Source organism: Prochlorococcus sp. G5PB11, from assembly GCF_059772425.1.
Window position 1 is genome coordinate 1 of record NZ_CM186287.1, and the last position, 57,671, is coordinate 57,671.

Here is a 57,671-nt window from a genome sequence, read left to right on the forward strand (position 1 = left end):
GTGCCCACTCGCAATGAGCTATGGAGTAAAGTGCAGCAATTACTGCAAAAGAATTTAAGTAAACCTTCATACGAAACATGGATACGCCCAGCTGAATTCCTTGACTTCAAAGATGGGCGTTTGACCTTACTTGCTCCAAATAGCTTCTCAAGTGATTGGTTAAGAAAAAATTATTCTCAAAAAATCGAAGAGATTGCAACAGAGATACATGGACATGAAGTAAAGGTTTACATCCAGGTTAAAGAAGAATTTTCGTCAAATAAAAGCGATAAGAAAAATACTTTTTCTGATTTAGAAAATAATGTAATTCCCGCTAGAGATAATTCAGAAGCTAAATCGAAGCAAGCCCCAACAAAAAAATTTTTACCTGGTTTGAATCTTCGGTATGTGTTCAATAGATTCGTTGTAGGTCCTAATAGTCGGATGGCTCATGCCGCTGCAATGGCAGTAGCGGAAGCCCCAGGTAGAGAGTTCAACCCATTATTTATTTGTGGAGGTGTTGGTCTAGGTAAAACTCATCTCATGCAATCTATTGGCCATTACAGATTGGAAATCGACCCACAAGCAAAGGTTGCATATGTTTCCACTGAAACTTTTACCAATGATTTAATTGTTGCTATCAGAAAAGATGGAATGCAAGCTTTTAGAAATAGGTATAGAGAAGCTGATTTGATATTGGTTGACGATATACAATTCATAGAGGGGAAAGAATATACACAGGAAGAGTTTTTTCATACTTTTAATGCTTTGCATGAGGCAGGGAGGCAAATTGTTCTTACAAGTGACAGGCCACCAAGTCAAATACCTCGTTTACAAGAAAGATTGATTTCAAGATTCTCAATGGGACTAATAGCTGATATTCAAGCGCCAGATTTAGAAACGAGAATGGCAATATTACAGAAAAAAGCTGAACATGAAAGAATGCGTTTACCAAGAGATTTGATTCAGTTCATAGCTGGAAGATTCACTTCGAATATTAGAGAATTGGAAGGGGCGTTTACTCGAGCTGTGGCCTTTGCCTCTATAACTGGGCTGCCAATGACAGTCGAATCGGTAGCACCTATGCTTGATCCTACTGGACAAGGAGTTGAAGTTAAACCTAAGCAAGTCTTGGAAAAAGTAGCTGAGGTATTTGGAGTTACTGAAGAGGAGATGCGTAGCCCAAGTAGACGTAGACCTGTTAGTCAAGCAAGACAGGTTGGCATGTATTTAATGCGCCATGGTACAGACTTAAGTCTTCCTCGTATTGGAGAATCTTTTGGGGGAAAAGATCATACAACAGTTATGTATGCCATTGAACAAGTGGAAAAGAAACTTTCAAGTGAGCCACAATTGGCTAGCCAGGTTCAAAAAGTTAAGGATCTACTTCAAATCGATTCACGAAAACGCCGTTGATTTAAGATTTGATAGTTAGAAGAATTTAAGCTTTTTAATTAAATTGTAGAGGATTTTGATCTAGTCTATTTCTTGTAGGTATTGCGGGTCCTGGATCACTACCATCAATAGTTGCTGTACGTTCAAGAGCTTGCCTTAACAATCTTCCGGATAATAAAGGCATATCTCTTGGAACTGAAATTCTATCTCGGAGGTAGCGTAATGACGAGGCACTATTCTTCTCTGGAATGCAATCTTTTTTTGAAATCATAGAAGTTAATGCTGCTCTTAATGGTTGATCAAATGATTTGTTTTTCATTGGGTTAACATCAATGATTCTTTCTTTATGTTTGATAACTCTTTCTAAAGCTAATGCCTCAAATTGTTGTTTTGATTTTTGATCAACTTCCAAGTCTGCTAGTTCAAAGTGCCCTAATCCAGTACCCACATCAATTTTTTTGGAAAATAATTGTTGGTTTGCATTTGAATTAGTAAAGCAACCTCCCATTTGAGGGGGTAAATCATGAGCATGAGTATGAAAATCTCCTTGAGTTCCTCTATATTCCTCAAGTTTTTCAAGATTTTTAAGCCATGTATTTATAAAAGGGTGCTCTTCTCTCAATGAATATCCTTTGTAGTAAGCCAATGAGGCATTCATTCTTTCAACATATGGAATGAAAATCACATCTGCTGATCCAGGCTTTTCACCATTTACTTTTGAGATTGGTGTTAGCCAGCCTGAAGCATTTTTTTGTAGTTCATTTTCAAATTTCTTTGCAATATTTTTGAAATTCTCTTTCTTTTGTACTTCTTGGGCTTGGAAAAGAGAGTTGCGACACAACCAATTACACCAAGATGAGAATAATTCTCTTTCAAGTGCCCTATGCTCAAGGACTTTCTTCTCATTTAGAGATTGACCTAGAGGCCCATAAATTTCTTCTAACACAAATAGGATCTCATCACTTTCTGTGATTACATGATTTTCAATTTCTATTGCAGGGAGCATTCCTGAGGGCACTTTTTTTAAATACCATCTTTCCTTTTCTCCGTAGCAACGCATGGTTACTTTTTTAATTCGGTAAGGAATTTTTTTAAGCTCTAACCAAATCCAAACTTTTTGGCAATAAGGACACCAAGCATGATTATCTCTGTAAAGAGTAACAATTGCCTGGGACTCATCTTTATTGAAAAGACGAATTGAGGAATATGGGTTGTTTAACCCATTGATTTGATCAATGGGATCAGCTGCATATATTGCTAATTCTTCCCAACTCATTGCATTTCTGGTTGGATTCATATATTTCAACGAGAATAGAGAAATAATACTAGGTTGCAAAATTGAAAAGGTCTTTTGATTTAATTGTCATTGGTGCAGGATCAGGTGGATTAGCTGCTGCAAAGAAAGCAGCCAGTTATGGAGCATCTGTAGCGATCGTCGAGGGCGATCTTGTTGGAGGGACGTGTGTAATAAGAGGTTGTGTCCCTAAAAAATTATTAGTTTGTGGCTCTTCTCTCTTAGAGAGTTTTTTGTCTGCACCATCTTATGGTTTTGATTTTGATAATTTAAAGATTAAGTCAGAGACTTTATTAGCGAATGTTCGAAAGGAAGTGCAAAGGCTGAATGAATTACACGAGAATTTTCTAAATAAAGCTAATGTTGAGCTTTTTAAAGGTTGGGGTGAGTTTAAAAATTCAAATTGTATCGCAATTAAAAATCGAATAAATGGAGAGACTTTAAATGAACTTGATGGAGAAAGAATTTTGATTGCAGTGGGAGGCAAACCTCAAAGGCCAAATATCGAGGGTGCCTCTTTAGGTTGGACAAGTGATGATATGTTTCTTCTTAAAAGCTTTCCGAAAAAAATTACAATTGTAGGTGCAGGCTATATTGCTTGCGAATTTGCATGCATATTGCATGGTTTAGGTGTTGAGGTTAATCAATTAGTTCGAGGTGATCGGATTTTAAGAGGTTTTGACTTTGAACTTTCTTCAGCCTTAACCGAGGCAATGATAAGTAAAGGAATTAATCTAAGCTTTGGTGAGAATGTTTCATCAATACAAGGAACTTCTGGATCTTTAATTATAAAAACAAATACAGGGAAAGATTTTGACTCGAATGGAGTGCTTTTCGCTACTGGTAGAAAGCCATTTTTAGAGGGGTTGAAGTTAGAACAAGCGGGTATAGAAACTCTTGAAAATAAAATTAAAGTTGATACTGAAAGTAAAACAAATATTTCTAATATCTTTGCTATTGGAGATGTAACTGACAGGATCAACTTGACACCTGTCGCGATTGACGAGGGTAGAAAGTTTGCTGATAGAAATTATGGTAAATCAGCCCAAAAGGTTAACTATGATTTTGTTCCTTATGCTGTATTTAGTCAGCCTGAAATAGCTTCTGTGGGTATAACTGAAGAGAAGGCTATCCAGTCGTTCGGAAAAGATGAAATTGAAGTATATAAATCAATATTTAGACCTTTATCTAAATCATTGCCTAAGACTGGCCCTAAATGTATTTTAAAGCTAATAGTTGATAAAAATAATAATAAAGTTTTGGGATGCCATATGATTGGTGATAATGCATCTGAGATTATTCAGATGGCATCAATCTCGCTAATGCTAGGAGCTAAAAAATCTGATTTTGATAATACAATGGCACTCCACCCCACAATAGCTGAGGAGTTTGTGACAATGAGATGATGCTTTTGAAGAGATCAGTTGTTAGAACTTTTTCTTAGCCTTAACCAGTAAACAATTGTCTTGTATATAATTATTATTATTGAAAATGATATGGCTATAAAAACTAATTCTTTGAATGCTGAATGTAAAGTTGGTAGGGTTAGAGGTATTATTTTGTCTGCAATGTAAAGCATATATAATCCTAATAAAACCCCGCCTTCACCTCTGCTTATTATTCCTTTTGTCCAAAAAATTGGCATGCACGCAAATGTAGTAATTACCATGATAGGAATATCCTTAGTTATAAGTAAATTCTCAACCACTAAACCACTAGCTCCAGATAATACAGAACAGCTACCTAAAACTAGTAATTGATTTAATAAACAACTTCCAATTACGTTGCCTATTGCTAGATCAGTTTGACCACGAATAGCGGCCACTAATGACGTAATCAACTCAGGTAAAGAGGTGCCCAGCGAAACTATCGTTAAACCAATTATGGCTTCGCTTACACCTAATAATCCTGCAATTGTAGATGCGCCTTCTATTAAAAGCCGTGATCCAAGAGTTAGCAAGAAAATACCACCTAATAATTTCAGGCCAGCATTTAATAAACTTGTTGAGTCTTTTTCTATATTGATTTCTGGTTCTGCTTCTTGGGTTTTTTGAGGCTCCTCTCTTGCTGTGCGAATTTCCCAAGTGGTATTTATTATCAGCGCAATTATCAAAGCCACTCCAAATTGCCAAGTTATCAGCTCTGAAGCTGCCATCCCCCAAACGGCAGTTGAGACTGCTAAAAGGAGAGGAATGTCTCTCCTTACAAGACGACTTTCAACTTTTAAAGGTCGTAAAAGTGCACTGCCTCCGAGAACTACCATCACATTGAAAATATTGCTGCCAACAATGTTGCTCAAAGCCAGACCATCTGATCCAGAGAGGGAGGAGTTAACACTCACAAATAGTTCAGGTGCACTTGTCCCGAGAGATACTATTGTTAAACCAATAACTAGTTGAGGGATCCCAAGGATTAAGGCTAAAGCGACAGATCCTTGAATAAAGAACTCCCCACCGCTAAAAAGTAAAAGTATCCCAGTAATAAGCTCTAAAAATGACAATAATATTGATGGCATAATTGAGTGATTTACAGAGAAACTAAATTAGTGAATTAATTTATATTATTTTCATTTGGTATTATCGTAATATCTTAGCCCTTTATTGATACTTGAAGACTTATAGATCAAGCTTGCATAAGATATACATTGAAAAAGCTTTAATCCTGTGATTGCTTCTCTTAATCAAATCTCATTATTAAAGCCGGATGATTGGCATCTGCATTTGAGAGATGGAAAGATTCTTAAAGGTATTTTAAGTCATACAGCAGAGGTGTTTTGTCGTGCAATCATCATGCCTAATCTTGATCCACCAATAACTACTATAAGCCAAGCACAAGAGTATAAAAAAAGAATTATACAGTCTATCCCTGGAGATGTTTCTTTTACCCCATTAATGACAGCGTATCTTACAGATAATATGCCTGCAGAGGTCTTAGAGAGAGGCTTTAGAGAAGGTGTATTTCATGGAGCAAAACTCTATCCAGCTAATGTGACAACTAATTCCTCGTATGGGGTTACAGATATAAGTAAAGTCGACAATTTATTTGAGACGATGGAAAGAATTGGTATGCCATTATTGATTCATGGAGAAGTGACCGATTGCAATGTTGATGTATTTGATAGAGAAGCTGTCTTTATTGAACGACACCTTGAACCATTATTACGAAGATTTTCATCACTTAAAGTGGTTTTAGAACACATCACGACCATTGATGCAATTGACTTTGTAGAAAACAGTGAGTTTGATATAGCCGCTACAATCACACCTCATCATCTACATATCAATCGAAACGCAATGTTCAATGGTGGGTTAAGGAGTGATTTCTATTGCCTACCCACAGCTAAACGTGAAATTCATCGTATTGCTCTAAGACAAGCTGCTACCAGCGGTAAACCTTGCTTTTTCCTTGGAACTGATTCAGCACCTCATACCCGTAGCTTTAAGGAAAGCTCATGTGGATGTGCGGGAATCTTTAATGCCCCTTTCGCTTTGGAAAGCTATTTAAAAGTTTTCGATGAAGAAAATGCCCTAGATAGGTTTGAAGCTTTTTCAAGTATCAATGGAGCAACTTTTTATGGATTACCTTTAAACACAGAGAGAATAACATTAGTTAAAAAAAATATTTCCGTACCTCAAATGATTGACGTTGGACTAGATGGTGATCCCAATGATTTTGTAAAACCATTTCATTCAGGAGAAACTCTTGGCTGGGCAGTTCGGGACTTTAGTGAGATGGGTGAGTGATTCCTTTAATGATTATTGAATTCTAGATATTCTAAAGAGTACTGATTTAAGCACATACGTTTACGCTAATATGTGAATGGCTTAGAGTTGAATCTCTAGCAATGTGACAACCCTTGCTATCACTAGGGAGTGTGGCGGAATTGGTAGACGCACCAGACTTAAAATCTGTTGGCCGCTTTTTGGCCGTGGGGGTTCAAGTCCCCCCACTCCCATGATTTTTTCTCTCTATATTGTGTATTTAATCCCTTTTAGCTTGATGGGAGCTGTTAGTCCGATAATTACATTATCTGCTTATGCGGTATTAGGGGGTGCGTATCTATTGGTAGTTCCTTTATTTCTATTTTATTGGATGAATAATCGTTGGAATGTTATGGGAAAGTTAGAACGCCTTTTTATATATGGACTTGTGTTTCTTTTCTTTCCAGGAATGGTTTTGTTCGCACCGTTTCTTAATTTAAGAATGAATGGAAAAGAGGAGTCTTGAACTTTGACAAGAGCACAAGTTTTTCAAATAGGTTTGCTTGTTTTTGTATTAGGTGGCTTGGGATATGAAGTTTTTCAGTTATTTGGATTCGAATCAATATCAGCTGGTATTGCAGCGCAGTCATTATTAATTTTAATTATTTTTGCATGGACCGCTTCTTACCTATTCAGGGTCTTTTCTGGGAATATGACTTTTATGGAACAACGTAAAAGATATAGAGAGGCTTATGAAAAATTGACTGATGAAAAAATTAGAGAAAAGTTTGAGGCCATGACAGAAGAAGAAAAAATTGAATTACTCAAAACCGTTGAGGAAGAAAGTATTGAACAAACTTAGATTTTAATTACTAAATCTCAATAATTTTTTACTCTTAGGGATACAAAAATGATAAAAAAGATAGATACCCAAGGTTTAGAACATTGAAAAGTACAAATATTAGTAGGTCTTTTTCCAAAATAAAAAAGGAGAAAAGAATTGCATTAATGCCTTTCCTTATGGCAGGTGACCCTGACTTGGAAACCACAGCCATGATTTTGTTAGAACTTCAAGCAAATGGCGCTGACATGATTGAGCTAGGTATTCCATACAGTGATCCTTTAGCAGATGGACCTATTATTCAATTAGCAGCTTCAAGGGCTCTCTCTGCAGGAACCTCTCCTGACAGAGTTTTCAAAATGTTATCTGAATTGAGAGATCAATTGACAATACCAATAATTTTATTTACTTACTCCAATCCGCTCATTAATAAAGGTTTGGAAGAATTTTGCTTACAAGCTTCGAAAGTAGGAGTCTCAGGACTGGTCGTACCTGATCTTCCTTTAGAGGAAGCAGAAAAACTCTCAAAGATAGCTGAATCTAAAGAAATTGATTTGGTGTTACTTGTTGCGCCTACAACACCCCAGGATCGTATGAAAAAAATTGCTGCGACTTCTAATGGATTTACTTATCTTGTTAGTGTTACTGGAGTAACCGGAGAAAGGTCGTCGCTTGAGGATAATGTTGAGACTCTTGTTAAACAATTAAAACACTCTTCACTTAATCCAATTGCTGTGGGTTTTGGAATCTCGGAGGTCAAGCATATTCAACAAGTTAGAGAATGGGGTGCTGATGGCGCAATTGTTGGCAGTGCTTTAGTTAAAAGAATTGCTAATGCCCCTATCGAAATGAAAGTCGAAGAAGCTGGGTCTTTTTGTAAAGAACTTAGAGCCGCAACCAACTAATATCTTTTTAAATATCAACAGATCAAGCGGAATAAAGAATTCTTTTCTATGTTTTATTTTGAGAAATGTTTTTTTATTTTACTTAAAAATTATGGATCAATTTGTCCTTTGGGGGTCTTACTGTGAAGATGCTTTGATAAAGAGAACACCTTTTAGGCAAGAGCATCTTCACAGACTTTCATCTCTTAAGGAAGAAGGTACCTTAATTACATTAGGACCGACAAAATGTAATAGATATGTTTTTGGGATATTTAAATCTGAGAACATTGATCATATAAGAACTCTTATTAAAGATGACGTTTACTGGAGAGAGGGAATATGGACTGATTTTGAAATTTATTCATGGACCCAAGCTTTTTGAGCTTGTTCCCAGACCCAATTAGCTACTATTTGATCGCCATCTGCTCCTAGATTCTCTTCATACCCACTCATTATTCCGATTCCTTGTCTTGCTATCTTCGCTATTGCTTCTGGATTGTCAATTCCATTACGCTTTAATGATGAAATCTTCAAATTCTTTGATCTTCTGATTATGTTCCCGCCATTGATGTGACATCCAGCACAGTTTTGCTTGAAAAGCTTTTCCCCTAAATTTGCCTCAAAAGCATTTAGCTCTCTCGGTAAACTTAAATAAAAAAATGTGCAACATAAACTGATAAAAAAGAAACCTCTTATTTTTTTTTTTCATGGTCTTATAAACCTTAATTATCGAAATTAATTTTAGAAAGGTCCTCACAAATTTCGTCAAGAAGATCAAGTTGTTCAGTAGAAGTTGATTCAAGGCTCATCTTTGTGTGTCCTCCTTCATTGTTACTCCATAACTCTTCAACCTCACATAGTCTACTTGCGATTTTTGGAATACCACCAGAGCTAAAATCTTTTTTCAAAGATTCAATTAAAGTAGGCATTCTCGCAGAAGGTAGATTAAGACTTTGGCAAAGTTCTGATTGTGTTCTTCCTGTTTGCCTCAACCAATCTTTTATGAGAAGTATTAGATCTTCCTCAATATCTTTTGACCAGCGCGCTTTGCTCATAGGGGAAACCATTTATCCAGCTTAGATTTTGCTCTGTATTTTATTTCTGGAGTAATGTATTGTTGCCAAAGACTAATTACAGCTGTAAGGGCCACCAGATCATCGCTAAAACCTGAGGCAGGAATAAAGTCGGGAATTAAATCAACAGGAACAATTAAATAAGTAAGTGCTCCCATAATTGATATCCTCACCTGGGGAGGAGTTGAATTATCCATGAGGAGTTCAAATCCCTCTAAAGCAGGCTGGGCAATTACTCTGCCTGCTCTTAATAAGATTTTTTTGAGTATCCCTTCGTTGATAACAGAACTTTCAAGTACTTCTGCCTCGAAAACTTCTTTATTTGAGTTCCTTGAACTAACCACAATTAAACACTTGTCTCTAAAAGCCCACTTTGAATACCTGTCTTTCTCAATTTCCTTAATGCGCGTTGAACTACTTGTCTGCAATATTCCCTGCTGCAATTCATTTGTCTAGCTACCTCCGCTAGTGTCCTCCATTCATTTGATCCATCTAGACCAAATCTAAGACTTAGGATAGTTCGTTCTTTTGGTGTGAGATTTGATTTATCCAATAAGGACCAAGCTGATGCACTTCTTTCAGCTAATTCAGCTAGTTCCATTGGAGCTACTTCCTCACTTGGAAGAATATCGACAAGCTCTGAAGGATCTGCTTTTGATTTGACTGCACCTTGCAAACTTACAGTGATACTTCTCAACTCGCATTCAAGCAATTCTTCTACCTCCTCTAAAGGGAGTTTCATTTGTATTGCTATTTGGTTGCTTGATGGATGAACCCCAAGTTCTTGCATAAGTCGGGACTTGGCAGCACGAAGTTTAGTTAGTTTTTCATTGATGTTTACGGGGATTCTTATTGTTCTACTTTGTGTTGAAAGAGCTCTATTTAATCCTTGTCTAATCCACCAGTAAGCGTAAGTTGAAAATCGATGCCCTCTTTTGGGATCATATTTCTCAACAGCTCTTGTTAAACCTAAAGTACCCTCTTGAATTAAATCAAGAAGGTCAAGACCTTTTCCTTGGTAGCGCTTGGCTAAATTTACAACAAGTCTCAAATTTGCAGTGATCATTTGATTCTTTGCTCGCTCTCCTGCTTTAAGTGTTTTCTTTTCTGCGCTTGAATATTCGCACTCTGGCCCATTACCACCAGATTGTTGGCAGCGTTCATTTAGTGCAACCATGGCTTGCACTTCTCTTCCCATCGTGAGTTCTTGCTCGGGTGTGAGCAATTCGTGTCTTCCTATTTCTCCAAGAAAGTCGCTTAAAGAACTCACGATTTATTCCTCCTTGTATTAATAACCTAGAGACAAATTGTTTACTTTCAATAGGCGTAATAAAGTGTTCGGAATTTATTATTTATCCTTTATCTGTTTTTGAGATCTTTACTAGGTCAATTAATTGAGAAGATATTTCCATTGTTTTCAATAGGAATATCTCAAAACCTTTGATATGATTGATATTTTTAAAGTATTTTTTGATCAATGAGACTTTTTAAAGCTTTTTTAGTCTCCAATAATTAGAGTTTTTCGTTCCCTTTGATTTCTGGGAATCGATATATCCCCAAGGATTTAAGAAAAATCAGTTGATTTTTTTTCTCTTTCAAGACTTTCTATGAATTTAATCACTTGTCTTTCTAACAAAGAGAGTCTAAGAAGTGTATTAAAAATAAAAGAGTTGGTTTATTTGCTATTGATTTCTTCTTGGAGCATTTCTTCTCCTAACTAAAACTTTGAGAACGTCTTGCCATGAAACATTTTGATGAGCTAAAGAAACTTGCAGATGGAAAAGCAGATCCGCAGCTTCATTGGCAACTGAAATCGGATTTTTATCTTTACAAGCCATTATGAATTCCGCTGTTTCTTCGCCTATCTTTTTTAGGATTTTATTGTCGCCTTCCTTCAAAAGACTATTTGTATAACTTCCTTCTTCAGGATTGTTTTTTCGATTATTTATTACTTTGAACAATTCACTACAAGCATCAGATGGAGGGGGTAGAACGTCTTCATTTGTTTCTAAATCCTTAAAGAAACAACTTCTTTGACCTGTATGGCATGCGATTGAACCAATTTGCTCAATGGATAAAAGTATTGTATCTGAATCGCAATCAGTTCTGATTCCTTTCAATTTTTGAAAATGACCGCTCGTTTTCCCTTTGTGCCAAAGTTCTTTTCTTGAACGACTCCAGTAGTGAACCTCACCAGATTCTAATGTTTTTATAATGGATTCTCTGTTCATCCATGCCATCATTAATATTGAGCCATCAACCCAATCCTGGGCTATGGCTGGGATCAAGCCGTTTTGATCAAAACGTAGATTATCTATAAAAAGCATTTTTAAGTAAGCCAATTTGGCTTTACGATTCTAATTATTCAAATTTAATCCTCTATTGGTTTTTTATTCATCTTTTTATGACGATTAAAGATATTCCATTTAATTGCTCTAAGCAATTTAAAAATTACCCATGTTCTCACCGTCAATGGAAACATAAAGGACATTGTCGTTATGTTCATGGATATAGTCGCAGTTTTACCTTTCATTTTGCTTCAAATGAACTTGATGAAAATGGCTTCGTTGTAGATTTTTCAAGTCTGAGGCCTTTGGAAGACAAGTTAAGTGAGTATTTTGATCATACTTTTCTTGTAAATTTTGATGATCCTTTTCTTGAAACATGGAGAAAGCTTCACGCTGAAGAAGTACTTGATCTAAGAGTCATGAAAAATGTTGGTATGGAATCGACTGCTGAATTGATTTGGGGATGGGCTAATGATTTATTATTTTTACGAGAGAAAGGTAGATCTTGTTGTTGGAAAGTGATAGCACACGAAAATGAAATTAATTCTGCTAGTTATACATTCTTCCCTGAGTGGTTTAAAGTATAGTAATCTATAACTTTTAGTTGATATGCAATTAGCTTCCTCAGATTTAGATTTTTTAATTGAAAATTAATTTCGAATCTTTCCTGTCTATTTTTATGGTGCTTCCTTCTTTGTATTTGCCTTTAAGAATATATTTCGCTATTTCATTTTCCAATTCTTTTTGAATGACTCTTTTTAAAGGTCTCGCTCCATAACTTGGGTTATAGCCAATTTCAGTTATTAACGATAGAACATCATTATGAATTTGAAGCTCGATTCCTTTCGATTCTAATCTTTCTCTTAACCTATTTAACTGTAAATCGACTACTTTTAGTAGAGTTTCTTTGTTTAGTGGTTCAAAACTAATTATTTCATCAAGTCTATTTAGAAACTCAGGCCTGAAATTTGATTTAAGTTCTTGATTGATTAGTTCATCTACAGTTGACGTTAGGTTGTTAATTATATCGTTATCAGTGATTAACTCGCTTCCTAGATTGCTGGTAAGTATAATAATGGTATTTTTGAAGTTTGTTGTTCTACCCTGCCCGTCAGTTACCCGGCCTTCGTCAAGGATTTGTAGCAATACATTGAAAACATCTTTATGTGCTTTTTCAATTTCATCAAAGAGCAAAACACAATAAGGTTTTCGTCTGATTGCTTCTGTTAATTGCCCACCTGCTTCGTAACCAACGTAACCAGGGGGAGCACCTATTAAGCGACTTATAGAGTGCTTTTCCATGTATTCAGACATGTCAATTCTAATCAGCGCATTTTCACTATCAAAAAGTTGAGAAGCCAAAGCCTTTGATAATTCTGTTTTGCCAACGCCTGTCGGTCCTAAAAATAAGAAACTTGCGATTGGTTTGTTTGGGTCACTCAGGCCTGTCCTTGATCTTTGTATTGCAGAAGATATCGATTGAACGGCTTTGTTTTGGCCAATCACTTTTTTATGAAGCTCAGATTCAAGGTTAAGCAACTTTTCAATTTCAGTTTGAGCAAGTCTTTTGACTGGGATGGATGTCCACTTTGCAATTATTTCAGCTACATCATCGGCTATGACCTCTTCTCTCAAAAGTGATTTCTCAGCATTTTGTGAGGAGTTTTTTAAATTAAGTTCTTTGGTTTGCAAATTATTTTGATAATTTACAAGAGTTCCATATTCAAGTTCAGCAGCTCTGTTGAGGTCATAATTCCTTTTCGCTTTTTCAATTTCTAGTTGTATTTTTTCAATTTCTTCTTTTAGGGTTGAAATTTCCTCTATTGACTCTTTTTCTTGCTCCCATTTTTTATTTACTTGGATTTGACTTTTTGTTAAAGAAGCTAACTCTTTTGTAATTAATTCCAGTCTATCCTTACTTGAAGTATCCGATTCACCTTCCAAAGATAATTTCTCCATTTCAAGTTGGATGATTTTTCTATCAATCTCATCAATTTCTTCTGGTTTTGATGTTATTTCCATCTTTAAACGAGAAGCTGATTCATCTATTAGGTCTATAGCTTTATCAGGTAAAAACCTTTCTGGTATGTATCTATCACTCAATATCGCCGCAGCTATTAGCGCGTTATCAGAGATTCGAACACCATGATGGACTTCATACCTTTCTTTTAGTCCACGCAGGATCGAAATTGTATCCTGGACTGAGGGTTGTTTTACAAGTATTTGCTGAAATCTTCTTTCCAGAGCAGGGTCTTTTTCAAAATTTTCTCTGTGTTCGTTGATGGTTGTTGCTCCAATACATCTCAATTCACCTCTCGCAAGCATTGGTTTTAGCAGATTACTAGCATCCATTGACCCGCCACTGGCACCTGCTCCCACGACAGTATGTATTTCATCGATGAACAAAATTATTCTTCCTTCTGAATCTGTGACATTCTTAAGAACTGACTTTAGTCTCTCTTCAAATTCGCCCCGAAATTTTGCACCTGCTATTAAAGCCCCCATATCAAGAGAAATTAGTTGACGATTCTCAAGTGCTGTCGGTACATCTCCGTTGATAATCCTTTGTGCTAATCCTTCAATAATTGCTGTTTTCCCTACGCCAGCTTCACCAATTAACACTGGATTATTTTTCGTTCTACGGCTAAGTATTTGAATCGTTCTTCGGATTTCCTCATCTCTTCCAATTACAGGATCTAATTTCCCTTCTCTGGCGGCAGAAGTAAGGTCTTGACCATACTTCTGAAGAGCTTCATAGCTATTTTCAGCATTTTTTTGGGTCACTTTTTTGTCACCTCTGATTGCATGTATTGCCTTGAGAAGGCTGTTTTTATTTATTTGATTTTGCTCCAATAACCTATGACAAATTCTCTCATCATCAAATAGGGAAATCACTAAATGTTCACTTGAAATAAAATCATCCTTGAAGGATTGTTTTATATTTTCTGCTCTTGAAATTGAAAAAGAAAAATTTTTGCCAAAGAAAATTGATTCTTGGGCCTTTTGCATTTTTGGTTGGTTCTTTATGAAATTTTCTAATTCTTTCAGCAGATTTTTTATTGAACCGCCCGATCTTTCTATTGCTTTTATGGCAATTTCATTTTTATTGAGAAGAGAAAAAAAAAGGTGCTCTGTCTCCAAAGTCTGATGTTTTTGATTTAATGCTAAATCTTTGGCATCAATTATTGCTTGCCAAGCACTGTTGGTGAAATTATCAGAATTAATATTCATCATTCAAATTCATTGTAAAATTTATATTATTCTGATTTTTTATTATTTAAATATAAGAAAACCGACCATATTCTTTTTTTGAAGAATACTACTGAGATTGCTGTGATAATTTAAAAAAAATTACTCAAACCTTATGATAACTTCATTTTATCTAATTTAAACCATATTAATAATGTTGAGTAGTAGCTCTTTTTTAATTAAAAATTTTTAACCTCACCATTTATTAATACTATTTAGTTATGGAGCATAAATTCTGCGATGCCTTGAATTGCAAGGTTTGGCTTATAAATAGTTTATTTCAAAAAAAAAGATGGGAGATCAACCCCCATCTATAAGAATTTTTTTGGAGATTTAGTTTACAACTATTTTACCAACCATTCCTGCACCTCTATGAGGCTCACAGTAAAAGTCGTATGTTCCAGCTGTGCTAAAAGTTCTCTCCCAAGACTCACCTGGAGCAAACGCTAAATCTGGATGACTTAGATCATCATTTCCATCAAAAACAGCATTATGAGGAACTAATTTGTTGTTGACAAACTTTACGGTGTCACCAGCACTTATGTTTACTGTGCTTGGCTCGAAAGCAAGCATGCCTGCATCGGTACCAAGCTTAACTTCAACAGTTGAAGCGTTCACATTGGATACTCCAATTACTAGGAAAGCAAAGAAAGCGAATAAAGCTGTTGAAATAGAACGAATCATGAAATTAATTCTTTTCTTTTGTAATTTTACTACTTTAGCTTCTGTTTGCCCTTTTAGTGTTTACTCAAACCAGAATTATGTAAAACTTGACTTAGCGTTTTGGCATAGCTTATACCTCCAAAGGTTTCAGGAGAGGTTACTGGGTCATGTATGAAGTGTTTTTGTCTAAGACTAAATCTATCCCAGTTTGTAATTTGAATTGGGAGTAATATAATTAAAAGTTCAATCAGCCAATTCCAAAGAGGTATTTGAGGGACTTTTTTCATTCCTTTCCATCTTAGAAGCGTCTGAATTACTTCATTAATACTTGTGTGGGGTTGCCCTAAAACTAATTTTCTTATTTTAGTACCATTAACTTGTTGTGAATGCTCGAAATCAGAGGTAGCTAGATGTCCACAGATAAAAGCAATATCTGCTGCGTGAATAAAATGAAACCTTGAGAATAGTTTTATCCATCTTGCCAGCCAGATCCATTTCAATGCATCTTTGAGCCCTTCCGTAAGATAGCTAGTTGGAAATTTACTCTTACCGTCTAAACGTCCCCCAAATACGAGAGTTGGGAAAACAGCTATGATCTTTTTTGATAGAATATGAGACTCAAGCTCTTGAAGACATTGTGCTTTTGTTTGTATGTATTCTGTTCCATAGCTAAAAGATTCGGGTAATAAATTTAAGTTTCTGTCAAGAACACTTGCGGTTGAGAAATAAATAATTTGTTTGATATTTGAAGGATTTAATAAATTGAGCATATTTTTTACAGCATCAATATTTACTTCTTTCGCTCTTTTTGGATCACCCCAAGCAGTTGCTGTGTGAATAACTCTGTTTACTTGTGAAATTTCTTTTTTGAACTTATTTGTTTGTCTCAAATCTCCTACTAAAACTTTAATCCTTGGATTCTCTAAGTTTATTGAGGTTATTTTTTTAGGATCTCTAACCCATAAAAATAATTTTGAGCTGGAGTTTTCTATTAGCCAATTTGCTAAGTATTGCCCAACACATCCACTCGCTCCAGTGATCAGAATTATTTCGTTTTTCAAGATGAAACTTTTATAAGTTCATTGACATTCTTGCCAGCCTCAAAAAATACTCTTGCATTTTCCTCTGGCGTTCCAGGAAGTATTCCATGACCAAGGTTAAGAATATGTTTTCTGCCTTTTGCTTTTTTAACTACATCAACAATTCTTGATCTGATCGTATCAGGAGTGCCAAATAAGAGTCCTGGATCAACATTACCTTGAACTCCCACATGTTGAGGTAGCCTTTTTAATCCATCTAGCATGTCAACTGTCCAATCTAGAGAGACTATATCTACACCAGTTTGTCCCATCCTTTCGAGAACACCTGCACTGCCCGAGATGTATAAAATCATTGGGGTATCTGGATGTTTCTCTTTTACTAAATTGACTACTTTTTGTTGATAAGGCGCAGCGAATTCGTCATAATCTTGTGGACTTAATTGTCCTGCCCATGAATCAAACATTTGAACTACTTGAGCCCCAGATTCAATTTGGTAAGACAAATAGTTTGCAATAGATTCTGCAAAGTGATTTAAAAGTTGATGCAGTAGCTCTGGCTCTTGGAATGCCATTGCTTTTATGATTGCATAATTTTTGCTGCTTTTCCCCTCTACAACATATGCAGCAAGGGTCCAAGGAGCGCCCACAAAACCTAAAACGGCAGCTTTGTTGCCAACACTTTCCCTGAGTCTTCCAAGGACCTCACCAACAAAAGACATACTTTTTTTTGGTTGAAGTGGCTTTAGGTTCTTGATCTGCTTGAGGCTTCTTATTGGGTCATTTATCAAGGGGCCTTTGCTCTCAACGATGTCAAAGTCAATTCCCATACCAGGAAGAGGAGTCAAGATATCTGAAAAAAGTATTACTCCATCAGGTTGAAAAGCTTTAAAAGGTTGCATGGAAATTTCATAGGAAAGATCGGGGTTTTCGGATCTTTCCCTAAAACTTGGATGGTTGTCGCGGAGATCGCGATAAACCTTCATGTATCTTCCCGCTTGTCTCATCATCCAAACTGGGGGTCTTTCAACAGTTTCTCCGCGAGCCGCACGAAGTAGTAGAGGAGTAGTTTCGTTCATTATTTTGTCCTTTTAAGCCAAAAATTTACATGAAGCAGTAACTTGAAAATCATGAAATAAGTTCTCTGCAAAAGTTCGTCATACCTTTTGAATTTTTACATCCTGACTACAGTTGAAATTAGATTTTGAGGCAAGGTTGAAACATTTCTATTCGAGGAGGGTTAATTCTCTTTGGATTTATGCTTGAGAACTAGAACACTAAGAGGAGGAAGGCAAAGATCTATTGAATTCTCATACCCATGTATGTTGTAAGAATCTGTCGCTTTACCTCCCATATTTCCTAAGTTTGAGCCTCCATATTTATTCGAATCTGTATTGAAAATTTCTTCATAGAACCCATCAATAGGTACACCTATTCTGTAATTAGAGTGGTTTTGAGGGGTAAAGTTTGCAACTATTACTAACCATTCTCCATCAGTTTTTTCTCTTCTCATAAAACTAATTACTGAATTTTTTTTATCGTCGCAATCAATCCACTGGAACCCATATTCGTCAAAATCATCTCTCCATAAAGCAGGTTCTTTTTTATATAAAGTATTCAAATCATCTACTAATTTCAGTATTCCCTTGTGTGGTTCATAATTTAGAAGATCCCATTGTAAATCATCCCAAACATTCCATTCTTGACGCTGTCCGAATTCCATTCCCATAAATATTGTTTTTTTACCAGGATGTGTCCACATGTACGCAAGTAAGGCTCGTGTGTTTGCGTACTTCTGCCAGTCATCACCAGGCATTTTATGCAGAAGATGACTTTTCCCATGAACAACTTCATCGTGGCTTAAAGCAAGCATGAAATTTTCGGTAAAGTTATAACAAATTGAGAAAGTGATGTTGTTTTGATTGAATTGTCTAAACCATGGGTCAATTTCAAAATAATCGAGCATATCGTGCATCCAACCCATGTTCCATTTCAGATTGAAACCAAGTCCATTCATATCAGTTGGTTTAGTTACACCAGCCCATGTGGTTGATTCTTCGGCAATAGAAAGTGCGCCCGGAAAATGTTGAAAAAGGACGTGATTAGCCTGTTGTAGAAATCTAACTGCTTCAAAATTTTCATTTCCTCCATCTTCGTTCGGTATCCATTCACCCTCCGGACGAAGATAGTCTTTGTAAAGCATTGATGCAACTGCATCAACACGAATGCCATCTATATGAAATTGATCAAACCAGAAAATTAGATTTGCAACTAAAAAATTGCGAACTTCATTTCGACTGTAATTGAAAATTAATGTTCCCCATTCTTTGTGCTCTCCAATTCTGGGATCTGAATGCTCGTATAGATGGCTGCCATCAAAATAAGCAAGTCCATGTTGATCTTTAGGGAAGTGCCCAGGGACCCAATCGAGAATAATTCCTATGCCCTCTTTATGGCATGCATCAACGAAGGCACGAAATTCGTCTGGTGATCCATATCTACTTGTAGGTGCATACCAACCAGTGACTTGATACCCCCATGAGCCATCAAAAGGGTGCTCAGAAACTGGCATAAGCTCTATGTGAGTGAAACCTCTCTCTTTGACATAAGGAATGAGCTTGTTTGCAAGCTCATTGTATGTAAGCAATCTTGAGCCAGGCTTCATGTCTGCTGCCGGAACAGGGGGGCGATGTTCTCCCTCTGAGTTGATAAATGGTTCGTCTGAGGAAGCATGCATCCAACTGCCTAAATGCATCTCATAAACGGATATCGGTTGCTCTAAAGGATTTCTATTGTCCCGATTGGATATCCAAGATTGATCATTCCATTGAAAGGAATCTATCTTGGATATGACTGAGCTTTTTGCTGGCCTTACTTCATGTTGAAAACCATATGGATCAGCTTTTTCATAGCAATGTCCTTCCTCAGTTCTAATTTCATATTTGTATAAATCACCATCCTTAAGACCTGGTATGAATAATTCCCATATTCCACCTAGACGTTTTTGCATAGGGTGATGTCTGCCATCCCATGAATTGAGATCACCAATAACAGAGACACTTTTTGCATGAGGCGCCCACAAGCAAAACATAACGCCTTCTTTTTTATCTATCGCAGTAATGTGGGCACCCATCTTTCGCCAAATATGATGGTGATTTCCCTCTGCGAAAAGATGTCTATCAATTTCACCCATCCACTCTTTTCGGAAGCTCCAGGGATCATGTTGAATATGTTCAATTCCTCCTCTTTTAACTTTGATTTGATAGTCAGTGCCAGGATCTTTTTCTACAACTCCTTCAAATATCCATTCATGGTTGGGATTTTGTAGCTGAATATTCTTTGCTTTAGTTATTAGTTCAACGGCACTTGCTTCAGGCATCCATATTCGAATTATCCATTTATCTTTAAACGGTTGAGGACCAAGAATAGAAAAAGGACTTTCATGTCTGCATTCAGAAAGTCTTTGTCCGTCAACTTTCAAGGAATCTAGAATAATAGAGACGGGCATGACTTATGGCTTAAATAGCTAGTTAGCTTAATCCTATGACAGTAAATATTGAACCCCTAAGAGGAAATAAGTGATTCAAATTTAAGTTTTGAATTTAATAGTAAAAGTGTGATTGTAGTCACTAGGCAGTGAGGACTGGGTCCTTCGCATAAATATTGACTCTGTCCAGGATTTATTCCAATAGCTGGCCATCCAGATCCTGATATTGAAATTCTCAAAAGATCTCCTTCTTTAAATGTGGCAAGAATTGGTTGTAATCTTATCTCTCTGGCGGCTTGTCTGTTTTTCTCAGAATTGGTAATTCTGAGAACACCAGTTGAAAGTTGAGTTGCAGTGTTTTTGATTTCACTAGGAATTATTGATAACGCAACGAACAGATCAAAGCCTTCCCTGTCACATTTGGTTTCTAAATTAAGAGTTGGAATACCTTCTAGCCTTATCTCTTTTGACATTGGAGGTGTCGTAAATACTGCGACATCAGAACGAGTATCAATATTGAATCTGTTAGCTTTCCCAGGCGTATCACTGAGATGTCCTCCGATGGCTGGTACAGGTCTCCATGGGTCGTGTACTAAATTCACCTCACAATTTGCTTCTAAATCAAAATTAGGGACTAAGCTACCCTCGCTATGACTTATCGCAGCCAAACCTTCACTACGAAGATTCCATGAAGGAGTTTTATTTTGAATTGAAAGCTCCCAACTATTTTTCGTAAGATTCCAAAGATTGATTGTAGGGAAAAAGATTTCTTTGTTTTTTTCTTTTAAATGAGAATCGAAAAAATTTAACTGGGTGAGTTGTGCACCCTCCCACCATTGAAGATGAGTGGCAGGACCAATGAGTAATTTTGGGTTGCCTCCTGCTTTAGTAGATTTTTCAAAAATATCTAGAATCCCTCTCAAATGAGGATCCCACCATCCTCCAATTAGTAGCAATGGTTTTTTTAACCAGCTGTCTAAAGGCGCATAATTTTTCCATTGAAGAGTTTTACTAGAAGAAAAATTTAGCCATTTATAAGCCATCCCTTGTGGGTCATTCTTTTTAAGTAATTCATGACCGTTAAATAAATATTTTTTTGATTCAAGACTCTCACGGATTTCATGCCAGGCTGCCCAATTTTTTTCTCTTTGGGCCTTTTGAGCTGCTAATTGCAAACCCCATCCAATTCCTAAGTGCCACCAAAAGGCTCCTCCTTCACAACTCCAATGTTCCTGTTCTGAAAGCCCTGTCATTGCAGGTATAATGCAATCAGGTGGAGAAGTTCCTTCCTCTGCAATGAGCTGTGTTAAGCCTTGATAAGAAAAACCGTATGTACCTAGTAGGCCATTGCATTCAGGTAAGGATCTAACCCAGTTATGAGTTTGACTGGTATCTGCAGCTTCTTGGCTAAACCCTTTGAATTCACCTTCAGATCCACCTTGACCTCTAACATCCTGCACTACGACTAAATAGCCATTGCTAGCCCACCAGGAGGGATGAGCATATGTAACTGTAGAAGCAATTTCTCTCCCATATGGTTGACGCATGAGCAATACAGGCCATGGGCCCTCCCCTGGCGGTAACCAGATTCGAGATTTGAGTAATGTTCCGTCTCTAAGTTGTAATTCTTCGTCCCTGTATTTTATTGAATTCATTTGTTGCTTTAAAAAGTTTCAGGGCAATAAAGACCTCTTACATACATCGAAAGTATCTCAGCATCAACTTCGCTTATATTCTTCTGAATTGAGATTTTCTGAATAGATTGAGATGAACCAGCAGAGATGTTTTCTTTATTTAGGTCCCTAAAACTTCTGCAAATGGACTTTGCTTCATCAGGATTTCTTTTTACACCCTCAAGAAGTCTGGATTGAGCCATTGCATCTTGATTAATGGCAAATGATGAAAATATTAAAGTGATTAGTAAACTATTCATTTTTTCAAGTTTACTTAGTTTATTTTTAATTATTTTTATTCTATTACCTTATTCTTCTTGGGTGAATTAAATAATGTTTTTTTTGCTTTCTCGATTAAAAAGTGAGCTTTGCTTAGATCTATTAATGGAATTCGTTCTGTTCTTAAAATTCGTTCAAAACGACCAGTCTTTTGAACTAGCTCTTGAGGTGTAAGTCGAGAGAGTGCCTTGTTAGAAATCAATCCTGAGTGCATTAGCAAGGCTGCTTCGTTCAGTTCAATATCTAACGAACATATAAAATATGCTATGCATTTAAGTCTTTTTAGATTACGAACACTACCCAGACTTCCACTAATTAGAATATTAATTTCTTCATCGCTAATAGATAATAAAGAATTCCATGTTTTAATATCATTTGATAAGAGTATTTTTTCTTCTTGATAAAAGCTTTTAGGAAGATTTTTTAATAATAACTTTTTATTCATATGTCTCTAATGAGCTTTTTTCTTCAGAATCAGCCGCGATCGAAAAATCTTCGCTTAGAGAATAATTCCTATTTGGCAATTCTATTATCTTTGATTCTTTTAAATCATTTATTATTTCACCAAGAACAATTGGTCTACTTATCCCATCTCCAATTGATTCTATCTTTCTTAGTCTGACCTTTACTTGAGCACCATTTCTTCCTCCCCCTTTCAAATTACCAGCTATTTGTAGCAATGTTGGCTTGATCGCTTCTTTAGGAAAATCGTTTGAGGCTTGAGCAACAACCAAGTCAAAGCCATTGTCATAAACAATGGGAGCATATTTGTACCCTTCTACATTAAACGGAGGTGTGTAACTTTGATCAAAGGCCCAGCAACTAGCAGATAATAAAAGTGTGAAAATTGTTGTGCCGGTGAGCCGGAATTTAATTCCCCAATTTAATAGATAAGCCAGAATTGTTAAGATGCCAAGTCCTGATCCTCCCCAGGCTAGCCATTTTGTTGCATTTTGGATAACTTCAGTCATAGACATAGGCTAGTTTCTCCTTAATTGATTCTTTATAGTTTGTTGGCTCCCCAAGTTTGAGAATGATGTTTCATGGGAGATGAGAGGAGTTCTAAAAGATTAAAGCGCTGGGGACTTGCTGGAACCTTTGTGGCGTTAGGTGGTGTTTTGATTTGGAGTGGGGCAGATCTCTTGGTAGGCAGAACTATAAGCCGTTTTTCCCCTCAAATAGAAAAAACATTATCTAACTCCTTAGGCCATCCTTTAAAAATAGGAGCCTATAGAGGGCTTAGACCATGGGGCGTTGCGTTGGGACGAACGAAGTTACTTCCAGGTGAAAAAGATTCTTCATCAGTCAATATTTCAACTTTAACCGTTAAATTTGCGCCTTTTGCAAGTTTATTTAATTGGCAACCTGTTGCAATATTTAATCCAAAAGGAACTGAAATTATACTAACCAAAAATAATCAAGGTTCTTTTTGGGTCTTGCCCTCGGCTAATAATTCTAAGTCAAATAACTTACATCTAAGATTGAATCTAAAAGGCTCAACCAAAATTGTATTTAATCCTGGTGAAAAGATATTATTTGCTAGAGGCAATCTTGGTCTTAATCTTGCTAAGAAAAAGATTTATGGTGCTGTTAACTTACATTCTAAAAAGCAGGGAAGCCTCTATCTTTCTGGTAAGGGCCATTGGGATGGATTAGAGTTTCAAGCTAAAGCAAGAGTTGATAAACTAAGACTTGGCTTCTTGCAGGGAATCTTAGGAAATGATTCAAATATTATTTCCAAGGGAAAAATTAATGGTAAAATTAATTTAGCAATAGATAAAGGTTTTATAAAATGCATAGGTGGTTTAACTGCAGATGATCTAAGCTTAAGAGGAGGGATTTTAAATGATACGCTATCTACTGAACAGTTAAGAATAAAATGTGATAATAAAAGGTTAAAAATAATAGATACAAATTGGCAATATGGTTATTGGGATATATCTACTTTAGCTGAAATCCCATTTTATAAAAAGGATTTAACACATATAAAATCTCTAGCCTATATAAAAATTAAAGACTTTGAGCATAAACCTCTTGAATTGAAATTTAAACTGCCAATTTCAATAGTTGAAAGACGCCTTATACCTGGAGATTTAAAAGCAAATTTAAATTTAGAATCTTTTCCTTTAGTTGCATTAAATCCAATATTAAATGCATCATTATCTGGGAAATTAAATACTACTGGTGACTTTTATGGGCCTCTGACATCATTAAATTCTTCTATTGACCTTTCTTTGGATAATCCACAGGCTAATGGTATTCGCTTAAGAGAAAAGTGGAGAGGTTCCTTTACTCGAATACCAGATGAAAAGAAATGGGGTAGTTTGAGAATCAAATCCGAAGGGGCTTCCACCCCTGCGGATCTTCAAATTAACTTCAATAGAAATGGTAATTTCAATGATTTAAGCTTAAATAGATTGGGAGGTAGAATTAGTATAAATTCTAAATTAAATGCTTTTGAATGGGATGTTGATAAGTTTAGGTTAGATAGAATAGAAGTTGCTTTCCCGCCAGAGAAGAGTTTTAAACGTATATTTGGGGAAGTGTCAGGTAATGGAATATTTTCTCTTGATCCACTATTTCTTAATGGTTATGTAAATTTAGATTATTTTAGATTGCTAGGTTTCAAATTAAAAAAGGCACGTATTAATGGAAAAATTAAAAATTCAGAAACTAATATAAAAGGTGAATTAATTACATCTAAAAATGGAAAGATTAAGTTTGATATTAATAATGGATCTGAATTTTCTTTGTTAGCTAAAGTTAAAGATGTTAGCTCTACTTGGATCGCTGCTACTGCTTTAGAATTTCCTAAGTTAGGGTTGAAGTACTCAGAGGCATTGGGTGAAGCGGAAGATTTAGGGAGATTGAATATTGGTGATAATAATAGTTCTTTAGATACTCAATTAGAAGCTTTAGCTAGATCTAAGGATTTATATAAAGAAGAGATTAATAAGATAAATAATAAGAGTATTATTAATCCTTATGATCTAAATGGAAATGTTGATGCGGATATTAAATTAAGCGGTCCAAACCTATCTGATTTACAGTTAGAAGCTAAAGCATTTGGAAGGGTTTGGACAAATAAACTGAAGATTATAAATTCAAAAGATATAAGACCTTTTAAAGCATTTTTTAATGGAAATCTGGGATCAGGCAATGGAAACTTTTCATTACTTGACTTAAATTTTTCATTATTATCTTTACTTGCGCCAATTCCATCGACAGTTAATGGATATTTTGGTTTAAGTGGTAAATATAGTTTGACTAATGGTACCCCACAAGTAACTTCTGATCTAATTATCAAGGACACAAAAATTGATGATAGAAGCATTATTTTAGACAAAGGAACTATTTTCTATAAAGATAATTATCTTGAATTTGATATAGCTCTGAGGGATCAATCTACGATAAACCCAGTTGAATTAAGTGGAATCTATCCATTAAATAATTCTTACCCTATCGATCTAAAAGTCGAAAGCCATGGAGATGGATTGATTTTTTTAACAGGTCTAACAAAAGGAAATGTATCTTGGACTTCGGGTTCTGCTGATCTGAGCTTGCTAATTAGTGGAACACCAAAAAAACCAGTAGCGAATGGTTTTTTTGTTTTAAACAACAGTGATCTACTTTTTCAAAATAGAGAAATTAATAATTTGAATAGCACAGTAGTTTTTGATTTTAATAGACTTGAAGTTCGTGAACTAACTGCAAATATTGGACCAAACGGTCTTGTTAAGAGTAAAGGAGGAATCTCGTTATTTGATTCTGAATTAAGAGAAATTGAACCATTGGCGTTTTCTATAGAGAAAACACGTATCAAAACAGCATTTACTGATATCAGAGCTTCATCCAAGATTATTGTTAAAGGTTCTATTATTAAACCTAAATTAGCAGGCGAAGTCTTTGTTTCAGAAGGCTCTATTTTTGCTAAAAGAGCTAATAATCCTGATAAGAACACATCTGATAAATCTGATAGCCCTAAAGATTCTAAGGTTAAAAGTATTTCTAGCTTCCCTGAACAAAACTGGAGCCAGGTAGAACCTCTGGTTTTATTCATTCAAGATGAAGATGCTCCTGCAAGCCGAATAGTGAGTGCTGGGTTGCCTAGTGGATTGGAAGCCATTAGCTTTGAAGATTTTAAGCTTGTACTTGGCCCCTCATTGAGATTAGTTTCTCAACCCTTGGCAAGTTTTGAAACGAATGGATTTCTTTTCTTAAATGGCGCTTTTGACGAGACACTTGAAGTTAGTGGAGTCATTAAACTTGTTAGTGGTTACGTTAACCTCTTTACGACTACTTTTAACCTAGATCAAAGTGAACCTAATGTAGCCGTGTTTGTTCCCTCTATGGGATTGATTCCATATGTTGACGTGACTTTGAAGAGCCGTGTCCCAGATAATGTTAGAGATGTCAGTAATTTTTCCTCCAATGGCATGGCATCATTTGGCATTGGAGGATCTCGTTTCGTAAATGTCGAAGTGACAGCTTCTGGACCTGCAGATCGAATTAGTGAAAACTTTCAATTAAGAAGTAATCCATCATTGGGAAGAAGTGAATTGTTAGGACTCATAGGAGGTAATTCTCTTGCAACTTTAATAAGTAGTGGAGGTAATGGAGATGCTCTGACTAGTCTTCTGAATAGATCTTTTGCTTCCTATCTTCAAGGTAATATTAATGGTTTTTTAAGTGATAGGCTTCAAATATCTTTGTATCCTGCATATGTAGGTGGATCAGATTCAGAGAGCGATGCAAGTGATAGCAGTTCTTCAAGTAGTGATCAGGAAGATGCAAATTTGCCAGGTCAACAGGCATGGGTGACAGAAATAGGAGTCGACATTAATGATAAGATTAATTTTTCAGTTCAGGCCGCTCCTAACCGACAGGATATTCCTCCAAAAGGAAATATTACTTTTCAAATGAATCCTAATGTAGGTCTACTTGGCTCGTTTGATAAGAATGGGAATTGGCAAAGTCAGCTCCAACTCTATTTTAGATATTAAATAAATGAATAGTTGAATACAAGTGACTTAACTAAAATTTTTCAATTAGATAGATTTTTATCTTCTTTTATTGCTTGATTCGCCATTAAAGGAATATTTTAAAGATAGTCAAAATTTATCTTCGATTAAATAATTTATCCAAATCAAATGAGTACAAACTTTTTAGTTCCTGAACCTACGCCTCAGCTAATAAAAGTAGCTGAGAGTGCAAAAGAAGCTTCTATCTTGCTTGGTCAATCCACTAACGAAAAGAGGTGTGAGGCTTTGACAGAAATGGCAAATGCTTTGAATAATAATGCCGAGGATATATTGAGAGCTAATAGTCAAGATCTCGAAAGATCAGAAAAAGAAGGGTTGAATAATTCACTTTTATCAAGACTGCAGTTAACAAAAAAGAAACTCAAAGGGTGTATTGAAGGGGTTTTAAAAGTTTCAAATCTTTCAGATCCAATAGGTAAAAGACAACTTCATAGGAAATTGGATGAAAACCTTATTCTTGAGAGAGTAACAGTTCCATTAGGAGTATTAGGAGTGATATTTGAATCGAGACCAGATGCATTAATACAAATAGCATCTCTTGCTGTTCGTTCTGGAAATGGAGCCTTATTAAAAGGAGGAAGTGAAGCAAAAGCCACAAATCAAGCAATAATGAATTCTCTCGACAAGGGGTTAAAAAAATCAGATATTGGTACAGGTGCGTTGTCTTTGCTCACTACACGTCAAGAAAGCTTAGGCTTACTTCGTTTAGATCGGTTTGTGAATTTGATAATACCCAGAGGTAGTAATGAGTTAGTCCAATTTATTCAAGAAAATACACGTATCCCTGTCTTAGGGCACGCGGATGGGATTTGTCATTTATATGTGGATAATTCTATAGATATTGATAAAGCTATAAGCATAGCTTTAGATAGTAAGATTCAATATCCTGCTGCTTGTAATGCAATTGAGACATTATTAATTCATGAAGATGTTGCTGAGATATTTTTGAAAAAAGCCTTGCCAATTTTTTCCAATGCAGGAGTAACTCTTAAGGGTGATGCAAGGAGTCAATCTTTAGGGGTGAAAAATAAGGCTGATGAAGTGGACTGGTCTACTGAATATCTTGATTTAATTCTTTCAATAAAAATTGTTTGTAATGCAGATGAAGCTATTGAACATATTCGCAAATATAGCTCTCGTCACACAGAGGCGATAGTTACTGATAATAAGGAAGTTGCTGAAAAATTTTTAAGTTCGGTTGATAGTGCAGGTGTTTATCATAATTGCTCTACTCGATTTGCTGATGGTTTTCGATATGGGTTTGGAGCTGAAGTTGGTATAAGTACTCAGACTCTTCCACCAAGAGGACCAGTTGGATTGGAAGGTTTAGTTACCTATCGCTATTATCTCAGAGGTGATGGTGATCTTGTTAAGGATTTCGCTTCTGGAGATAGAAGCTTTACTCATACGGATCTACCATTATGAGCCAATTTAATAATTTAAGCGCAATTCATATAAAAGACTTAGATCTTTGGGCTCATGTAGGTGTTTTGGAAAGTGAGCGAATACATGGTCAAAGCTTTCTTCTTGATATAAGTTTTTGGTTGGATTTGGATGAGTCATCTAAGCTTGATCAATTAGATAAATCAATTGACTATAGCGAAGCAATTCAAGCAATTAAAAAACTTTCATTTGAGATCAAATGCTTAACGATAGAATATTTTAGTGACCAAATTTTGAATCTTCTTGAGTCTCTATATGGTCCAGTTCCAATTCATATTCTTCTGACAAAATGCTCTCCACCAATACATGGATTTACTGGAAGTGTTCTTGTCGAAAAAAAAAGAAATTTCTCATTGCCTATTAATTAATTGGACACAAACGCAAGACCAATTTTTTTTATTCATGGTTTATGGAATAATCCTAAATTATTTGAAAAATTAATTAAAAAAATAAATGAAGATGATTATGAATTATATAGACCACATTTGCCACACAAGTATGGAAAAACATCTCTTAGGAGTCTAGCTCGAGATCTTGATTCTAAGATAGAGGAACTAGTGGGCTCTGAAATCGAAATAGATATTGTTGGTTTTTCAATGGGTGGGTTAATTAGTAGGTGTTGGCTGCAAAATCATGACGGTTTTTTACGAACTAAACGTTTCTTTAGTATTGGTACGCCGCATTTTGGTACTTACACAGCTCAAATGATCCCTTCATTTTTGATGCCGGGTATTGCAGAGATGAAAAGAGGAAGTAGTTTTTTATCTCAATTAAATAACGATCAGTCTTCCTTGGAAAAAGTTGAGTGTACTAGTTTTTTCACAAAATGGGACTTGATGTCATTCCCAGGCTGGCAATCAAAACTCTCTATGGGTGAATCTTATCACTTACCTGTATTAACACATAAAGAATTGATTACCAATTCTAATTCTATAGATATTCTAGTCAAAAAGATTTTTAATGATCGCTAATTAAGCCCACTATGTCGTATTAAAGCTTTAGTAGAGGGTAGTCTACCTCTAAATTGTTCGAAGACCTTGCTGGGGGAACGGCTGCCCCCGAGACTAAGAATTGAATCGCGATATTTTTTCCCAATTTTTCTAACTTCAGCAATATTACTAAGTCCTGCCTCCTCAAAAGCGGCAAAGGCATCAGAACTGAGCACCTCAGCCCATTTATAAGAGTAGTATCCTGCAGCATAGCCACCAGCAAAAATATGACTGAAGGCACATAGGAATTGATCTTCTGGAATGGGAGGCATCACGGTTGTATTCTCTGCGATTTGTCTCCGCAATTCATCTGGGGAAATTTCTGAATCTTCATCCCATTGACTATGGAGCTTTAGATCAGTAAGAGCAAAATGTATTTGCCTTAAAGTTGCAAGACCAGTATTAAATGTTCTGCTCAATCTCAATTTATTGATTTCGGATTCTGGTAATGACTCTTTGTTTTTCCAATGAATTGCTATTTCAGAAATTGTTTGATCTTCTAAGCACCAATTTTCCATAAATTGACTTGCTAATTCGACAGCATCCCATTCAACGTTATTAATTCCGGCTGCTTGTGGGTAGCTTACAGTTGTCAGCATGTGTTGTAGACCATGACCAAATTCATGGAAAAGGGTTTCTACTTCTTCGAAGCTCATTAAACTGGGTTTGTCAGCAATAGGAGGCGTTTGATTGCAGACTAAATAGGCTACAGGGAGAACAATATCATCTTTCGTTTTTTGATTTCGGCACAAACATTCATCCATCCAAGCACCTCCTCTTTTTGTCGCAGGACGACTGAATGGATCTAGATAGAAAGATGCAATTTTCTGGCCATCTAAATTTTTAACATTGAAGAAACGGACATCTTCATGCCATACAGGTGCTGTATTACTCGCTTCTTCAATTTCAATTTCAAAAAGTCTTTTGCACAAGTTAAATAGACCATTAAGAACTTGATCTAAAGGAAACCATGGCCTTAGTTTCTCTTGGTCAAGATCGAATTTCTCTTTGCGTAGAACTTCAGCCCAAAAGCTTACATCCCATGGAGATAGCTTAAAATCTTCGCTTTCTCCATTTCTTATGGCACACTCACGAAGATGTATAACTTCTTTTTCAGCATGAGGCATTGCAGCTGATCGTAGTTCTTCTAGTAATATCTCGACAGCTTCTTCATTATCGGCCATCTTTGTTGCCAAACTAATTTCACACCAGTTTTTATATCCCAATAGTTTTGCCTGCTTGTTTCTGATGGTTAGAATTTCTTCAATTATTCTTTTGTTATTCATCTTCCCATCGCTAGCTCGGCTTACAAAGGCTCTATAAACTTTTTCTCTGATACGTCTATCTTTTGCATAAGTTTGCAAAGGAATGTAGCTAGGTAAATCCAAGCCAACTCTCCATGGTCCGTTTGATGGTGAAGGATCATTACCTTCTTCATCTTTGTCACCAGCCTCCTTTGCAGCAAGAGACAATGTTTCTCGGGCTCTTTCAGGAAGGCCCTCGACTTCTGACTTGTTTTTTAATAAAAGACTCCAGTTCTTGGTGGCATCTAATACATTATTGCTAAATGTTGTTGATAATTCAGCTAATCTCTCACTGCGAGCATTAAATAAAGCTTTTTCATCAGTTTCCAGACCAATTCCTTTGTTCTGCATTGTTATCAGTTCTGTCTCAATTATTCTTATTTGAGTTTCATCTTTTATGTTTCCATGCTCTTTTAAATTTAAGAGTGCCTTAAAAATTACTTCGCTTTGAGCAATCTGATTACTAAATCTAACGATTCTAGGTTGTTGATTTGAATGAACCTCACGCAGTTCAGTTGTATTGCATACAGCATTCAGATGACTTACGACCCCCCAACTCCAACGAAGCTTTTCGCCTATTTCATAAAGCTGAGGCATAACATCTTCCCAGCTCAAGGATTTATTGGTTGTTAATTTTTCATCGAGTTGTTCTTCTAGCTTGTTTAATTTTTCATTTAGTTCTTTTATCAGTTTTGGAATATTTTTATTGATCTCATCAGGGGTGATTTTATCGTAATCAGGAAGACCTTGACCTTTTAATAGTGCTGATGGCTTAATTGAAGTCATTTTTTAGGTTCAAAAACTAACTTATTGGTACAAGGTTATTGGTAATTAATGATTGTGCGAGAGCATTTGTTGATACCTCATATAAATCAATAGCTATTCTTGGCCAAAAACCTATTACTAATGTAGGAACTAAGAGACTTAAACCTATAGAAAGCTCTCTAGCATCCATTTCTTTTACTATCGATAGAGCGGGTATTCTAGGGCCAAAGAATACTCTTCTGCACATTGAAAGAAGGTATATGGGAGTTAAAACCAGTCCAATGGCTGCTAAAAGAATTGTTATTGCTCTAAATAAGGAAGTGAATCCTTCTTGACTAGTTATGCCTAGAAAAACTGTGATTTCACTTATAAATCCACTCATTCCTGGCAAGGCAAGTGAAGCTAAAGAACTGGCTAAGAAAAATGCAAAAGTAATTGGCAAAGCCTTCGCTAGACCGCCCATGTTTGGGATTGAAAGAGTGTTGGTTCTTTCATAAAAACTTCCAGTAACAAAGAACATTGCAGCAGCGATAAGTCCATGGCTAATCATCTGGAGCATCGCTCCACTTATACCAAGTGCATTAACCGCACCAATTCCAACAAGTACAAAACCCATATGACTTACAGAACTGCAGGCAATGCGCCTTTTTACATTGTCTTGGGCAAAAGCATTTAGAGCTCCATAAATAATATTTACTATGCCAATGATGATCAGAGCTGGAGCGAGTATTAAATGAGCATCCGGTAGAATTTGAACATTAAATCTTAGTAGAGCGTAACCTCCCATTTTTAATAAAACACCAGCTAGCAACATTGAAACTGGTGCATTTGCCTCTCCATGAGCATCGGGTAGCCAGGTATGAAGCGGAAAGATAGGAAGCTTTACTCCAAAACCAATTAAAAAACCTAAATAACAAAATATGCCAAAATTACCAGAAAAAGATTTGGCTGCGATTTCACTTAAATTAAAGGTGAATTGATCTCCGGAAAGAGCTAATGCAAGACCACTAAGTAGTATCAAAAGAGAAGCAAGTGCGGTGTAGAGTATGAATTTAGTCGCTGCATAAAGTTTCCTTTTGCCTCCCCAAATAGCAATTAGTAGATAAACAGGAACAAGCTCAAGTTCCCAAGCTAAAAAGAATAGTAGGAAATCTTGTGATAGAAAAACTAAAGCTTGGGCTGAAGCTTGAATTAGTAACAAAGCAAAGTAAAGCCTAGTTTTTTGTTTTACTTTCCAGCTTGCAGCTGCAGATAAAAAAGTTATTAGACCACTTAGAACTACCAGCGGTGCAGATATACCATCTACACCTAATGACCATTCGAGTCCTATGGAAGGAAGCCATTGAAGTCTTTCAACTAACTGGAGATTTTCGCTACTTGGATCAAACAAATTGGCAAAAGCCAATACAATTATTAGAAAATCGGTTAATAAAATAACTAGGGCTATATTTCTTGGCAGATTAGAGTTTTTACTATCTTGCGTTGGGAGGAAAGGCATTATCAATGCTCCAACTATGGGTAGGAGCACAATGAGTGAAAGCCATGGAAATACTGTCTGAGAATCAATACTCATAGGCAGATTGGCATCCATGATTTGGGGCAAGTCAGCCATAAAGCTATCAGTTTTTTTTCGTTTTCATGAGTAGAACTACCCAAAGGTGTTTGAAATACATTCGCTCCCTCTGAGTTGGAGGCTCATTAAAGGAGCACGACTTGCAACACCAGCAGCTTCCCAGGCTTTGACCATTGCGACACTGACTTCTCGGCCTTTGGTCGCTTTGCACAAGGCAAGAATGCTTGGACCTGCTCCACTAATTGCACATCCTAAAGCTCCGGCAGCCTTTGCTGCTTCTCTTACCTCTAATCCGCCTTTGATCAATCCCCATCTGTATGGTTCATGAAGCTTGTCATGCATGCCATCTGCAATTAGATCCTCATTTCCAGTCCTTAGTCCTTGAAGCAGAAGCGTGAGGGCTCCTAAATTGATTACTGCATCATTTACTGGAATGTTTTCTGGCATGACACGTCTTGCTTCACTTGTACTAAGGCGAATGGATGGGATTGCTACTACCGCTTTTATTGATTGATCCCAATCACAGCGGACTACACGCCACCTGTCGTTTGCGGTTTTAGCTGTTACGCAAAGACCTCCTATTAATGATGGAACAACATTGTCTGGATGCCCTTCTATATCAATTGCTAGTTCTAACAATTTTTCCTTTGGCAAAGGGTATCCAGCAAGTGCATTTGCTCCAACCAGGCCTGCAACTATCGCAGTAGCACTGCTTCCAAGGCCTCTTGCAGGAGGAACGGCTAATTTTACTCTTGCTTCAAGTGCGACAGGTTCAACACCTGCAGTTCTCCACACTCGTTGTGCGGCTCGATAAAAAAGATTCTCAGGGCCGCCTCTTAAATGATTGCCCTCAGTACTTTCCATTATTAATTCAAACCTTTCAGCATTACCTTCAATTCTTTTAATTGTGAACTGATTGGAAAGATCCAATGCTGCACCAAGGCAATCAAACCCTGGGCCAATATTGGCAGTAGTAGAAGGAACCTCTACCACGACAGTTTGTCCTATTTTTGGCGGCCCCATGTTTTTATCCTTTAGCTAAGTCTCCCATTTGATTCGGCACTTAAGCGTGCTCTGCAAGCTGAACTGAATAATGTCGCTTCTGGATCTTTAAGAACAATCAATGGGATTTCCTTTAAATAAGATTGAAAGCGACCCTTATTACTAAATGCATTAAGGAAGTTAGAAGAGTTTATTCCATCGAGGTTTTTTGCAGCTGTTCCACCTGAAATCCATAAGCCTGAAGAGCAAAGTTCTTGTAAAGCAAGATCTCCAGCCGCAGATCCATATGCATTCAGCCATAGTTGCAAAGCTTCAGACATTAATTTGTCGCCTTTATTTGCTTCTTCCCAAACAAGTGCAGGTAAATCTATGAAATCTGATTTGTCATTATCCATTTTTTTTAAAGTTCTTTGAAGTGGATGGTTTTCATTTTTGGAATCATCCAATTTCCATCTAGCAATCATCCCAAGGCCCGTCCCACTAACTATTTTTTCAATTGATATTCTTTGAATATTTAACTTCTTTTTTAGCCATTTAACTAATTCCCATTCGTTCTCAGTTCTTGGGGAGAATTCTCGGTGCCCCCCTTCACTTGGAAATACAAAAATGCTTTTAGGTGTAATTAATCCTCTGGAGATTCCTAAGCCAGTACCAGCTCCAACAATTGCAATTAATTTCTGATTGGTTTTGTACTCAGAATTTAATGTTCCTTGGATTACTTCATATTGGGATTTTTTAAAAAATGGTATTCCATATATCAAAACTGAGAAATCATTTATTAATTCAATATTATTTATTTTTGAAAGCTGAGATAATTTTTCTGCTTCGATATCCCAGCCTAGATTTGTAACCTTCACTTTTTCGCCTTTTATTTGTCCTGCTACTCCAATACAACCATATTCAGGGAGTGATATATGCTCTGGTAAGTGTTTAATAAAATCCTCAAATATTGAGTATAAAGACTTCCATTCTGAGGAAATATAGTACTTTTCAAATAATTTTTTTGGATAGTTTTCGTTTGAATAAACAGCTAATATTGTTTTAGTCCCACCAAGGTCTCCAGCAAGTAAATTCATAAGATATAAAAATTGTATTTATTTTAGGATTGATTAACTTGTATACCTTTTTTGCTAATTGATTCGTCAATTATTAATTTAAACTTGTCTATAGTCATATTTCCAAGATCTTTACCTTCTCTTGTCCTGACTGAGATTTCATTTTTCTCTTCTTCTTTATCTCCGATAATTATCAAGAAAGGTATTCTTTGCATAGTATGTTCTCGTATTTTGAAACCGACTTTTTCATTTCTGATATCAATTTCAGCTCTGAAACCCAGGTCAATTAATTTATCTTTAGTACTAAAACATGCTTCATTATTTCTATCGGTTATGCCCATAATCATTATTTGAATGGGTGATAACCATGTAGGAAAATTTCCTGAATAATTCTCAATTAAAATTCCAATAAATCTTTCAAAAGAACCTAAAATAGCTCTGTGAAGCATTACAGGTGTTTGTTTCTTCCCCGTAATATCTATATAACTTGCATTAAGCCTTTGAGGCATGGAGAAATCCACTTGAATTGTTCCGCACTGCCATACTCTGTTGAGACAATCTTTTAAAGAGAATTCTATTTTTGGACCGTAGAAGGCACCCTCTCCAGGGAGTAGTGACCAATCCAATCCTTTTGAATCAAGTGCATCAGATAAGGCCTTTTCTGATTTGTCCCAGATATCATCACTCCCAACCCTTTTCTCTGGTCTTGTTGAGAGCTTAATAAGGATTGAATCAAAGCCAAAGGTTTTATAAACCTCAAATACCAAATCAATAAAATTTTGTACTTCTTCTTGGATTTGTTCGTCTGTACAGAATATGTGTGCATCATCTTGAACAAAATTTCTTACCCTCATTAAGCCATGCAGTGCGCCAGAAGGCTCATTGCGATGACAAGAGCCAAATTCAGAGAGTCTAATAGGAAGATCTCGATAGCTTTTTAAACCTTGATTGAATATTTGTATGTGGCATGGACAATTCATAGGTTTTATTGCATATTCCCGGTTCTCTGAAGTTGTCGTAAACATATCTTCTTTAAATTTATCCCAATGGCCTGATTTCTCCCAAAGACTTCTATCTACTACTTGCGGAGATTTAACTTCTTGATAATCATATTTTGTAATCGTTTCCCGAATAAAATCTTCTAAAATTCTATAAATAGTCCACCCTTTAGGGTGCCAAAAAACCATACCGGGTGCTTCTTCTTGTGAGTGAAAAAGTGAATACTTTTTCCCTAATTTTCTATGATCTCTTTTCTCAGCTTCTTCAATTCTGGAGATATATTCTTTTAATTCTTTAGAGCTTTTCCAAGCTGTTCCATATATTCTTTGTAGCATTTCATTTTTAGAGTCTCCGCGCCAATAAGCCCCGGATACTTTCATTAGCTTAAATACTCTTAGATGCCTTGTATTTGGCACATGAGGACCTCTGCACATATCAATATATTCTTGATGTTTATATAACTTTATGATTTCATTTTCAGGGATATTTTTAACTATGTCTAGCTTGAAAATTTCACCTCTATCAGTAAAAACTTCCGTTGCTTTCTCTGGACTAACTATTTCAACATCTACATTATAATCTCTGTTAACTAACTCTTTCATCCTTTTCTCAATTTTGAGAAGATCATTAGGAGTAAAGGTATCTTTATAAGAAATATCATAATAAAAACCATCTTCAATTACCGGCCCTATTGCCATTTTTGCTTCGGGGTATAATTGCTTTACAGCATGTCCAAGAAGATGGGCGAATGAATGTCTAATGATTTCTAGTCCTTCATCATCTTTAGATGTAATAATCTGTATATGAGAATTTTGAGTTATAGGAATACAAGTATCAATTAATTCCCCATTCACTCTCCCAGCTAGCGCTGCTTTTGCTAAACCTGGACCAATTTCTGATGCTATTTGGTCAATTGTGACAGCGGAATCATATTTTTTTTCAGTTCCATCAGGTAATGTAATTATTGGCATAATTTTCTACAAATTTGAATAAAATCCTAGAGCTTCTTTAACTCTATTTAATGTTAACTTAGAAACCTCCTCGGCAGTAAGTTTGCCTTTATTTAGTATTCTTTTTAACTCTTCTTGATCATTCATTAGTTCTTTATACTTTTCTTGAATAGGTTTGAGAACGTTAATCATTGCCTCTGTAAATTCTGGTTTGAATTTACCCCAGCCCATTTCTGCGCAATACTCAGCTGCTTTTTCTCTCCCTAGGCCAGAAATTATTGAATAAATTGTTAAAAGATTATCAGCTTCAGGTCTTGAGGGATTTCCAAATTCTAGTCCTAATTCTGAGTCGGTTTTTGCACGTTTTATTTTTTTAGTAATTACTTCTGGATTGTCTAATAAAGTAATCCTACTATTTTCATTTGGGTCGCTTTTACTCATTTTCTTTGTTCCGTCTGTCAGGCTCATTACTTTTGAACACTCTTTCAAAATCAAGGGATTTGGAACTTTAAGTATTGGATTCTCTTTTGTTCCGAATTTTGAATTAACTCTTTGAGAAGCAATATCTCTCGCAAGCTCTAGATGCTGCTTTTGATCTTCTCCAACAGGAACCAAATCAGCGTCATAGAGAAGAATATCCGCTGCCATAAGGACTGGATAATCTAATAATCCAATAGATACATTGTCTCCTTGTTTAATTGACTTTTCCTTAAACTGAATCATTCTCTCCATCCAGTTTAAAGGAGTTAAGCAATTTAATATCCAGCAAAGCTCGCTATGGGCGCTTATCTGACTTTGAATGAATATTGAGCATTTATTAGGATTCATCCCACAAGCGATATATAAAGCCGCTGTAGATAGAGAATTTTGATGAAGAGATTTTGGGTCATGCGGAGTGGTTATCGCATGAAGATCAACAACGCAGACAAATGTTTCGTAATTTTCTTGTAATTCAACCCAATTTCTTATTGCTCCAAGCCAATTACCTATATGAACATCTCCTGTGGGTTGAACACCTGATAAGACTCGCTTCTGATTCACTTATCCCTGCTCGCTTGTATTTGTGGAATCATCTTCATTTGAACTTGCTTCTGTAGCTTGATCGTTATTTTTTTCTTTAGGATCTTGAGCAACATTGTTTGCCTGATCAGTAGCAGCGACCTCTTGTTCTTTAACTGGTTTTTCTGGTCTTGCAAAGGGGTTTGGCTTTGAGTTTACTGAGTTGTTATCTTCACCGTTATAGTTTCCTCTGCCTCTCCTTTGGTTATGGGAGGGGGCTTGAGACCTATATTCGTTGACTAAATTTTCAAGATTTCCATCTTCAAGCATTTGTGCAAGAGTTCTTACTGCGAAACCAAGCACTGCGACAGTAGAACGAAGATTGAAGGCTTCTTGCAATGATCTGGCTGCACGCATTTCATTATCACTTAAGCGAATGCGAAAGCCTCCCTCCCTATTGTTAGGACCTCGGCCACCTCTGAAATTATTACGGCCATTTTGTCTTTGGTTTTGGAAATCGCCACCACCCGACTGATTATTGGTGTAAGAGTCACCCATGAACATATGTGCCAATAGGGGCAAGTGTGACGCATAGCCGGTACTTTTGCGACAAATTTGAATATCTTGATTAGCACTTTCACATCTTATAAAATCGATACCAGTAGAAAAAACCGATTTTCTTTAGGTATAAATTTCTGTTTTTAAAAAAGTAAAACCTTCTTTCTTTGCGGTTATTAAGGGAAAGTTTGCTTTAAAATGAAAGTTAGCTAAGAAGAAACTGTAATTATTGAAATATGGAAAATCATTCATTAACAAAATCGCCTCTTTCCTTGACTTCTTTTTCTATTCCGAAAATTAGTCTTTTTATTGGGCTAACAATTACCGGTCAATGGGTTTTGAGTGATGTGGCCCACATACCTGGAGGTGGATTGGGTTTGCTATTAGGACTTGGTTTTATTTTTTATTTTTTAAAACCAGGGAAGGTTTCATTTGATGCTCCTTCTACTGTTCAAGGATGGGTAAGAAGATGCCATGACGTTTTAGAGAATTTTGAGTACTTACTTGAGGATGGGGAGCAAAGTGAAAGAAAAAAAGAAAGAATAAATTCCTTGCAAAAAATTATTGATAGAAGCGAAGACCAAAGCATTGGTTTCCTGAAAACAAAAGGCGTAAAATTACCTGATAAATACCAATTGGAAAAAGTTTTAGGAATAAATAATCAAATAAAAGTCTCTTTTCCACCGGCTCTTCCTGTAAGAGATCCAAATTGGATTTTGCCTGATTTAATCCAAGAACAAGATTTTATTGTTTACTCTTTGGCACTTCCAATGAGTGCAGCTGATCTTTTGTGGATTAAAAATATCCCTACTGATCAGCCAGCCTGGCTAATGGTTACAAGTAAAGAATCTACTGACTGGTCTGATGAACGAAATGCATTAGAGGCCCAATTGCCAGATAGATGGAATAACAGAGTATTGAAATGGAATGGATCTCAAGCAGAAATGGAAACGGTTCTCTCTCCAATTAAAAAACTTCTTGAAAATCCAAAGAAAAATACTGACATCACCAAGCAAAGACTTTTATCTCGATTACACACTTCTTGGCAAAAAGATTTAGAGAAATTAAGAAGGGAAAAATTCAAGGTTATTCAAACAAGATCACAGTGGATTGTCGCTGGTATTGTTTTCGCCTCCCCTGTCGCTTCAACTGATTTGCTCGCAGTTGCAGTTGTTAATGGCTTGATGATCAAAGAAATGTCAAAAATATGGTCTTCCAAAATGAAGCCAGAATTACTTGAGGCAGTTTCAAGACAGCTGGCAATGGCTGCAATTGGTCAAGGAGTTGTTGAATGGAGTGGACAGTCCTTGTTGAGTTTAGCAAAGCTTGATGGTTCTTCTTGGGTAGCAGCTGGAACAATTCAGGCCTTGAGTGCTGCTTACTTAACAAGAGTAGTTGGAAGATCTATGGCCGATTGGATGGCTCTCAATAATGGAGTTACTCAGCCTGATTTAGAACTTATTAAGCAACAAGCTCCCCAACTAGTATCAAAAGCTGCTGAGCTAGAAAGAGTTGATTGGGTAGCTTTTTTAAAGCAATCAAAAGAGTGGATTCAGTCTCAATCTAATAATTACAAAGTTAAATCAGTTTGATTTGATAACTATATTTCTATTATCTCTTTGAATTATAGATATGGAAAATATAAATATTCTCTATATCTGAATACATTATTGATAAAAAAAAAAGGAGCTTTTCTGATTTGATTTACAAGAAAAAAAAGTTATTTAACTTCTCTATTTTCCTGGCTTTTAGTATTTTATGCTTGACAGCATGTGTAAATAAAAAGGGGTATAAACCCACTTATGAAAAGCCTTTTGTCTTGACCACTTTTACAATTTTGGCAGACCTTGCCAGAAATGTTGCTGGCGAAAGATTAGAAGTTAAATCAATTACAAAACCAGGTGCTGAAATCCATAGTTACAAATTTACACCTAGTGATATTGTAAAAACTAAAGGAGCAAAACTGATTCTTGAAAATGGTTTAGGTCTTGAAGCGTGGATCTCGAAATTTATGATGGCTACGGCAGAGATTCCCAAGGTGAAGTTAACAGAAGGGATGACGCCACTATTGATAGATGGCGATGTTTACGCAGGGAAGCCCAATCCTCATGCTTGGATGTCTCCCAAAAGAGCGATGAATTATGTCGATAAAATAGTCGATGCTTTTAGCAAGATTGACCCTGATGGAGAACTTGAATACAGAGCTAACGCCTCTACCTATAAAGCTAAGCTTGAATCACTTGATAAAGAGCTAAGGGATTCTTTATCATCTATTTCTAAAAAAAGAAGATTTCTAGTTACATGTGAAGGAGCCTTTTCTTACCTTGCCAATGATTATGGTATGAAGGAGGGATATTTGTGGCCTGTTAATGCTGAAAGCCAAGTAACTCCAAAGAGAATGGTTGATCTTATAAAGCTGATCAAAGACAATGACATCCCAACGATTTTTTGTGAAAGTACTGTTAGTTCAAAAGCACAAATGGAAGTTGCAAAATCTAGTGGGGCTGTTTTTGGGGGTACTTTTTATGTAGATTCACTTTCAGGACCAGATGGCCCAGCTCCAACCTACATAAAGTTGCTCAGGCATAATGTTCGATTAATTATTGAGGGCTTAATTCCAAAAACATAAAAAAGAATGAATCCAATTTTTAAGAGTCATGAAAAAGATTTTATGCGAATTGAGGCGGATCAAGTTTGTGTTGATTACAACGGTACCGTTGCCCTCTATGACGCAAGTTTGAATTTAAAAGCTGGATCAATTTGTGGTCTGGTCGGAATGAATGGCGCGGGGAAATCAACTTTTTTCAAAGCTTTAATGGGTTTTGTTAGACCATCTAGGGGAAAAATAAGGTTAAATGGACTTAGAGTTAATCAAGCCCAGAAGGATCAGACGGTAGCTTATGTACCGCAAAATGAAGGCATCGATTATGCCTTCCCTGTAAGTGTTTGGGATGTTGTGATGATGGGTAGATATGGCGCTATGAATATCTTTCGAATACCAAGAGAGTCAGATAGAAGAGCTGTTTTTCATGCCTTGGAGAGAGTTGATCTTTTAGATCTTCGAAATAGACCAATTGGATCGTTATCAGGTGGTCAGCGCAAAAGAGCTTTTCTAGCAAGAGCCATAGCTCAAAGGGCATCAGTGCTTCTTTTGGATGAACCTTTTTCTGGAGTTGATGTACCCACTGAAAAGTTAATGGCAGAGCTTTTTCTTCAATTTCGACAAGAAGGACATACTATTTTGATTTCTACTCATGACTTGAATCATGTGAGAGATTTTTGTGATTTTGTAGTTCTTATCAATAAGACAGTTCTTGCTTATGGAGAGACCTCGGAAGTCTTTACATCGGAAAACCTCAATAAAACATTTGGAGGAATTCCACCAAATCCTTTATCAGGACCAGAGTCGAGTAAAGATTTTGTAAATGAGTGAACTTTTGATTTCCATTACGCCACTTGATTGGCTTTTGGATCCATTAACTCATGACTTCATGAGGAGAGCTTTGATGGTTAGTGCCTTAGTAGGAGGTGTTTGCGGTCTTCTTTCTTGTTATATGACATTAAAAGGATGGGCCTTAATGGGAGATGCGGTTTCTCATGCTGTCATGCCAGGAGTTGTAGTTGCTTATGCCTTAGGGCTACCTTTCTCTTTAGGTGCTTTTGTTTTTGGAGTTGGTTCAGTTGCTTTGATTGGATTTATTAAACAGAAATCTAGAATTAAAGAAGACACCGTAATAGGTCTAGTTTTTACAGGATTTTTTGCATTAGGAATTGTATTGGTTTCAAAAATCAAAAGTAATATTGACCTTATGCAGATACTCTTTGGAAGCCCTCTAGGTATTTCTCAGTCAGATGTTAATCAAACCTTGATAATCTCTTTTGTAGTTATATTTATTTTGCTTCTATTTAGAAAAGACTTAATGCTTTATTGTTTCGATGCTAAACACGCTCGATCTATAGGGATAAATACAGGAATGCTTCATTATTTGCTATTAACTTTATTATCTTTATCCGCAGTAGTAGGGTTGCAAACCGTTGGTATTATCCTCGTAGTGGCAATGCTTATTACTCCTGGCGCAACCGCATACTTGCTTACTGATCGTTTCGACAGGATGACTATATTGGCAGTTTTCAGCAGCGCTTTTTCAAGTATTTTAGGAGTTTATATAAGTTATTGGTCAGACATTGAAACAGGAGGATCTATTGTTTTAGTGCAAACTTTAATATTTTTAATTGCGTTCTTATTTGCCCCAAAATATGGAATATTTAAAAATCAATCTCTAATAAATAACGACTAATTTAGTACAACTATGAATAACCTAGCTTCTGAACAAAAATGGAGTTGGTGGCCACTTCTACCTCTCTATCCATATGGTAGAAAAAGAACAATATTTAGGGAATTAGTTCCTAGTCAGATTTGGAGTTTTGAACAACTTCAGGGTATCTATTATGTTGCGGTCCCAGTGAGGTTATTAGTTGTAAGAGTAAAGAATGAATTGATGATAATTAATCCGCTCCCTCCGACGGAAGAATTGCTGAATGATATCGACGTCCTTGTAAAAAAATTCGGTCCTGTAAAAACTATTGTCTTACCAACTGCCTCTGGATTGGAACATAAAATTGCTCTTCCTGCTTTAGCTAGAGCCTTTCCTGATTCGAAAATATGGGTTTGCCCAGGGCAATGGAGTTTCCCTTTTCAATTACCTTTTGATTGGTTGGGAATTCCCTCTAAAAGAACAAATATTTTATTAGCTGATGGATTCCCTCACAGTGATTATTGTGACTGGATTTCATTGGGTCCTATTGATATTGGATTAGGACGTTTTCAAGAAATATCTTGTTTTCATAAACCATCAAAATCTTTGTTGGTTACTGATGCTCTTGTGGGTATTGAAGAGACTCCTCCAGAGCTTTTTGATTTAGACCCTACACCTTTATTGTTCCATTCAAGGGAAAAGGGGGATGAAGAGTTGATTGATACACCTATTGCGAGGGAAAAAGGATGGCTCCGTTTGGTTCTATTTGCTTCCTACTTAAGACCTGAAAAGTTGGAGATACCGAAAATAAAAGAAATTGTAGGTAACGCTTTTAAACCAAATTTAAGAAATAAAAGAGCACATTTTGGGATATATCCTTTTTCCTGGCAGAAAGGCTGGGAGTCGTCTGCAAAAAAACTTGTTGGGAAAAGCATTCCGCTCATACAAATTGCTCCTGTAATAGAAAGGTTGGTTTTTCCAAGAGGGCAAAAAGCTTTAACAACTTGGTTAAATAAAGTTGAATCTCTACAAGGTCTTTCTTGGTTAATATCTGCTCATTACAGCGGGAAAGTTAGATTCACAAAAAATGAAGTAAAATCGTTAAAAAATAAAATTAGTAAGTCTGATTGGGCACCCAGTAAAGGTGATTTTGGATTTTTAAGTTGGTTAGACCAAAAATTATTAAAAATCGGCGTAGTACCAATAGACCCTCTTAAAAAATTTAGTGATTAATTAGTGATTAAATATTATCTGGGTCGACTGACATTTCCTCGTCTGACAAAAGTGTTTCCTCTAATTGTTTCCTTTGCTCCATTTGTCTAAGGAAGTAACCTGTCATCATCGCAGAGGCTAGTAGACTAGCTAAATTGTCCTTACTAGAAGTTACTTTTACCTCAAATTGTTCTCCAGGAAGCATCCCAAGTAAACCTTGAACATTGTGTCGGATTATTTCTTGAATTTCGGGACTGGCAGATTTTGCTACTCTTTGCAAAACGTCAGCTGGTTGATCTTGTAAGTATTGAATTAGAGCATTTGCCTCATGACCCTCATTATTGTCAGTAGCTAAAAATTCAGGATTAAACATCCAGACCTTTACATGTATTTCCACATTATCGCAAAATGTACGCCAATAAAATTTAATTTAGGTTATGGGAACCGAATAGGGCCTATTTTTTTTAATGGCCAGTACCTTGCAAGTGCCGTACCTATAAGATTTTTTTCTGGGAGAGCTCCCCAAATGTGAGAGTCTAAACTGTTATTTCGGTTATCTCCTAAGACCCAAAGTGAATTGTCAGGTACGTTTATTTCGTCCATTTCATATTGGATAGGTTCTTTAATCCAAGGTTCATTTATTTCTTTTCCATTTCTATACAGTTTCCCATTAGTAACTTCTATTTTGTCCCCAGGTAATCCAACGACTCTTTTTATTAGCGCTGAACCATCGCTGTAACCTGCTTCTGTGAGAATTTTTGGAGGTTTGAAAATAACAATCGAATTTAAATTTAAATGTTTATTAAGTTTATTATTAAGTCTTGGGGTTATCTTTTCTATCAATATTCTGTCTTGAATTTGCAAAGTTGGAATCATTGATCCAGACGGTATCCATCTGGGTTCAACTGCTTGCCATCTTAATAAAAGCGCAATTAATATCCAAACCAACAATCCTTTCCAGCTAGTTTGGTGTTGATTCTTTTTTGATCCAGTAGATGTCATGAATTTTCTTTGTTTAAGTTACTTGTTGGAAAGTTTTTTACAAAAATCTAAGTAGTTGTTCTTTTGGCAATTTCACTAGCTCGTTACAATTTTTTTATCAGTTTAGAGCTCCTTAAAACTCTAGTAGCTAAGGGAGTGAAATATTTTGTCCTTTGCCCTGGTAGTAGATCAGGCCCTCTTGCTTTAGCAGCAGCAAGTCTCTCCAAAAGAAAAAAAGTAACTCTCATAACATCAATTGACGAAAGGTCCGCTGCATTCCTTGCTTTGGGAATAAGTGCAGCTAGTGGGCAAGTAAGTTGCGTCATTACAACTTCGGGAAGTGCTGTCGCAAATCTTTTGCCGACTGCTGTTGAAGCAGATAGATCATGCCATCCTCTCTTGTTCTTAACAGCAGATAGACCTTTGCGATTAAAAGAATGTGGAGCCAATCAAGCAGTTAATCAACAGGATTTTCTTAAATCTGTTTGTAGACATTTTGATGAATCTCCAAAAGAAGGAATTCATTTGATTTCAAAAGAGAGACTGACATCTTTAGTTGAAAAATCATTCGAAATGGCTTCTAATATTCCTGGACCAGTTCATATTAACCTTGCTTATGAAGAGCCTTTGCATCCTTGCGAAATTGACCAAAATAAAGTTCTTGATGGATGGGGGATTGAAGGATTTTTAAAGGAAAAAATTACTTCAAATAATATTCAAACTGTTAAAAATCTTCCATATTTAAAAATACCAAAATTAGATGCATTTTCTTTAGGAATAATTATTGTTGGCCCATGGAGAGGAAAATCAAAACAACTTGTTTCTTTTAGGGGCGCATTAAAGAAATGGCAAAAATTAACTGGATGGCCAGTTCTTGCTGATCCACTCTCTGGGGTTGAAAATGATCAAGAGGGTTTAATAAAGCACTGGGATCTTTTTTTCTCAATAGGCTTATTTGAAAAAATCAAAGACATTCAAGTTTTACGATTGGGCCCAATACCTCCAAGTAGAGAATTACAAACTTGGCTTAAAAAACCTGGGAAAGTTCAATTACTCATTACTGAGGGAGATTGTCGAAATCTTGATCCTATAGGGGGCTCGACACAATTTAGTGAAGGGTTTTCTATCTGGGTTGATAAATTGCTTGAGGGTATTCCCGTAAAGCCTTCAATAGATAAAAAGATTGTTAGTCAAAAGTTGACTAAAGAGCTTATAAAATATGATTTATTTATCCATGATTGGCTTGATAAAAGGTTATTCAGGAATGGGTTAATTACTGAACCAGCATTGGCTAGATTACTTCCTCGCTTGTTGCCAACTTCTACCCCTGTGATGCTTGCTTCAAGTAGTCCCATAAGAGATTGGTTAAGTTATTCGGGAGAGGGGGCTTTCCTGAGAAGGTGCTTTGGATTTAGAGGGGCATCAGGAATTGATGGGACACTCTCAATGGGTATGGGCTTGTCGATAATAATGGGAAGAATGGTATTGGTAACAGGTGATTTAGCACTTCTTCATGATACAAATGGTTGGTTGTTCTCAAAGGATAAAAACATTAGTTTAATCGTAATCATGATTGATAATGGTGGTGGAGGAATATTTAATCAACTAAATATAGAAGAAATTCAAGAAGGAGATTTTGAAGAAATTTTTCTTATGCCTCAGCAAGTTTGTCATCTTACACTTGCCAAAGCCTATGGATTGAAATATAAACAAGTTGCTTGCTTGGATGATTTAGAACAAGCAATTGAATGGAGCTTTTCTTTGTCAACAAATGTATTAATAAGAGTTTGTACTAACTCTTCTGAAGACCATAAATTGAGAGTAAGTTTACGAGATGATCTAAAAAAAACATTATCTGAAATTATCAATTTTTGACTATTTTTATTTAAACAATGACTTTAGAACCTTCTACCCCTAAAAATATCTCTATCTCTAGAAGAGTTCTTCCTGGTGAAATTATTACCTCATGGAAAGCTGTTGGTGAATATAAAGATATCCTGCTAGACATTAGTCCTGAAGGAATTGCTCGCGTTGCGATAAATCGTCCTGACAAAAGAAATGCTTTTCGACCTCAAACAATTTCAGAACTTTGTGATGCATTTATCAGAATAAGAGAAGATCCAGAAATAGGAGTGGTTTTATTCACAGGGGTAGGGCCTTCCAAAGATGGAAAGTTCGCTTTTTGTTCTGGCGGAGATCAGGCCATACGCGGAAGTGGAGGGTACCTAGGTGATGATGGAATCCCGCGTTTAAATGTTCTTGATTTGCAACGTATAATTAGGAGCCTTCCTAAAGTAGTTATTGCGCTTGTTCCTGGCTTCGCAATCGGGGGGGGACATGTTTTACATTTGATTTGTGACTTGAGTTTGGCTGCAGATAATGCAATATTCGGCCAAACAGGACCTAAAGTTGGAAGCTTTGACGCAGGGTTTGGTTCAAGTTATTTAGCAAGGGTTGTAGGTCAAAAGAAGGCCAGAGAAATTTGGTTTCTATGTAGGAAATATGGGGCGAAGGAAGCATTAGATATGGGGTTAATAAATTCCATTACACCAATTAATTTACTCGAGTCAGAAGGGGTTAAATGGGCTAGAGAAATACTTCAAAACAGTCCAACCGCTATAAAGTGTTTGAAATTTTCTTTTAATGCTGATACTGATGGATTAGCAGGTATCCAAGAGCTTGCTGGCCAGGCTACACATCTTTTTTATACTACTGATGAGTCAAAGGAGGGTAGAAATGCTTTTATGGAGAAGAGGGATCCTGATTTCTCCGAATCAAAATGGCTTCCATGATTTTATTTGGTTTATCCAAAGGATAAATCTTTCTTTTTTCATGAATTAAATGCGAATACTTTTTGCTGCTGCTGAATGCGCTCCAATGATAAAGGTTGGAGGTATGGGTGATGTTGTTGGTTCATTGCCTCCTGCGCTTAAAAAACTTGGACATGATGTTCGATTAATAATTCCAGGGTATGGAAAACTATGGGCTTTGATGGATATTGCTCCAGAACCTATTTTTCGGGCCAACACAATGGGTGTTGACTTCGCTGTTTTTGAAACAAGGCATCCCTCTAATGGGTTGCCAATTTATTTGGTTGGACACCCATGTTTTGATTCTGAGCGTATTTACGGAGGAGAAGATGAAGATTGGAGATTTACTTTTTTTGCGAGTGCAGTATCCGAATTTTCTTGGAATTCATGGAAACCACAAGTCCTCCATTGCCATGATTGGCATACTGGAATGATCCCAGTTTGGATGCATCAAGACCCTGAAATCAGCACGGTATTTACTATTCATAATCTCAAGTATCAAGGACCATGGAGATGGAAACTTGATCAGATAACTTGGTGCCCTTGGTATATGCATGGTGACCACACCATGGCATCAGCTATGTTGTATGCCGATAGGGTGAATGCGGTTTCTCCAACTTATTCAAGGGAAATAAGAACATCTGAATATGGAGAAAAATTAGAGGGACTTTTAAATTATATTTCTGGAAAATTACGTGGAATATTAAATGGAGTTGATTTAGATGAGTGGAATCCAGAGACGGATAATTCATTGCCAGCTAAATTTAGTGTAGATAATCTTTCTGGTAGAGCAACTAATAAAAAAGTCCTTCAAGAAAGAATGGGACTTGAAGTTAACCCAGATAAATATCTTATGGGAATGGTTGGTAGACTTGTTGATCAGAAAGGTATTGACCTTTTACTACAGGTGGCTAATAGGCTTCTTTCTTATACTGACTCTCAGGTCGTTGTTCTTGGCACAGGTGATCGATATTTAGAATCAGCTTTGTGGCAACTTGCAATTGAGTATCCGGGTCGTTTTTCTGTTTTTCTTACTTATGATGATGCATTATCACGGCTAATTTATGGAGGCGCTGATGCATTCCTAATGCCTAGTCGTTTTGAGCCATGTGGAATTAGTCAACTCTTAGCTATGCGTTATGGTGCTATTCCGATCGTTAGGAAAGTAGGTGGTTTGGTTGATACAGTAGAGCCTTACAATCCTATGAACGAAACAGGTTCTGGATTTTGTTTTGATAGGTATGAACCAATTGACTTCTATACAGCATTAGTTCGTTCCTGGGAAGCATATAGGCATCGAAAAAGTTGGAAGGAGTTACAAGTAAGAGCAATGTCAAATAAATATAGTTGGGATAGATCGGCGAAGGAATATGAATTAATGTATAAAGATGTTTGTGGAATTAAGGAGCCTTCTCCAGATGCAGCAGAGGTTGAAAAGTTTTCTTATGGTCAAGAAGCTGATCCTTCAAGAAAAGGGAAAAAAATAAAATTATAGTAATTTTGACGATTTAGCTTATTTTTCTTCTGTTCATATTTGCATGGATATTACTTTTAAGGACTTAACAGAACTATGGGGGATGCCAGCCAATCAAAAAGAAACAGATCTTGATTTGCCAGTTGGTCGTATATCTACTGATTCGAGGACAACTGAAAAAGGTGATTTCTTTGTCCCTTTAGTAGGGACTTCATTTGATGGCCATGATTACTTAGATATGGCTTTTGATACTGGTATACAGGGAGCTATAGTTTCAGAACAATTTCATGGTTTGGTTCCAAATGACCTGCCTCACTGGGTAGTCCCAGATACTCTGTACGCCTATCAACAGATCGCATTGCTGCATCGGAGGAATTTAAATCTTCCTGTAGTTGCTGTTACTGGTTCTGTTGGTAAAACAACTACAAGAGAATTGATTAGGGCAATACTGTCTCCTCTTGGTGAAATTGTTTCAAGCAGAGGGAATGAAAATAATGATGTAGGCGTTCCAAAAACACTGCTTAGAGGTTCTGCAACAGATGCTGCATTTGTTCTTGAAATGGGTATGCGTGGTTTTGGTCAAATTCAACGTCTCTCTCGTGCTTCAGAACCTGATATTGCTGTAATTACAAATATAGGACAAGCTCATATTGGTATTCTTGGAAGTAGAGAAAATATTGCAAAAGCGAAGTCTGAAATCACTTCAAGCCTAAGTCCAGATGGCGTTGTGATTATTCCTTTCGGTGACAAGCTTTTAGAAAAAGCTTTATTAGAAAAATGGTCAGGACGTATTGTTCGACTAGCAATAGAGGGCTTTTCTCTGAATTGGTTGGATTGTAATGATGACTATTTCCCTTTTCAAAATATTGAGCCAGATTATATTGCTCAAGTTGATATGCAAAATAATTTCATGCTTTTTGAAGGAAGTAAGTTTAAATTGCCCCTTGAAGGAAGACACAATGCTATGAATTTTTTTATGGCATTGACCGTTGCAAGAGAATTAGGACTATCAATAAAGAATCTTGATCAATTAAAATTAAATATGCCCATGGGAAGAAATAGCTTGGTTGATTGTGGTCAATATTTAGTTTTAGATGAGACTTATAATGCATCTCCTGAATCTGTTCTGGCTTCTTTAGAGTTATTAGTGAGCAAGCCTGGTAGACATTTTGCAGTTTTAGGTACGATGCTTGAACTAGGCTCTGAAAGTGCTTTGCTTCATCAGAAAGTTCTTAAAAGAGCTATTGAATTAGGTCTTACGGGAATTGTTTTTGTCTCTTGTGATGAGGAAACTACATTCATAGAAAATACAATCAAAGAATTACCAAATCATAGTGTTGTTAGAACGCCAAGAGATGCTGCTATCTCACTATTATCGTGGCTTTTACCGGGAGATAATATTTTAATTAAAGGTAGTCGTAAGTTAGAATTGGAAAAAGTATTACCATTTTTACATCAATAATGTCGTTGTTGTGGTTAATTAGTCTTAGTTCTAATAATTGCTTTTGACCTTTCAACGACTAAGCTTTTATCAGGAACATCTTTGCTTATAGTTGATCCTGCACCTATGGTTACGTGTGACCCTATCTTGATTGGTGCAACTAGGACTGAATTAGCACCGGTTTTTGAATAATCATCAATAATTGTTTTATGTTTATTCTTGCCATCAAAATTAGCTGTAATAGTCCCTGCTCCAATATTAATATTCTTTCCAAGAGCTGAATCACCTAAATAACTTAAATGATTGATTTTTGTCCCTTCACCAATAAAACTTTTTTTTATTTCTACAAAGTTCCCTATTTTAGAATTATCACTTATTTGTGATTCTGGCCTTATGTGAGCGAATGGACCTATGGATGTATTGTTTCCAATCTTGGCTTCATTGATGATTGAGTGAATGGCTAAAACATTTTCCGAAAGTGTTGAATTTGTTATGACACTACCTGGTCCTAAATGACATCCATTGCCAATATTACATTTACCACGAAGATGTGTTTGTGGCTCAATAATTACGTCTGTGCCAAAGGTCGTATCCTCACTCAGCGAACAGCTAATAGGATCAACGAATGTAACCCCTTTGCTCATCCATGATGATTTAAGTTTTTTTTGGATGAAGTGTTCGCATTCAGAAAGTTGAATTCTATCATTAATCCCTTTGATTTCAAATGGATTATCTATCTCAAAATGCAATGCTTTTTTGAGTAAACTTATTGTGTCTGTCAGGTATATTTCATTTTGACTGTTTTTGTTAGATAATAAGTTCAAAACATCTAATAATTCCCGCCATTTAAAACAATAAATACCCGCATTTATTAATTTATTTTTTCGTTGTTCATTAGTGCAATCTCTCTCTTCGATGATTTGTTGGACTAGTCCCGCCTCATCTGTGAATACTCGCCCGTATCCCTTTGGAGAGTCTAAATTTGCAGATAAAAAAGTTACACTCGCATTAGATTCTTTGTGAAATTTTAAAAGCGAACTTAGAGTTTTTTCTTTTAGCAGTGGAACATCGCCATTTAATACTAAAAGTTCTCCATTAAATCCTTTTAACCTAGGTCTTAATTGTTGGATCGCGTGTCCAGTACCATTTTGAGGTTCCTGAAGAACAAAATCTAAGTCCTTATGATTTTTTAAAGAGTCCTCTACTAATTTGGCCTGATGTCCTACAACTATTAACTTGTGGTTTGGCTTGAGCCCTTGAGTGCAAGACAAAACTCTGTCAATAAGTGATTTTCCAGCTAAAGGGTGAAGAACCTTCGGCAACTTACTTTTCATTCGCGTACCTTTCCCAGCCGCTAAAATTGCGATGGCAAGCATTAGAGTCCTTTTTTGATGAAATCTAATCGCTTTAAAACTATTGCGCAGTATTCCACTGTTTTCTCCATGATGAAGTGCTTATTAATTGACTTTTAGATTGTTCTATTTTTCTTGTTGTAATAATTTCTTTACAGCTTCCTTTCCCTGTGGGATCTCTGTAAGGAATTGACGAACGAGTGGCAAGGTGTTCTATTTCCCTGGTACTTAAGTCTTTAAACTGACAATTTTCTGAAATATTATGTTGTTCTATTTTCTTTTTCATAGCAACTGTCCCTGAACTCCATTTGTGTTGGTCATCGATAGAGGGAGCTATTGAATAGATTCTTAAACCAGCTCTTATGAGGCTCGCTCTAATGGAGGCAGCAGTTGAATATGTGATCAAGCGTCCTTTTACAGATAACCTTTCGGTTAATAAAGAGATGAATTCCTCACTCCATAGCTCGGGACACTTTTGTGGAGAAAAAGGATCAAGAAGAATTAAATCAAACCTTAAAGAATCTCGTATTTCATAAATCTTTTGTCTTGCATCTCCCCAATGAATACTTCCTTCGCTAAAACCGTCAGTCCATTTACCTGATTTTTTTAGGCAATTAAAAAAATGCAATACTTTTGGAGACCAAATTCTCTGAAATTTTTTTTCATTAAGAGCAAGACTTAGAGGCCTTTGATCAATCTCGAGCCCATGCCATTCAGTCTGTATGTTGCTTTGAAATAATTTTTCGAGAATACATCCAGTGTTATAGCCCAATCCCAAGCAAACATCTAAAACAACTATCTTTTTTGTGGTGGAAAATTTTTCTAATTGAGCTGGTAATAAATATTTGGCGATTGACTCGCTTAGCGCTCCGTCTTTATCATGAAACCCTTCTTCATAGTTCAAGCTATAAAGACTTAAACTACCATCTTTTGTCGTACGTATTTTAAAATCATTCAATTCTAAGAAATGCTAATTTTTTTGTTGAAGTCTCATAAGATCATTCCAAAAATCAGGGTATGAGATTGCTGCAGCGTCACTACGTCTTAATGTCGAATTAGAATTAGCCATTATTGATGCAATAGCTAAACTCATGGCGATACGGTGATCATCTTCGCTATCAAGCTCGCATCCTTTTAAATCATTCCCTCCATAAATAGTTAGCCCGTCTTGATGTTCATCTACTTTTGCGCCCATTCTTTGTAATTGCCTGGCCATTACTGCTAAACGATCAGTCTCTTTGACTCTCAATTCACTTGCTCCTTTGATTTGACTAATACCCTTACAAAAACATGCTGCTACAGATAATATAGGTATTTCGTCTACTAGTCGAGGCATTATCTCTCCATCAATTTTAAATGGTTTCAAGTTTTCTTTGTAGTAAACTTCAATGTCTCCTACAGGTTCACCGGCCACAGCTCTTTTGTTTATTACATTGATATTTGCTCCCATTGTTTCTAATACGTCAAGTATTCCAGTTCTTGTTGGATTTAGACCAACATTTTCAATGATTAATTCTGATCCGGGTATGATGCTAGCTGCAACCAGCCAAAACGCGGCAGAGCTAATGTCACCTGGGACTATAATTGATTGACCTTTTAGATCTTTCCCCGGAGAAATAGTTATATGTCTACCCATTTCACCACCTACTTCTAGGTTGGCTCCAAAGGCTTTTAACATTCTTTCGCTATGATCTCTTGATCTGGCAGGTTCAATAACAGTAGTTGAACCTTCTGCATTAAGAGCAGCAAGTAGGATTGCAGATTTTATCTGAGCACTTGCTACTGGAGTGCCAATTACGGCACCTCTTAATTTCCTTCCAATAATTGATAGAGGAGCGAGGTCTCCCCCACGTCTTCCAGAAATATTGGCCCCCATCATTTTTAACGGTTGTCCTACCCTTTTCATTGGCCTGTTTCGGAGCGATTTATCTCCTGTAAGAATGAAATGATGATTTTCTTGGCCAGCTAATAATCCCATTATTAATCTCATGGTTGTTCCTGAGTTTCCACAATTCAAAATATCTTGTGGTTCTTTAAAACCATTTAATCCAACACCATTAACTTCAACAATTTCTCCTTTTTTAATTTGAGTAATATTTACACCCATTGACCTCAAGCATTCAGCGGTGCTAATGGGATCTTCTGCAGGTAATAGGCCCTTAATTATTGTTTTCCCTTTAGCAATAGCACCAAATAAAAGAGCACGATGTGATATTGATTTATCTCCAGGTACTTTTACTTTCCCAAAGAGTTCCCCTCCTTTTTGAAGATTTCTTAAAGACTGATCTTTCGTGGGAACTTTCAATTAAAAAACAATCAATTTTCTTTATTTTATTTATTGATATGCTTAATTTCTTATTTATGAATTGTTTATTTGTTTTTGACGCATTAGTTCATCGATGACGTAACCAAATAATTCAGGACTGGGTTGGGTGTTTTCTATCTCGGATAATCCTAGCTCTGCCCATCTTTCATCAACTTTGTCTTCAAGATCTTTCGGTCTTGTTAATGGTTTTCCCCACTCATGATTTTTTTCTGGCCCAATCTTTGTCGTTGCATCAATTGCTAGTCTTCCTCCTAGGCCAATGTTCTCACTTGCGAAGTCAAGGGAATCAAAAGGAGTATTTTCGAGAATGAATAGATCTCTTTGAGGATCAACCTGACTGGATAAGACCCAAACAACTTGTCTAGGATCTCTTACATTAATAGTTGAGTCGACAACAACGACAAATTTTGTATAAGTGAATTGGGGTAATGCACTCCAAAAGGCCATTGCAGCTCTTTTCGCTTGTCCTGGATACGCCTTATCAATTGAGATAACGGCTAATTTATAACTCAAAGCTTCCATTGGAAGGAAGAAATCAACAATTTCAGGGATTTGTTGCTTAAGTATTGGTGTATAAATTCGATTTAAGGCTATTGCCAGCATCGCCTCTTCTTTTGGAGGCCTACCACTGAACGTTGTTAAAAATATTGGTTTTTTTCTTTGGGTCATGCAGTGGAATCTTATTAAGGGTGAAGACTCAGCTCCTCCATAGAATCCCATATGGTCCCCAAAAGGACCATCTATCATTTCTTCTCCAGGAGATATTGATCCTTCTAAAACTATCTCACTGTGACTTGGTACCTGAAGATCGATGGTTTTGCATTTCGTTAATCGAACACCCTTTCCTGCATATAAACCCGCAAAAAGCCATTCACTAAGCTGCACTGGAATTGGAGTGGCTGCAGCCATAACAAGAAGTGGATGTACTCCAATAGCAACTGCAACTTCTAGTTTCTTGTTCATGGCAGCAGCTTTGCGAAGATGCCTGGCTCCTCCTCTTACACTTAACCAATGAACTGTCATGCTCTTACCTGATTGTCTTTGGAGCCGGTAAACGCCAACGTTAGGGACGCCTGTCTCAGGATCTTTGGTTATGACCAGACCCAATGTAATAGCTCCTCCTGCATCCTCAGGCCATGGTCGTAAAAGTGGTAAATGATTTAGATCCAAATCTTTCTCACCTATGACTTTTTGATGACATGGTGGTAAGAGATCAATATCAGGACGTGCTTTGAGTAGATCCCAAGCAACTGAGGCAAAAGCTTTGGTTTCTGTAAATCCTTTTGGAGGCCTTGGCTGTTGAAGAAGTGCTAATTTTTTTCCTAAATCCTCCAATTCTTCTTGCTTTTCTAATCCCATACTCCATACAACACGCTCCATCGTCCCAAGTAGATTTACAGCAACAGGCATTGATGAACCTTTTACGTTTTCAAAAAGAAGAGCAGGTCCTCCCATTCCCAGTACTCGATCACTTATTGCCGCTATTTCCAAATCACTATCAACTTCACTGCTTATTCTCTTTAATTGACCTTTGCTTTCCAAAAGAGAGAGAAAATCTCTGATGTCACGTGTAAGAGGTTCTTGACGAAATAATTTCATGAAGGTCTGCACGATTAATCTAATTATCTAGTTACTGTGACGCAAGTTCTCAGCGTTTGTGGAAATGAAACTTTCTTATTTTTCTGTAGCAGCAGATGTGCCAAGTGGAATTATCCCTGAATCTTCTGTAGTAATCGATGTGCTTAGAGCAACAACAACAATTGCTTGGGCTCTGGAAAATGGTGCTGATTCAGTACAAGTATTTGCAGATGTTGATGAACTTAAAAATGAGGCAAAGTCTTTCTCAGAAAAGGATAAAATTCTTGTAGGCGAGAGAGGAGGAAAAAAATTAGAGGGGTTTGACTTGGGAAATTCTCCATTAGGAGTTTCAACTGAAAATGTAAGAGGAAAAAGAGTTTTTATGAGCACTACTAATGGAACAAGATCACTTCATCGTGTTAGGGAATCCAAAAGTTTGTACACAATGGCACTTCCGAACAGAAAAGCTATTGCTGAAAGATTGAAAAGTGATAATCCAAATGAAGTTTGGATTGTGGGTAGTGGATGGGAAGGCTCTTACTCTCTTGAAGATTCTTTGGCCGCCGGAGCTTTAGCCTCTCTTTTAATCGATCAATTAGAGTCCGTACAAGTATTGAATGATGAACTAATGGCCTCTATCGCATTGTGGAAAACTTGGGAGGATGATGTTGAAGGATGTTTACGTATTGCAAGTCATGGACAAAGACTTGCAGGAATAGGTAATCATGATGATGATTTCGCTTGTTGTGCTTCTTTGGACAATCTTTCTGTTATTCCAAAACAGACTGAGATGGGCGTACTTCGCTCAAACTAAACTTTTAAATTATTTTTTTTTAACTCAGTGTCAGATTTTTTGGCTGCGGCCCTACAGCTAACCAGTACCTCAGATATAGATGCAAACCTCAATGCGGCAGAAGAACAAATTGAGTTAGCGTCGAGGCGTGGGGCCGATCTTGTTGGGCTTCCTGAAAACTTTGCTTTTTTGGGTGAGGATCAAAAAAAACTAAAAATTGCATCATCAATCTATGAAAAATGTAATAGCTTTTTAGTCACAATGGCTAGAAGATATCAGGTTGTTTTGCTTGGAGGTGGTTTTCCTGTCCCTGCTGGTGATGGAGAAAGAACTTTAAACAGAGCAGAATTATTTGGAAAAGATGGTCAATCCTTGGCTAGATATGACAAGATTCATTTGTTTGACGTTGATCTTCCTGAAGGTAATACGTATAGAGAATCTGAAACAATTGTGTCTGGAGGTCAATCTCCACCTGTTGTAGATGTTCCAGGTCTTTGCAAAATCGGATTATCTATTTGTTATGACGTAAGATTCCCTGAGCTTTATCGAGATTTGGTCAATAAGGGTGCAGATTTATTAATGATTCCCGCTGCTTTCACTGCTTTTACTGGTAAAGATCACTGGCAAGTATTACTTCAAGCAAGAGCTATAGAAAATACTGCTTATGTTGTTGCACCAGCCCAAACTGGTCGCCATTATGGCAGAAGACAAAGTCATGGCCATGCGATGGTAATTGATCCATGGGGGACAGTCCTTGCAGATGCAGGGGTGGTTCAAGGAGCTGCAATAGCACCTGCTGACCAAAAAAGAGTTGAGAGAATTAGAGGACAAATGCCTAGTCTAAAGCATCGAAAAACAGAGCTTTTTAGTTGATGTTTAAAGATCAATCTTTAAAGTCAAAATTAGTATTTTTTACAGGATTTGTT

Annotated in this window: 53 protein-coding genes and 1 tRNA gene (1 of these 54 running past the window's edge); 25 read left to right on the forward strand and 29 right to left on the reverse strand. The window is 36.5% G+C overall.

Annotation, left to right across the window (positions count from 1 at the left end):
* On the forward strand, positions 1-1,395 hold the full coding sequence (gene dnaA / locus AC6EI0_RS00005) for a chromosomal replication initiator protein DnaA (protein WP_498522514.1): 1,395 nt from the start codon (positions 1-3) through the stop codon (positions 1,393-1,395).
* A 34-nt stretch (positions 1,396-1,429) separates the two neighbouring features.
* On the opposite strand, the gene AC6EI0_RS00010 is transcribed toward dnaA, so the two are convergent.
* Positions 1,430-2,671 (reverse strand): glutathione S-transferase N-terminal domain-containing protein, encoded by a 1,242-nt coding sequence (locus AC6EI0_RS00010; protein ID WP_498522515.1) that lies wholly within the window; start codon positions 2,669-2,671, stop codon positions 1,430-1,432.
* 41 nt (positions 2,672-2,712) lie between these two features.
* On the opposite strand from AC6EI0_RS00010, the gene gorA reads away from it, so the two are divergent.
* Positions 2,713-4,074: a glutathione-disulfide reductase gene (gorA, locus tag AC6EI0_RS00015; protein ID WP_498522516.1), complete on the forward strand. Its 1,362-nt coding sequence runs from the start codon at positions 2,713-2,715 to the stop codon at positions 4,072-4,074.
* A 14-nt stretch (positions 4,075-4,088) separates the two neighbouring features.
* Here the strand turns inward: gorA and AC6EI0_RS00020 are convergent, their stop codons facing one another.
* Positions 4,089-5,183, reverse strand: a complete 1,095-nt coding sequence (locus AC6EI0_RS00020; RefSeq protein ID WP_498522517.1) for a calcium/sodium antiporter — start codon at positions 5,181-5,183, stop codon at positions 4,089-4,091.
* 148 nt (positions 5,184-5,331) lie between these two features.
* Here AC6EI0_RS00020 and pyrC point away from each other — a divergent pair, with 148 nt between their 5' ends.
* From pyrC to AC6EI0_RS00050, 6 genes are all read left to right on the forward strand, one after another.
* The gene (pyrC, locus tag AC6EI0_RS00025) at positions 5,332-6,411 is read left to right on the forward strand and encodes a dihydroorotase (protein ID WP_498522518.1); all 1,080 of its coding nucleotides are present in this window, start codon (positions 5,332-5,334) and stop codon (positions 6,409-6,411) included.
* 125 nt (positions 6,412-6,536) lie between these two features.
* A tRNA-Leu gene (locus AC6EI0_RS00030) sits at positions 6,537-6,623 on the forward strand.
* A 44-nt stretch (positions 6,624-6,667) separates the two neighbouring features.
* Positions 6,668-6,895, forward strand: coding sequence for an NAD(P)H-quinone oxidoreductase subunit L (gene ndhL, locus AC6EI0_RS00035; RefSeq protein ID WP_498522519.1), 228 nt, complete (start codon positions 6,668-6,670; stop codon positions 6,893-6,895).
* Positions 6,896-6,898: 3 nt separating this feature from the next.
* Positions 6,899-7,231, forward strand: a complete 333-nt coding sequence (locus tag AC6EI0_RS00040) for a DUF3007 family protein (RefSeq protein WP_498522520.1) — start codon at positions 6,899-6,901, stop codon at positions 7,229-7,231.
* Positions 7,232-7,314: 83 nt separating this feature from the next.
* Entirely contained in the window at positions 7,315-8,115 is an 801-nt protein-coding gene (gene trpA, locus AC6EI0_RS00045; RefSeq protein ID WP_498522521.1) for a tryptophan synthase subunit alpha, read from the forward strand.
* Between the two features lie 91 nt (positions 8,116-8,206).
* Entirely contained in the window at positions 8,207-8,476 is a 270-nt protein-coding gene (locus AC6EI0_RS00050) for a YciI family protein (protein WP_498522522.1), read from the forward strand.
* Here AC6EI0_RS00050 and AC6EI0_RS00055 read toward each other — a convergent pair.
* From AC6EI0_RS00055 to hisIE, 5 genes are all read right to left on the reverse strand, one after another.
* Positions 8,452-8,772 (reverse strand): c-type cytochrome, encoded by a 321-nt coding sequence (locus AC6EI0_RS00055; protein ID WP_498523546.1) that lies wholly within the window; start codon positions 8,770-8,772, stop codon positions 8,452-8,454. The two genes, AC6EI0_RS00050 and AC6EI0_RS00055, sit on opposite strands and share 25 nt — an antisense overlap.
* 44 nt (positions 8,773-8,816) lie before the next feature.
* Positions 8,817-9,149 carry a hypothetical protein gene (locus AC6EI0_RS00060; protein WP_498522523.1) on the reverse strand — a complete coding sequence of 111 codons (333 nt, stop codon included), beginning with the start codon at positions 9,147-9,149 and terminating at the stop codon, positions 8,817-8,819.
* Positions 9,146-9,511 carry a YkvA family protein gene (locus AC6EI0_RS00065; protein WP_498522524.1) on the reverse strand — a complete coding sequence of 122 codons (366 nt, stop codon included), beginning with the start codon at positions 9,509-9,511 and terminating at the stop codon, positions 9,146-9,148. The genes AC6EI0_RS00060 and AC6EI0_RS00065 overlap by 4 nt, the downstream gene beginning before the upstream one ends.
* A 2-nt stretch (positions 9,512-9,513) precedes the next feature.
* Positions 9,514-10,437, reverse strand: coding sequence for a sigma-70 family RNA polymerase sigma factor (locus AC6EI0_RS00070; protein WP_498522525.1), 924 nt, complete (start codon positions 10,435-10,437; stop codon positions 9,514-9,516).
* 412 nt (positions 10,438-10,849) lie between these two features.
* Complete coding sequence (gene hisIE, locus AC6EI0_RS00075) at positions 10,850-11,494, reverse strand: bifunctional phosphoribosyl-AMP cyclohydrolase/phosphoribosyl-ATP diphosphatase HisIE (RefSeq protein ID WP_498523548.1); 645 nt, start codon at positions 11,492-11,494, stop codon at positions 10,850-10,852.
* 77 nt (positions 11,495-11,571) lie between these two features.
* Here hisIE and AC6EI0_RS00080 point away from each other — a divergent pair, with 77 nt between their 5' ends.
* Positions 11,572-12,042, forward strand: a complete 471-nt coding sequence (locus tag AC6EI0_RS00080) for a 6-carboxytetrahydropterin synthase (RefSeq protein WP_498522526.1) — start codon at positions 11,572-11,574, stop codon at positions 12,040-12,042.
* A 52-nt stretch (positions 12,043-12,094) separates the two neighbouring features.
* Here the strand turns inward: AC6EI0_RS00080 and clpB are convergent, their stop codons facing one another.
* The 9 genes from clpB to AC6EI0_RS00125 all read right to left on the reverse strand — a co-directional run bounded on the left by clpB (position 12,095) and on the right by AC6EI0_RS00125 (position 22,814).
* The gene (gene clpB / locus AC6EI0_RS00085; RefSeq protein WP_498523549.1) at positions 12,095-14,686 is read right to left on the reverse strand and encodes an ATP-dependent chaperone ClpB; all 2,592 of its coding nucleotides are present in this window, start codon (positions 14,684-14,686) and stop codon (positions 12,095-12,097) included.
* Positions 14,687-15,037: 351 nt separating this feature from the next.
* Positions 15,038-15,388 (reverse strand): plastocyanin, encoded by a 351-nt coding sequence (petE, locus tag AC6EI0_RS00090; protein WP_498522527.1) that lies wholly within the window; start codon positions 15,386-15,388, stop codon positions 15,038-15,040.
* A gap of 53 nt (positions 15,389-15,441) precedes the next feature.
* The gene (locus AC6EI0_RS00095) at positions 15,442-16,428 is read right to left on the reverse strand and encodes an NAD-dependent epimerase/dehydratase family protein (RefSeq protein WP_498522528.1); all 987 of its coding nucleotides are present in this window, start codon (positions 16,426-16,428) and stop codon (positions 15,442-15,444) included.
* The gene (gene hemE, locus AC6EI0_RS00100; RefSeq protein WP_498522529.1) at positions 16,425-17,483 is read right to left on the reverse strand and encodes a uroporphyrinogen decarboxylase; all 1,059 of its coding nucleotides are present in this window, start codon (positions 17,481-17,483) and stop codon (positions 16,425-16,427) included. The genes AC6EI0_RS00095 and hemE overlap by 4 nt, the downstream gene beginning before the upstream one ends.
* Before the next feature lie 161 nt (positions 17,484-17,644).
* The gene (gene glgB, locus AC6EI0_RS00105; RefSeq protein WP_498522530.1) at positions 17,645-19,912 is read right to left on the reverse strand and encodes a 1,4-alpha-glucan branching protein GlgB; all 2,268 of its coding nucleotides are present in this window, start codon (positions 19,910-19,912) and stop codon (positions 17,645-17,647) included.
* A 56-nt stretch (positions 19,913-19,968) separates the two neighbouring features.
* Positions 19,969-21,546, reverse strand: coding sequence for a CocE/NonD family hydrolase (locus AC6EI0_RS00110; protein ID WP_498522531.1), 1,578 nt, complete (start codon positions 21,544-21,546; stop codon positions 19,969-19,971).
* A gap of 8 nt (positions 21,547-21,554) precedes the next feature.
* A complete protein-coding gene (locus AC6EI0_RS00115) occupies positions 21,555-21,824 on the reverse strand; it encodes a DUF8664 family protein (RefSeq protein WP_498522532.1) in 270 nt (89 codons plus the stop codon).
* Between the two features lie 35 nt (positions 21,825-21,859).
* Positions 21,860-22,288, reverse strand: coding sequence for a DUF4332 domain-containing protein (locus AC6EI0_RS00120; RefSeq protein ID WP_498522533.1), 429 nt, complete (start codon positions 22,286-22,288; stop codon positions 21,860-21,862).
* Positions 22,281-22,814, reverse strand: a complete 534-nt coding sequence (locus AC6EI0_RS00125; RefSeq protein ID WP_498522534.1) for a Ycf51 family protein — start codon at positions 22,812-22,814, stop codon at positions 22,281-22,283. The genes AC6EI0_RS00120 and AC6EI0_RS00125 overlap by 8 nt, the downstream gene beginning before the upstream one ends.
* 72 nt (positions 22,815-22,886) lie before the next feature.
* Between AC6EI0_RS00125 and AC6EI0_RS00130 the strand changes: the two genes are divergently transcribed.
* From AC6EI0_RS00130 to AC6EI0_RS00145, 4 genes are all read left to right on the forward strand, one after another.
* On the forward strand, positions 22,887-26,846 hold the full coding sequence (locus AC6EI0_RS00130) for a translocation/assembly module TamB (protein WP_498522535.1): 3,960 nt from the start codon (positions 22,887-22,889) through the stop codon (positions 26,844-26,846).
* Between the two features lie 147 nt (positions 26,847-26,993).
* Complete coding sequence (locus AC6EI0_RS00135) at positions 26,994-28,310, forward strand: glutamate-5-semialdehyde dehydrogenase (protein ID WP_498522536.1); 1,317 nt, start codon at positions 26,994-26,996, stop codon at positions 28,308-28,310.
* A complete protein-coding gene (locus AC6EI0_RS00140) occupies positions 28,307-28,696 on the forward strand; it encodes a dihydroneopterin aldolase (protein ID WP_498520641.1) in 390 nt (129 codons plus the stop codon). The genes AC6EI0_RS00135 and AC6EI0_RS00140 overlap by 4 nt, the downstream gene beginning before the upstream one ends.
* Positions 28,697-29,299: an esterase/lipase family protein gene (locus tag AC6EI0_RS00145; RefSeq protein ID WP_498522537.1), complete on the forward strand. Its 603-nt coding sequence runs from the start codon at positions 28,697-28,699 to the stop codon at positions 29,297-29,299.
* Here the strand turns inward: AC6EI0_RS00145 and AC6EI0_RS00150 are convergent.
* The 7 genes from AC6EI0_RS00150 to AC6EI0_RS00180 are packed head-to-tail and all read right to left on the reverse strand — an operon-like array spanning position 29,296 to position 38,528.
* Positions 29,296-31,407 carry a M3 family metallopeptidase gene (locus AC6EI0_RS00150; protein ID WP_498522538.1) on the reverse strand — a complete coding sequence of 704 codons (2,112 nt, stop codon included), beginning with the start codon at positions 31,405-31,407 and terminating at the stop codon, positions 29,296-29,298. The genes AC6EI0_RS00145 and AC6EI0_RS00150 overlap by 4 nt on opposite strands.
* Before the next feature lie 16 nt (positions 31,408-31,423).
* A complete protein-coding gene (locus AC6EI0_RS00155) occupies positions 31,424-32,977 on the reverse strand; it encodes an NAD(P)H-quinone oxidoreductase subunit 4 (protein WP_498523550.1) in 1,554 nt (517 codons plus the stop codon).
* A gap of 57 nt (positions 32,978-33,034) precedes the next feature.
* Positions 33,035-33,982, reverse strand: coding sequence for a homoserine kinase (thrB, locus tag AC6EI0_RS00160; protein WP_269612524.1), 948 nt, complete (start codon positions 33,980-33,982; stop codon positions 33,035-33,037).
* A gap of 11 nt (positions 33,983-33,993) precedes the next feature.
* A complete protein-coding gene (locus tag AC6EI0_RS00165) occupies positions 33,994-35,037 on the reverse strand; it encodes a glucokinase (RefSeq protein WP_498522539.1) in 1,044 nt (347 codons plus the stop codon).
* Between the two features lie 23 nt (positions 35,038-35,060).
* Positions 35,061-36,986: a threonine--tRNA ligase gene (gene thrS / locus AC6EI0_RS00170; RefSeq protein WP_498522540.1), complete on the reverse strand. Its 1,926-nt coding sequence runs from the start codon at positions 36,984-36,986 to the stop codon at positions 35,061-35,063.
* Positions 36,987-36,992: 6 nt separating this feature from the next.
* Positions 36,993-38,006, reverse strand: coding sequence for a tryptophan--tRNA ligase (trpS, locus tag AC6EI0_RS00175; RefSeq protein ID WP_498522541.1), 1,014 nt, complete (start codon positions 38,004-38,006; stop codon positions 36,993-36,995).
* Entirely contained in the window at positions 38,007-38,528 is a 522-nt protein-coding gene (locus AC6EI0_RS00180) for a DUF8668 family protein (RefSeq protein WP_498523551.1), read from the reverse strand. It lies immediately after the preceding gene.
* Positions 38,529-38,758: 230 nt separating this feature from the next.
* Here AC6EI0_RS00180 and AC6EI0_RS00185 point away from each other — a divergent pair, with 230 nt between their 5' ends.
* The 5 genes from AC6EI0_RS00185 to AC6EI0_RS00205 all read left to right on the forward strand — a co-directional run bounded on the left by AC6EI0_RS00185 (position 38,759) and on the right by AC6EI0_RS00205 (position 44,011).
* A complete protein-coding gene (locus tag AC6EI0_RS00185) occupies positions 38,759-40,114 on the forward strand; it encodes a YcjF family protein (RefSeq protein ID WP_498522542.1) in 1,356 nt (451 codons plus the stop codon).
* Positions 40,115-40,275: 161 nt separating this feature from the next.
* Complete coding sequence (locus AC6EI0_RS00190) at positions 40,276-41,151, forward strand: metal ABC transporter substrate-binding protein (protein WP_498523552.1); 876 nt, start codon at positions 40,276-40,278, stop codon at positions 41,149-41,151.
* Between the two features lie 6 nt (positions 41,152-41,157).
* On the forward strand, positions 41,158-41,955 hold the full coding sequence (locus AC6EI0_RS00195; RefSeq protein ID WP_498491612.1) for a metal ABC transporter ATP-binding protein: 798 nt from the start codon (positions 41,158-41,160) through the stop codon (positions 41,953-41,955).
* A complete protein-coding gene (locus AC6EI0_RS00200) occupies positions 41,948-42,820 on the forward strand; it encodes a metal ABC transporter permease (RefSeq protein ID WP_498522543.1) in 873 nt (290 codons plus the stop codon). Before AC6EI0_RS00195 ends, AC6EI0_RS00200 begins: the two co-directional genes overlap by 8 nt.
* Before the next feature lie 12 nt (positions 42,821-42,832).
* The gene (locus AC6EI0_RS00205; protein ID WP_498522544.1) at positions 42,833-44,011 is read left to right on the forward strand and encodes a DUF4336 domain-containing protein; all 1,179 of its coding nucleotides are present in this window, start codon (positions 42,833-42,835) and stop codon (positions 44,009-44,011) included.
* 7 nt (positions 44,012-44,018) lie between these two features.
* Here AC6EI0_RS00205 and AC6EI0_RS00210 read toward each other — a convergent pair whose 3' ends face one another.
* A complete protein-coding gene (locus AC6EI0_RS00210) occupies positions 44,019-44,363 on the reverse strand; it encodes a DUF760 domain-containing protein (RefSeq protein ID WP_498522545.1) in 345 nt (114 codons plus the stop codon).
* Between the two features lie 62 nt (positions 44,364-44,425).
* Positions 44,426-44,992 carry a signal peptidase I gene (lepB, locus tag AC6EI0_RS00215; protein ID WP_498522546.1) on the reverse strand — a complete coding sequence of 189 codons (567 nt, stop codon included), beginning with the start codon at positions 44,990-44,992 and terminating at the stop codon, positions 44,426-44,428.
* A 63-nt stretch (positions 44,993-45,055) separates the two neighbouring features.
* Here lepB and menD point away from each other — a divergent pair, with 63 nt between their 5' ends.
* Genes menD through AC6EI0_RS00235 form a run of 4 tightly spaced genes read left to right on the forward strand, consistent with a single transcriptional unit; the run spans position 45,056 to position 50,717 of the window.
* Positions 45,056-46,846 carry a 2-succinyl-5-enolpyruvyl-6-hydroxy-3-cyclohexene-1-carboxylic-acid synthase gene (gene menD, locus AC6EI0_RS00220; RefSeq protein ID WP_498522547.1) on the forward strand — a complete coding sequence of 597 codons (1,791 nt, stop codon included), beginning with the start codon at positions 45,056-45,058 and terminating at the stop codon, positions 46,844-46,846.
* Positions 46,847-46,863: 17 nt separating this feature from the next.
* Complete coding sequence (gene menB / locus AC6EI0_RS00225; RefSeq protein WP_498522548.1) at positions 46,864-47,763, forward strand: 1,4-dihydroxy-2-naphthoyl-CoA synthase; 900 nt, start codon at positions 46,864-46,866, stop codon at positions 47,761-47,763.
* 49 nt (positions 47,764-47,812) lie between these two features.
* The gene (glgA, locus tag AC6EI0_RS00230; RefSeq protein WP_498522549.1) at positions 47,813-49,276 is read left to right on the forward strand and encodes a glycogen synthase GlgA; all 1,464 of its coding nucleotides are present in this window, start codon (positions 47,813-47,815) and stop codon (positions 49,274-49,276) included.
* Positions 49,277-49,319: 43 nt separating this feature from the next.
* Positions 49,320-50,717 carry a UDP-N-acetylmuramoyl-tripeptide--D-alanyl-D-alanine ligase gene (locus AC6EI0_RS00235; RefSeq protein WP_498522550.1) on the forward strand — a complete coding sequence of 466 codons (1,398 nt, stop codon included), beginning with the start codon at positions 49,320-49,322 and terminating at the stop codon, positions 50,715-50,717.
* 14 nt (positions 50,718-50,731) lie between these two features.
* Here the strand turns inward: AC6EI0_RS00235 and glmU are convergent, their stop codons facing one another.
* Genes glmU through AC6EI0_RS00255 form a run of 4 tightly spaced genes read right to left on the reverse strand, consistent with a single transcriptional unit; the run spans position 50,732 to position 55,973 of the window.
* Entirely contained in the window at positions 50,732-52,072 is a 1,341-nt protein-coding gene (gene glmU / locus AC6EI0_RS00240; RefSeq protein ID WP_498522551.1) for a bifunctional UDP-N-acetylglucosamine diphosphorylase/glucosamine-1-phosphate N-acetyltransferase GlmU, read from the reverse strand.
* 37 nt (positions 52,073-52,109) lie between these two features.
* Positions 52,110-53,006, reverse strand: a complete 897-nt coding sequence (locus AC6EI0_RS00245; RefSeq protein ID WP_498522552.1) for an MnmC family methyltransferase — start codon at positions 53,004-53,006, stop codon at positions 52,110-52,112.
* A gap of 12 nt (positions 53,007-53,018) precedes the next feature.
* Positions 53,019-54,353 (reverse strand): 3-phosphoshikimate 1-carboxyvinyltransferase, encoded by a 1,335-nt coding sequence (gene aroA, locus AC6EI0_RS00250; RefSeq protein WP_498522553.1) that lies wholly within the window; start codon positions 54,351-54,353, stop codon positions 53,019-53,021.
* A gap of 54 nt (positions 54,354-54,407) precedes the next feature.
* On the reverse strand, positions 54,408-55,973 hold the full coding sequence (locus tag AC6EI0_RS00255) for a UbiD family decarboxylase (RefSeq protein WP_498522554.1): 1,566 nt from the start codon (positions 55,971-55,973) through the stop codon (positions 54,408-54,410).
* Positions 55,974-56,037: 64 nt separating this feature from the next.
* On the opposite strand from AC6EI0_RS00255, the gene AC6EI0_RS00260 reads away from it, so the two are divergent.
* The 3 genes in view from AC6EI0_RS00260 to AC6EI0_RS00270 are tightly spaced (at most 27 nt apart) and all read left to right on the forward strand, a layout consistent with a single transcriptional unit that may run on beyond the window.
* Positions 56,038-56,766, forward strand: a complete 729-nt coding sequence (locus AC6EI0_RS00260) for a 2-phosphosulfolactate phosphatase family protein (protein WP_498522555.1) — start codon at positions 56,038-56,040, stop codon at positions 56,764-56,766.
* 27 nt (positions 56,767-56,793) lie between these two features.
* Entirely contained in the window at positions 56,794-57,618 is an 825-nt protein-coding gene (locus AC6EI0_RS00265; protein WP_498522556.1) for a carbon-nitrogen hydrolase family protein, read from the forward strand.
* A protein-coding gene (locus tag AC6EI0_RS00270) for an N-acetylmuramoyl-L-alanine amidase (protein ID WP_498522557.1) crosses the window boundary here: on the forward strand, positions 57,618-57,671 show its start. 1,032 nt of this gene lie beyond the right edge of the window; 54 of the gene's 1,086 nt are visible here — the first part of the coding sequence; the start codon lies at positions 57,618-57,620; the stop codon falls past the right edge of the window. The genes AC6EI0_RS00265 and AC6EI0_RS00270 overlap by 1 nt, the downstream gene beginning before the upstream one ends.

Bases quoted from the DNA above. Each gene is read 5' to 3' on its own strand.
- AC6EI0_RS00010 (WP_498522515.1), bottom strand. From the start codon at position 2,671: ATGAATCCAACCAGAAATGCAATGAGTTGGGAAGAATTAGCAATATAT.
- AC6EI0_RS00020 (WP_498522517.1), bottom strand. From the start codon at position 5,183: ATGCCATCAATATTATTGTCATTTTTAGAGCTTATTACTGGGATACTT.
- ndhL (WP_498522519.1), top strand. From the start codon at position 6,668: ATGGGAGCTGTTAGTCCGATAATTACATTATCTGCTTATGCGGTATTA.
- AC6EI0_RS00050 (WP_498522522.1), top strand. From the start codon at position 8,207: ATGGATCAATTTGTCCTTTGGGGGTCTTACTGTGAAGATGCTTTGATA.
- AC6EI0_RS00060 (WP_498522523.1), bottom strand. From the start codon at position 9,149: ATGAGCAAAGCGCGCTGGTCAAAAGATATTGAGGAAGATCTAATACTT.
- hisIE (WP_498523548.1), bottom strand. From the start codon at position 11,494: ATGCTTTTTATAGATAATCTACGTTTTGATCAAAACGGCTTGATCCCA.
- AC6EI0_RS00080 (WP_498522526.1), top strand. From the start codon at position 11,572: ATGACGATTAAAGATATTCCATTTAATTGCTCTAAGCAATTTAAAAAT.
- clpB (WP_498523549.1), bottom strand. From the start codon at position 14,686: ATGAATATTAATTCTGATAATTTCACCAACAGTGCTTGGCAAGCAATA.
- petE (WP_498522527.1), bottom strand. From the start codon at position 15,388: ATGATTCGTTCTATTTCAACAGCTTTATTCGCTTTCTTTGCTTTCCTA.
- hemE (WP_498522529.1), bottom strand. From the start codon at position 17,483: ATGAACGAAACTACTCCTCTACTACTTCGTGCGGCTCGCGGAGAAACT.
- glgB (WP_498522530.1), bottom strand. From the start codon at position 19,912: ATGCCCGTCTCTATTATTCTAGATTCCTTGAAAGTTGACGGACAAAGA.
- AC6EI0_RS00110 (WP_498522531.1), bottom strand. From the start codon at position 21,546: ATGAATTCAATAAAATACAGGGACGAAGAATTACAACTTAGAGACGGA.
- AC6EI0_RS00115 (WP_498522532.1), bottom strand. From the start codon at position 21,824: ATGAATAGTTTACTAATCACTTTAATATTTTCATCATTTGCCATTAAT.
- AC6EI0_RS00120 (WP_498522533.1), bottom strand. From the start codon at position 22,288: ATGAATAAAAAGTTATTATTAAAAAATCTTCCTAAAAGCTTTTATCAA.
- AC6EI0_RS00125 (WP_498522534.1), bottom strand. From the start codon at position 22,814: ATGACTGAAGTTATCCAAAATGCAACAAAATGGCTAGCCTGGGGAGGA.
- AC6EI0_RS00130 (WP_498522535.1), top strand. From the start codon at position 22,887: ATGGGAGATGAGAGGAGTTCTAAAAGATTAAAGCGCTGGGGACTTGCT.
- AC6EI0_RS00135 (WP_498522536.1), top strand. From the start codon at position 26,994: ATGAGTACAAACTTTTTAGTTCCTGAACCTACGCCTCAGCTAATAAAA.
- AC6EI0_RS00140 (WP_498520641.1), top strand. From the start codon at position 28,307: ATGAGCCAATTTAATAATTTAAGCGCAATTCATATAAAAGACTTAGAT.
- AC6EI0_RS00150 (WP_498522538.1), bottom strand. From the start codon at position 31,407: ATGACTTCAATTAAGCCATCAGCACTATTAAAAGGTCAAGGTCTTCCT.
- AC6EI0_RS00155 (WP_498523550.1), bottom strand. From the start codon at position 32,977: ATGGATGCCAATCTGCCTATGAGTATTGATTCTCAGACAGTATTTCCA.
- thrB (WP_269612524.1), bottom strand. From the start codon at position 33,982: ATGGGGCCGCCAAAAATAGGACAAACTGTCGTGGTAGAGGTTCCTTCT.
- AC6EI0_RS00165 (WP_498522539.1), bottom strand. From the start codon at position 35,037: ATGAATTTACTTGCTGGAGACCTTGGTGGGACTAAAACAATATTAGCT.
- thrS (WP_498522540.1), bottom strand. From the start codon at position 36,986: ATGCCAATAATTACATTACCTGATGGAACTGAAAAAAAATATGATTCC.
- AC6EI0_RS00180 (WP_498523551.1), bottom strand. From the start codon at position 38,528: ATGTTCATGGGTGACTCTTACACCAATAATCAGTCGGGTGGTGGCGAT.
- AC6EI0_RS00185 (WP_498522542.1), top strand. From the start codon at position 38,759: ATGGAAAATCATTCATTAACAAAATCGCCTCTTTCCTTGACTTCTTTT.
- AC6EI0_RS00195 (WP_498491612.1), top strand. From the start codon at position 41,158: ATGAATCCAATTTTTAAGAGTCATGAAAAAGATTTTATGCGAATTGAG.
- AC6EI0_RS00200 (WP_498522543.1), top strand. From the start codon at position 41,948: ATGAGTGAACTTTTGATTTCCATTACGCCACTTGATTGGCTTTTGGAT.
- AC6EI0_RS00205 (WP_498522544.1), top strand. From the start codon at position 42,833: ATGAATAACCTAGCTTCTGAACAAAAATGGAGTTGGTGGCCACTTCTA.
- AC6EI0_RS00210 (WP_498522545.1), bottom strand. From the start codon at position 44,363: ATGTTTAATCCTGAATTTTTAGCTACTGACAATAATGAGGGTCATGAG.
- lepB (WP_498522546.1), bottom strand. From the start codon at position 44,992: ATGACATCTACTGGATCAAAAAAGAATCAACACCAAACTAGCTGGAAA.
- menB (WP_498522548.1), top strand. From the start codon at position 46,864: ATGACTTTAGAACCTTCTACCCCTAAAAATATCTCTATCTCTAGAAGA.
- glgA (WP_498522549.1), top strand. From the start codon at position 47,813: ATGCGAATACTTTTTGCTGCTGCTGAATGCGCTCCAATGATAAAGGTT.
- AC6EI0_RS00235 (WP_498522550.1), top strand. From the start codon at position 49,320: ATGGATATTACTTTTAAGGACTTAACAGAACTATGGGGGATGCCAGCC.
- glmU (WP_498522551.1), bottom strand. From the start codon at position 52,072: ATGCTTGCCATCGCAATTTTAGCGGCTGGGAAAGGTACGCGAATGAAA.
- AC6EI0_RS00255 (WP_498522554.1), bottom strand. From the start codon at position 55,973: ATGAAATTATTTCGTCAAGAACCTCTTACACGTGACATCAGAGATTTT.
- AC6EI0_RS00260 (WP_498522555.1), top strand. From the start codon at position 56,038: ATGAAACTTTCTTATTTTTCTGTAGCAGCAGATGTGCCAAGTGGAATT.